The 52,561-nt window shown below is 71.4% G+C and carries 47 protein-coding genes, 1 tRNA gene and 3 pseudogenes (1 of these 51 only partly in view); 25 read left to right on the top strand and 26 right to left on the bottom strand.

Annotated elements, in window-relative coordinates; all coding sequences use genetic code 11:
• Positions 1-27: 27 nt before the first annotated feature.
• Together ACFXOM_RS30185 and ACFXOM_RS30180 are read right to left on the bottom strand one after the other, a co-directional pair.
• Positions 28-264, bottom strand: a complete 237-nt coding sequence (locus tag ACFXOM_RS30185) for a DUF397 domain-containing protein (protein ID WP_385040423.1) — start codon at positions 262-264, stop codon at positions 28-30.
• On the bottom strand, positions 261-1,097 hold the full coding sequence (locus ACFXOM_RS30180; RefSeq protein WP_385040420.1) for a Scr1 family TA system antitoxin-like transcriptional regulator: 837 nt from the start codon (positions 1,095-1,097) through the stop codon (positions 261-263). The genes ACFXOM_RS30185 and ACFXOM_RS30180 overlap by 4 nt, the downstream gene beginning before the upstream one ends.
• 154 nt (positions 1,098-1,251) lie before the next feature.
• Between ACFXOM_RS30180 and ACFXOM_RS30175 the strand changes: the two genes are divergently transcribed.
• Positions 1,252-1,659, top strand: a complete 408-nt coding sequence (locus ACFXOM_RS30175; protein WP_385040417.1) for a hypothetical protein — start codon at positions 1,252-1,254, stop codon at positions 1,657-1,659.
• Between the two features lie 91 nt (positions 1,660-1,750).
• Here the strand turns inward: ACFXOM_RS30175 and ACFXOM_RS30170 are convergent, their stop codons facing one another.
• Positions 1,751-2,080 carry a hypothetical protein gene (locus tag ACFXOM_RS30170; protein WP_384939671.1) on the bottom strand — a complete coding sequence of 110 codons (330 nt, stop codon included), beginning with the start codon at positions 2,078-2,080 and terminating at the stop codon, positions 1,751-1,753.
• Between the two features lie 233 nt (positions 2,081-2,313).
• Here ACFXOM_RS30170 and ACFXOM_RS30165 point away from each other — a divergent pair, with 233 nt between their 5' ends.
• The gene (locus tag ACFXOM_RS30165) at positions 2,314-3,438 is read left to right on the top strand and encodes a CapA family protein (RefSeq protein ID WP_384939673.1); all 1,125 of its coding nucleotides are present in this window, start codon (positions 2,314-2,316) and stop codon (positions 3,436-3,438) included.
• A 244-nt stretch (positions 3,439-3,682) separates the two neighbouring features.
• Here the strand turns inward: ACFXOM_RS30165 and ACFXOM_RS30160 are convergent, their stop codons facing one another.
• From ACFXOM_RS30160 to ACFXOM_RS30145, 4 genes are all read right to left on the bottom strand, one after another.
• Complete coding sequence (locus ACFXOM_RS30160; protein ID WP_384939675.1) at positions 3,683-4,345, bottom strand: GPP34 family phosphoprotein; 663 nt, start codon at positions 4,343-4,345, stop codon at positions 3,683-3,685.
• A gap of 88 nt (positions 4,346-4,433) precedes the next feature.
• Positions 4,434-6,206: a serine/threonine-protein kinase gene (locus ACFXOM_RS30155; protein WP_384946284.1), complete on the bottom strand. Its 1,773-nt coding sequence runs from the start codon at positions 6,204-6,206 to the stop codon at positions 4,434-4,436.
• Positions 6,207-6,438: 232 nt separating this feature from the next.
• Entirely contained in the window at positions 6,439-6,978 is a 540-nt protein-coding gene (locus ACFXOM_RS30150; RefSeq protein ID WP_385040414.1) for a MarR family winged helix-turn-helix transcriptional regulator, read from the bottom strand.
• Entirely contained in the window at positions 6,975-7,580 is a 606-nt protein-coding gene (locus tag ACFXOM_RS30145; protein ID WP_385040411.1) for a DJ-1/PfpI family protein, read from the bottom strand. Before ACFXOM_RS30145 ends, ACFXOM_RS30150 begins: the two co-directional genes overlap by 4 nt.
• 312 nt (positions 7,581-7,892) lie before the next feature.
• On the opposite strand from ACFXOM_RS30145, the gene ACFXOM_RS30140 reads away from it, so the two are divergent.
• The 4 genes from ACFXOM_RS30140 (at position 7,893) to ACFXOM_RS30125 (ending at position 13,664) form a co-directional block, all read left to right on the top strand.
• Positions 7,893-9,317 (top strand): aspartate aminotransferase family protein, encoded by a 1,425-nt coding sequence (locus ACFXOM_RS30140; RefSeq protein ID WP_384939683.1) that lies wholly within the window; start codon positions 7,893-7,895, stop codon positions 9,315-9,317.
• A 433-nt stretch (positions 9,318-9,750) separates the two neighbouring features.
• Positions 9,751-10,431, top strand: coding sequence for a GntR family transcriptional regulator (locus tag ACFXOM_RS30135; protein WP_384939685.1), 681 nt, complete (start codon positions 9,751-9,753; stop codon positions 10,429-10,431).
• Positions 10,398-12,908, top strand: a complete 2,511-nt coding sequence (locus ACFXOM_RS30130; RefSeq protein WP_385040408.1) for a dolichyl-phosphate beta-glucosyltransferase — start codon at positions 10,398-10,400, stop codon at positions 12,906-12,908. The genes ACFXOM_RS30135 and ACFXOM_RS30130 overlap by 34 nt, the downstream gene beginning before the upstream one ends.
• 105 nt (positions 12,909-13,013) lie before the next feature.
• Positions 13,014-13,664: a hypothetical protein gene (locus ACFXOM_RS30125; protein WP_384939833.1), complete on the top strand. Its 651-nt coding sequence runs from the start codon at positions 13,014-13,016 to the stop codon at positions 13,662-13,664.
• A gap of 169 nt (positions 13,665-13,833) precedes the next feature.
• Here the strand turns inward: ACFXOM_RS30125 and ACFXOM_RS30120 are convergent, their stop codons facing one another.
• The 3 genes from ACFXOM_RS30120 to ACFXOM_RS30110 form a co-directional block, all read right to left on the bottom strand.
• Positions 13,834-14,151: a hypothetical protein gene (locus ACFXOM_RS30120; RefSeq protein ID WP_385040405.1), complete on the bottom strand. Its 318-nt coding sequence runs from the start codon at positions 14,149-14,151 to the stop codon at positions 13,834-13,836.
• Positions 14,152-14,222: 71 nt separating this feature from the next.
• Positions 14,223-15,365: a phospholipase D-like domain-containing protein gene (locus ACFXOM_RS30115; protein WP_385040403.1), complete on the bottom strand. Its 1,143-nt coding sequence runs from the start codon at positions 15,363-15,365 to the stop codon at positions 14,223-14,225.
• 278 nt (positions 15,366-15,643) lie between these two features.
• Complete coding sequence (locus ACFXOM_RS30110) at positions 15,644-16,390, bottom strand: SLATT domain-containing protein (protein ID WP_384939693.1); 747 nt, start codon at positions 16,388-16,390, stop codon at positions 15,644-15,646.
• Between the two features lie 285 nt (positions 16,391-16,675).
• Here ACFXOM_RS30110 and ACFXOM_RS30105 point away from each other — a divergent pair, with 285 nt between their 5' ends.
• The 3 genes from ACFXOM_RS30105 to ACFXOM_RS30095 all read left to right on the top strand — a co-directional run bounded on the left by ACFXOM_RS30105 (position 16,676) and on the right by ACFXOM_RS30095 (position 18,346).
• A complete protein-coding gene (locus ACFXOM_RS30105; RefSeq protein WP_384939834.1) occupies positions 16,676-17,020 on the top strand; it encodes a YbaB/EbfC family nucleoid-associated protein in 345 nt (114 codons plus the stop codon).
• Positions 17,021-17,094: 74 nt separating this feature from the next.
• Entirely contained in the window at positions 17,095-17,694 is a 600-nt protein-coding gene (gene recR / locus ACFXOM_RS30100; RefSeq protein WP_266381078.1) for a recombination mediator RecR, read from the top strand.
• Positions 17,687-18,346, top strand: coding sequence for a DUF5063 domain-containing protein (locus ACFXOM_RS30095; protein ID WP_384939695.1), 660 nt, complete (start codon positions 17,687-17,689; stop codon positions 18,344-18,346). Before recR ends, ACFXOM_RS30095 begins: the two co-directional genes overlap by 8 nt.
• 346 nt (positions 18,347-18,692) lie before the next feature.
• Here ACFXOM_RS30095 and ACFXOM_RS30090 read toward each other — a convergent pair.
• Positions 18,693-19,165 (bottom strand): annotated as a pseudogene (locus ACFXOM_RS30090) (diadenosine tetraphosphate hydrolase).
• A gap of 1,408 nt (positions 19,166-20,573) precedes the next feature.
• On the opposite strand from ACFXOM_RS30090, the gene ACFXOM_RS30085 reads away from it, so the two are divergent.
• From ACFXOM_RS30085 to ACFXOM_RS30070, 4 genes are all read left to right on the top strand, one after another.
• On the top strand, positions 20,574-21,854 hold the full coding sequence (locus tag ACFXOM_RS30085; protein ID WP_384939700.1) for an aspartate kinase: 1,281 nt from the start codon (positions 20,574-20,576) through the stop codon (positions 21,852-21,854).
• 31 nt (positions 21,855-21,885) lie between these two features.
• Complete coding sequence (locus ACFXOM_RS30080; RefSeq protein ID WP_384939701.1) at positions 21,886-22,935, top strand: aspartate-semialdehyde dehydrogenase; 1,050 nt, start codon at positions 21,886-21,888, stop codon at positions 22,933-22,935.
• Positions 22,936-23,222: 287 nt separating this feature from the next.
• Positions 23,223-23,978 carry a SigE family RNA polymerase sigma factor gene (locus ACFXOM_RS30075; protein WP_384946300.1) on the top strand — a complete coding sequence of 252 codons (756 nt, stop codon included), beginning with the start codon at positions 23,223-23,225 and terminating at the stop codon, positions 23,976-23,978.
• Positions 23,975-25,345, top strand: coding sequence for a hypothetical protein (locus ACFXOM_RS30070; RefSeq protein ID WP_385040401.1), 1,371 nt, complete (start codon positions 23,975-23,977; stop codon positions 25,343-25,345). Before ACFXOM_RS30075 ends, ACFXOM_RS30070 begins: the two co-directional genes overlap by 4 nt.
• A gap of 116 nt (positions 25,346-25,461) precedes the next feature.
• On the opposite strand, the gene ACFXOM_RS30065 is transcribed toward ACFXOM_RS30070, so the two are convergent.
• Together ACFXOM_RS30065 and ACFXOM_RS30060 are read right to left on the bottom strand one after the other, a co-directional pair.
• Positions 25,462-26,214: an SURF1 family protein gene (locus ACFXOM_RS30065; protein ID WP_385040398.1), complete on the bottom strand. Its 753-nt coding sequence runs from the start codon at positions 26,212-26,214 to the stop codon at positions 25,462-25,464.
• 367 nt (positions 26,215-26,581) lie between these two features.
• Entirely contained in the window at positions 26,582-28,447 is a 1,866-nt protein-coding gene (locus ACFXOM_RS30060; protein WP_384939709.1) for a prolyl oligopeptidase family serine peptidase, read from the bottom strand.
• Positions 28,448-28,508: 61 nt separating this feature from the next.
• Between ACFXOM_RS30060 and ACFXOM_RS30055 the strand changes: the two are divergent.
• Positions 28,509-29,336: pseudogene (locus ACFXOM_RS30055) on the top strand (SAM-dependent methyltransferase).
• A 30-nt stretch (positions 29,337-29,366) separates the two neighbouring features.
• Positions 29,367-29,759 (top strand): nuclear transport factor 2 family protein, encoded by a 393-nt coding sequence (locus ACFXOM_RS30050; RefSeq protein ID WP_384939711.1) that lies wholly within the window; start codon positions 29,367-29,369, stop codon positions 29,757-29,759.
• Between the two features lie 19 nt (positions 29,760-29,778).
• Here the strand turns inward: ACFXOM_RS30050 and ACFXOM_RS30045 are convergent, their stop codons facing one another.
• From ACFXOM_RS30045 to ACFXOM_RS30035, 3 genes are all read right to left on the bottom strand, one after another.
• Positions 29,779-30,534 carry a class F sortase gene (locus ACFXOM_RS30045; protein ID WP_385040395.1) on the bottom strand — a complete coding sequence of 252 codons (756 nt, stop codon included), beginning with the start codon at positions 30,532-30,534 and terminating at the stop codon, positions 29,779-29,781.
• A 60-nt stretch (positions 30,535-30,594) separates the two neighbouring features.
• Positions 30,595-31,086, bottom strand: coding sequence for a hypothetical protein (locus ACFXOM_RS30040; RefSeq protein ID WP_384939715.1), 492 nt, complete (start codon positions 31,084-31,086; stop codon positions 30,595-30,597).
• A gap of 579 nt (positions 31,087-31,665) precedes the next feature.
• Complete coding sequence (locus tag ACFXOM_RS30035; RefSeq protein ID WP_385040392.1) at positions 31,666-32,193, bottom strand: PadR family transcriptional regulator; 528 nt, start codon at positions 32,191-32,193, stop codon at positions 31,666-31,668.
• Positions 32,194-32,307: 114 nt separating this feature from the next.
• Here ACFXOM_RS30035 and ACFXOM_RS30030 point away from each other — a divergent pair, with 114 nt between their 5' ends.
• Together ACFXOM_RS30030 and ACFXOM_RS30025 are read left to right on the top strand one after the other, a co-directional pair.
• Entirely contained in the window at positions 32,308-32,877 is a 570-nt protein-coding gene (locus ACFXOM_RS30030) for a hypothetical protein (protein WP_385040389.1), read from the top strand.
• 39 nt (positions 32,878-32,916) lie between these two features.
• Entirely contained in the window at positions 32,917-34,314 is a 1,398-nt protein-coding gene (locus tag ACFXOM_RS30025; protein ID WP_385040386.1) for a carotenoid oxygenase family protein, read from the top strand.
• 486 nt (positions 34,315-34,800) lie between these two features.
• Here the strand turns inward: ACFXOM_RS30025 and ACFXOM_RS30020 are convergent, their stop codons facing one another.
• Positions 34,801-35,700 carry an aminoglycoside phosphotransferase family protein gene (locus ACFXOM_RS30020; RefSeq protein ID WP_385040383.1) on the bottom strand — a complete coding sequence of 300 codons (900 nt, stop codon included), beginning with the start codon at positions 35,698-35,700 and terminating at the stop codon, positions 34,801-34,803.
• A 308-nt stretch (positions 35,701-36,008) separates the two neighbouring features.
• On the opposite strand from ACFXOM_RS30020, the gene ACFXOM_RS30015 reads away from it, so the two are divergent.
• Together ACFXOM_RS30015 and ACFXOM_RS30010 are read left to right on the top strand one after the other, a co-directional pair.
• Positions 36,009-36,683 carry a DUF998 domain-containing protein gene (locus ACFXOM_RS30015; RefSeq protein WP_385040380.1) on the top strand — a complete coding sequence of 225 codons (675 nt, stop codon included), beginning with the start codon at positions 36,009-36,011 and terminating at the stop codon, positions 36,681-36,683.
• A 68-nt stretch (positions 36,684-36,751) separates the two neighbouring features.
• Complete coding sequence (locus tag ACFXOM_RS30010) at positions 36,752-36,964, top strand: DUF4287 domain-containing protein (RefSeq protein WP_384939726.1); 213 nt, start codon at positions 36,752-36,754, stop codon at positions 36,962-36,964.
• Positions 36,965-37,071: 107 nt separating this feature from the next.
• Here the strand turns inward: ACFXOM_RS30010 and ACFXOM_RS30005 are convergent.
• The 6 genes and pseudogenes from ACFXOM_RS30005 to ACFXOM_RS29980 form a co-directional block, all read right to left on the bottom strand.
• Positions 37,072-37,362 (bottom strand): annotated as a pseudogene (locus tag ACFXOM_RS30005) (GNAT family N-acetyltransferase); the annotation flags it as partial.
• Positions 37,363-37,798: 436 nt separating this feature from the next.
• A complete protein-coding gene (locus ACFXOM_RS30000) occupies positions 37,799-38,455 on the bottom strand; it encodes a DUF1326 domain-containing protein (protein WP_385040377.1) in 657 nt (218 codons plus the stop codon).
• A gap of 250 nt (positions 38,456-38,705) precedes the next feature.
• Positions 38,706-39,542: a DUF2182 domain-containing protein gene (locus ACFXOM_RS29995; protein WP_384946316.1), complete on the bottom strand. Its 837-nt coding sequence runs from the start codon at positions 39,540-39,542 to the stop codon at positions 38,706-38,708.
• Positions 39,543-39,804: 262 nt separating this feature from the next.
• A tRNA-Pro gene (locus ACFXOM_RS29990) sits at positions 39,805-39,878 on the bottom strand.
• Positions 39,879-40,221: 343 nt separating this feature from the next.
• Positions 40,222-41,163, bottom strand: coding sequence for a metallophosphoesterase (locus tag ACFXOM_RS29985; protein ID WP_384939760.1), 942 nt, complete (start codon positions 41,161-41,163; stop codon positions 40,222-40,224).
• Positions 41,046-42,344, bottom strand: coding sequence for a glycosyltransferase 87 family protein (locus ACFXOM_RS29980; RefSeq protein ID WP_384939762.1), 1,299 nt, complete (start codon positions 42,342-42,344; stop codon positions 41,046-41,048). The genes ACFXOM_RS29985 and ACFXOM_RS29980 overlap by 118 nt, the downstream gene beginning before the upstream one ends.
• A gap of 562 nt (positions 42,345-42,906) precedes the next feature.
• Here ACFXOM_RS29980 and ACFXOM_RS29975 point away from each other — a divergent pair.
• Positions 42,907-43,371, top strand: coding sequence for a GatB/YqeY domain-containing protein (locus tag ACFXOM_RS29975; RefSeq protein ID WP_384939764.1), 465 nt, complete (start codon positions 42,907-42,909; stop codon positions 43,369-43,371).
• A 414-nt stretch (positions 43,372-43,785) separates the two neighbouring features.
• On the opposite strand, the gene ACFXOM_RS29970 is transcribed toward ACFXOM_RS29975, so the two are convergent.
• Positions 43,786-46,011, bottom strand: a complete 2,226-nt coding sequence (locus tag ACFXOM_RS29970; protein ID WP_384939766.1) for a transglycosylase domain-containing protein — start codon at positions 46,009-46,011, stop codon at positions 43,786-43,788.
• An 845-nt stretch (positions 46,012-46,856) separates the two neighbouring features.
• Here ACFXOM_RS29970 and ACFXOM_RS29965 point away from each other — a divergent pair.
• A complete protein-coding gene (locus ACFXOM_RS29965) occupies positions 46,857-47,201 on the top strand; it encodes a WhiB family transcriptional regulator (RefSeq protein WP_266381103.1) in 345 nt (114 codons plus the stop codon).
• A 451-nt stretch (positions 47,202-47,652) separates the two neighbouring features.
• On the opposite strand, the gene ACFXOM_RS29960 is transcribed toward ACFXOM_RS29965, so the two are convergent.
• Together ACFXOM_RS29960 and ACFXOM_RS29955 are read right to left on the bottom strand one after the other, a co-directional pair.
• Complete coding sequence (locus ACFXOM_RS29960) at positions 47,653-48,921, bottom strand: ArsA family ATPase (protein ID WP_385040375.1); 1,269 nt, start codon at positions 48,919-48,921, stop codon at positions 47,653-47,655.
• The gene (locus tag ACFXOM_RS29955; protein ID WP_384939770.1) at positions 48,918-49,883 is read right to left on the bottom strand and encodes an ArsA family ATPase; all 966 of its coding nucleotides are present in this window, start codon (positions 49,881-49,883) and stop codon (positions 48,918-48,920) included. The genes ACFXOM_RS29960 and ACFXOM_RS29955 overlap by 4 nt, the downstream gene beginning before the upstream one ends.
• A 393-nt stretch (positions 49,884-50,276) precedes the next feature.
• Here ACFXOM_RS29955 and ACFXOM_RS29950 point away from each other — a divergent pair, with 393 nt between their 5' ends.
• The 4 genes from ACFXOM_RS29950 to ACFXOM_RS29935 all read left to right on the top strand — a co-directional run.
• A complete protein-coding gene (locus tag ACFXOM_RS29950; protein ID WP_075033571.1) occupies positions 50,277-50,438 on the top strand; it encodes a DUF4177 domain-containing protein in 162 nt (53 codons plus the stop codon).
• A complete protein-coding gene (locus ACFXOM_RS29945; protein WP_384939772.1) occupies positions 50,435-50,902 on the top strand; it encodes a RidA family protein in 468 nt (155 codons plus the stop codon). The genes ACFXOM_RS29950 and ACFXOM_RS29945 overlap by 4 nt, the downstream gene beginning before the upstream one ends.
• Before the next feature lie 304 nt (positions 50,903-51,206).
• Positions 51,207-52,082 carry an NUDIX hydrolase gene (locus ACFXOM_RS29940; protein ID WP_384939774.1) on the top strand — a complete coding sequence of 292 codons (876 nt, stop codon included), beginning with the start codon at positions 51,207-51,209 and terminating at the stop codon, positions 52,080-52,082.
• On the top strand, positions 52,079-52,561 hold the 5' portion of the coding sequence (locus ACFXOM_RS29935) for an MBL fold metallo-hydrolase (protein ID WP_385040372.1). The gene runs 348 nt beyond the window's last position; only the first 483 of its 831 coding nucleotides appear in the window; its start codon is at positions 52,079-52,081; its stop codon lies off the right edge, out of view. The genes ACFXOM_RS29940 and ACFXOM_RS29935 overlap by 4 nt, the downstream gene beginning before the upstream one ends.

Here is a 52,561-nt window from a genome sequence, read left to right as displayed (position 1 = left end):
GCACACGGCCGGGCCCGCACCGCCGGGTCATTCCGCCCAGGCGAGGAACGCCGTCCAGGCGTCCGGGGCGACGGCGAAGGCGGGGCCGTCGGCGACCTTGGAGTCGCGGACGTGGACGGTGTGGGGGCAGGCGGCGACCTCGACGCACTCACCGCCGCTGTCGCTGCTGTAGGAGGACGTGCGCCAGTCGAAGGCCACTTCGATGCACTCGCCGCCGCTGGCGTTGCTGTAGCTGGACTTGAACCAACGCAGGCTGTCGGTCATCTCTGCTCTCCTGCCAACTGCTGGATGAGGCCCAGCGATTCGCGGGGATCCAGGGCCTGTGCCCGGATCCTCGCATACCGCTGGGAGTACCTGCTCACCTTTCCCTGGTCCTTGATCAGCAGGCTCTCCTCCTGGGACTCCAGGTAGACCAGGTGGTCGTGTTCCGGGGTCGCCACCAACGTCATCTCGCCGTGGCCACCCGCGTACTCGCCGCTCAGCCCGCAGTCCCGCGGCAGCACCTGCAACGTCACGTTACGCCGCCGCGCGCACTCTGCGAGATGCCGCATCTGGCCACGCATCACCTCGTGGCTGCCGATGGTCCGGCGTAACACCGACTCCTCCAGCACCAGCTCGACCAGCGCCACCGGCTCCCGCACGAACAGCGCCCGCCGCGCCATCCGGGCCTCGACCAGCTCCTCCACCCGGTCCTCCGGCAGCGGCGGATAGCCTCCGCCGATCAGCGCCCGTGCGTACTCCTCCGTCTGGAACAGCCCGTGCACGACGAGCGTCGCGTACAGGTGCAGGCCCACCGCCTTCTGCTCCAGCAGGGCGTAGTTCTTGAACTGCGCCGGGTACGTGTCGAGCCGTACGTACTCCCGCGCCTGCTCGAAGATGCCCGTCCCGTCGCCGAGCACCTGCTCCAGCTTGACGAGCATCGCGTCGCTCGCGGGCTGGGCGCAGGTCTCCATCGCGCTCACCGCGGCGGCCGTGTAGCCCAGCTCCCTGCCGAGCTGCTCCTGCGTCCAGCCCTTCCGCGCCCGCATCCTGCGGGCGATGTCCGCGACCAGACGGGTCGTCGGACCCGCCGTTTCCTTGTTCTCCGCTCGCGCCATTGCGATCACCATTCGACTCAACCGGACTCAACCGGTCACGACTCATCCCCGCCGGACTCGACCCGGATCAAGGTGAGTTCGCGCAGGTCAAGCGGTGTGCGACCACCTCGCAAGGCCGTAGAAAACGCTATCCGAGCGGCGCCAGACTGGCCCCGTGAATGCGGAGAATCACGAACTCGACTTGGAGTGGATTCCGGTGTCCGGATTCCAGCTCCGCAAGGCCGGCGTGCACGTCGACGCGGTGCGCGTCGACGGTGCCGACGGGCAGCGGCTGGCCGATCTCATGGACCGGATGACGGGAGGCGACCCGGGCCCGATCGTCAGCGAGGCGAACGGCTGCCGGGGCGTGTTCTTCCTGCTGCCGCCGGGCAGTACGGCCCACCGGTCCTGGCCGCGCGGGGTCATCCGTCTCAACGCGGCTGCGGGCAGCGTGGGTTACGTGCCCGTCCCGGCGCTGCACGGGCCGACCTGGCCACTCGCGTGGTGGTCCCTGCCGCCCGCCGACCGCCGATTCGTGCACCCGATGCTGCTGCGTACGGCGGCGACTCAGCTGCTGGGCTGAGCGGGTACCGACCGGTCCCGGGCCCAGGAACGGCGGTGCCCTGCACCCCGTCCCACGGGGACGGTGACCGCCGCCCGGACGGTCTGCCGGGTCAGACAGGACCCCGACCGTGGCCGGGATGCGACGCAGCGTGCACCGTCCGCGCACGGAAACGGTGCAGGATGAGCCTGCCGGCCCGGAAGCAGACGATGATCGCGGCGATCTGCAGCAGGAAGACCGCGGCGCCCCACGAGCCGAGTGCCACGGCCTCCGTGAGCGACGAGGCCAGGGCCTTCCAGCCCCTGTTGGTCGCCTCTTCCACCGGGTCGAGCACGATCGTACGGCCCAGCAGCGTGCACAGGACCGCCAGCCCGCCCAGGACCACGATCGCCTGTCCCAGCAGTCCGAGCACGCTCCTGCCCGCCGCCCGTGGTCCGCGCACGTCGCCTCCTCCTGGCTACCCGCCCGGCCGGGAAGGTGTCGTCCCCGCCGGTCCCGGCGTGCCCGCCATGTGCAAGGACGCGCCACGAAGCGCGCGGGTTCCGGTCCCCGGGGTCATGTCCGGGGAACAGCCCCGCCACGGCTCGGACCGGCAGCCCTCCGCTCCGCCCGGGGCGGCGGGCGGTCACCGGGGCCGTCCGGCGGTGCGGGGCCCGGCAGTGGGAAAATCAAGGCATGGGCCAGGGCCTCGTCACGCTGTTCCTGAGCGGTGACGTCATGCCGGGCCGGGGCGTCGACCAGATCCTGCCGCACCCCGGCGACCCCGCCCTGCGGGAGGGGCACGTTCGCGACGCCCGCGACTACGTGGCCCTCGCCGAGTCTGTGAACGGTGCGATTCCGCAGCCCGTGGACTACTCCTGGCCCTGGGGGGACGCACTCGACGTCCTGGACGCGGTGGCCCCCGACGTACGCGTCGTCGACCTCGAGAGCAGCGTCACGACGAGCGACGACTTCGCCCCCGCCAAGGCCGTGACGTACCGGATGCACCCGGACAACGTGCCGTGCCTCACCGCGGCGCGACCTGATGTCTGCGCGCTGGCGAACAACCACGTGCTCGACTTCGGGCGCCGGGGCCTGGAACAGACCCTGGACGTGCTCCGCGACGCCGGTCTGGGCCCGGCCGGGGCCGGGCGGGACGCGGACGAGGCGCGTAGGCCGGTGGCGGTCGACACCGGGGGCGGTGGACGGGTCCACGTGCTCTCGTGCGGGATGGCGTCCGCCGGGATCCCGTCTCGGTGGGCGGCCGGAGAGCACCGGCCCGGCGTCGACTTCGTGCCCGACCTCTCGAAGCGGAGCGCGGACGCACTGGCACGGAGGCTCCGTGCGGTGAAGCGGGACGGCGACCTCGGCGTCGTGTCGATCCACTGGGGGTCGAACTGGGGGTACGGGGTCTCGCAGAGCCAGACCGCCTTCGCGCACCGGCTCGTCGACGGCGGGGTGGACGTGGTGCACGGCCACTCCTCCCACCACCCGCGGCCCATCCAGGTCTACCGGGGAAAGCTCGTCCTGTACGGGTGCGGGGACCTCATCGACGACTACGAGGGCATCGCCGGCTACGAGCGCTACCGCGACGACCTGCGGCTGCTGTACTTCCCGTCACTGGACGCGGAGACCGGGGAGCTGGCCGCACTCCGGATCGTCCCCATGCAAGCCCGCCGGATGAGGCTCCAGCACGCTTCCGCAGCGGACGGCGGGTGGCTGTGTGAGGTCCTCAGCCGAGCCGGGCGCCCCTTCGGGACGGTGGTGGAGCCGGAGTGGGGAGGGGACGGGGGGTTGACGCTGAGGTGGCACCGCCGGTGAGCGGTCCTCCGGCAGGGCCGCGGGGGACGGCCGTGCGTCCCGGTGCGGTGGCGTTGGGCGGGAGCGAGGGCCACTGTGCCCGCTCGGACGAGTTGCTCGGAGCCCGGGCGCTGCCCCGGGGTGTCCGTCCGCCGGGGTATCGCCAGGGCTCCGGCGGGATCCCCGCGGGCTCGGAGCGGGGGTGGCGCCCCGTTGGGTGCCGGCCGGGTGGGTGCCGTCCGGGCCCGCATTCGTTCCCCCGCCGTCAGGAACCCGAGGCCGTCGTCGCCGCGACCACCCCTGCGGCCACCGCCGCCTGCATCGTGCGGATCGCCTCCCGGACGACCGCGCCCGCCCACTGCCCTTCGGCGATCTCGGCCATGCGCGGTTCGACCTTCTTGCGGGGCGTGCCGGGGAACGCGAGCGGGTGCAGCCGCGCGGCGTGCAGCAGGGCGATCAGACCGCAGGTACGCGGATCCGGAGTGCCGCCGCCCAGTACCGCTCCGGAGAGACGGCCCCGCACTTCGCGTGCGACCGTGCCGTCGGCCCCCGAGTAGCGGCGCACGGGGAAGAGGCCCAGTGCGCGGAGCTTTTCCTCGACGACGACGCCTCGGCCGCACAGGCTGTGCACCGCCGCCCGCACGGCCGCGGGATGGTCCTTCGCCAGCCACTTCCCGGCCTTTCCCCAGCCCCTTCGCTCGGTCCAGGAAGCGATCTCCGCCAGCCGTCCGTCCAGCAGCGCGATCCCCGTGGGTGCGGCGTCGATGACGACGACGCGTCCGTCGGTGACGCTGACGCGTTCGGCCATGGCCAGTTCCAGCAGGGTGCCGCCGGCCACGGCCCAGCCCGCGGCGGAACGGTTCTTCATGGTGCCGGACTCCTCGTCCAGCGACAGCAGTGCGACTTCTTCACCGAGGGTGACGTGCACGCCAGTTCCTCCCGTCGGGGCCGGTCCGTCACCGAGGACGACGCGGAGACCCCCCGGGGAGGTTCCTGCGAGTGTCCCGCGTCCGGCCTCAGCCCACCTTGGTGTACGTGAGCGGTGCCCCGCCCGAGCCCACGAGCTCGCGGACGATCGTGCGGTCGTCCGGCATGTCCAGCCGGCTCCACTGGCCCGGCGAGCAACTCCGGCGATCTCCGAACGTGACCTGCGTGGGCCCGAGTTCGAGGGGCGGGCCGGATGCCTGGAGGGTGGCGGACCAGCGGCACTCGTAGGCGGCGCCCTGCCCCGTGAGCGTCATGACCGTGGTGCCGGACGAGCCCTGGGCGATGGTCATGACGCGGGTGTTGGTGCTGCCGTCCGAGGTGGTGAACGAGGCACGCCAGGTGCCGACGTACTCCTCGGGCACTGCCCCGGTGCCGGAGGCCGGCGAGGGGGAGGTGCCCGACCCTCCCCCCTCCGTCCGTGGGGTCGGGGACTCCGGGGCGTCCGGTGCCGCGGAGCCCGTCGAGCCGGACGCCGTCGGGGCCTTCGCGTGACCGGAGTTGTTCATCAGCGCGTAGACCGAGGTGCCCGCCGCGACCGCGACGACCACGGCGACGGCGACGAGGGCCACCGTCCCGCGGATTCCGCGGGCCGGCGGCTCCGGGGCCGGCGGCCCGTAAGGGGTCGTGTAACCGGCCTGGTGGCCGGCCGGCGACCAGGGCGGCGGGGGCGTCACGGCATGACCGTGGGGGTGGACGGAGCCGTACGACGGGGCCGTCGTGTGGGGCGGCAACGGGCCGTGGGGAGGCATGGGGGAGCCGGCCCTCGTGGGGAGGGCGTGGACGCCCGGTGTACCGGGCGCGCCCGGCGCCCCCCGCCCGCCGCCTGCGGCACCCGCGGCCGGCGCACTCGGCGCGCCGCGCGCGGCCATCGGATCGGGGAGGTTCTCCGGGTGCTCGACTTCCAGCAACCTCACTGCGTGGCTGCCCAGTTGGGCGATGAGCGGTCCCGGCAGCCAAGGAACCGTCGAGCCCTCGGCCGCACCGGCGCGGGCCAGCACCTGTCCGAGGCCCGGCCGTTCGTCGGGATCCTTGTGCAGGCAGTCCTGGACCAACTCCCGCAGCCCGTCGGGCACGTCGGAGAGGTCCGGTGCCTCCTCCGCGATCCGGAACATCAGCGCGTGCACGCCGCTGTCCGCCGAGCCGAACGGCAGTCGGCCGGTGGCCGCGTACGCGAGGACCGAGCCCAGGCAGAAGACGTCGCACGCCGGGGTGATCCGCTCGCCGCGCACCTGTTCGGGTGCCATGAATCCGGGCGAGCCCACCAGCGCGCCGGTGCGGGTCAGTCCGCCGTCCGTGACGGTCTCCAAGGCACGGGCGATGCCGAAGTCGATGACGCGCGGTCCGTCGATGGTGACCAGGACGTTCGAGGGCTTGAGGTCCCGGTGGACGATGCCCGCGCTGTGGATGTCGCGCAGGGCGCGGGCGAGACCGGCCGCGAGGGCACGCACCGAACGCTCGGGCAGCGGTCCGTGGCCGGGACCGGGGCCGCCCGACACCACCGCGTGCAGCGAAGGGCCGGCGATGTAGCCGGTCGCGACCCACGGGACCGCGGCTTCGGTGTCCGCGTCCAGCACCGGTGCGGTCCACGTGCCGCCCACGCGACGGGCCGCGGCCACCTCCTGCCGGAAACGGCTGCGGAACTCCTCCTGCTCCGCGAGCTCGCGGCGGACGAGTTTGACCGCCACCGTACGGCCGCGGTCGGAGCGGGCGAGGTACACCCGGCCCATGCCGCCCGCCCCCAGGCGGGCGAGCAGGCGGTACGCACCGATGCGGTGCGGGTCTCCGGATGCCAGCTGCTCCATGGCCGAGCGGCCCTCCCCCGATGTAGCTGTGCGCGTGCACGCGTGCTCGATCGCACGAGAATAGTGGGCCGGGCGCAGGTAGCCACAGGCGGGAAGGAGGTCGGGATGCGACCTCGCTGCCACTGGGCGCCCGTCCGCCGTCACCGCCGGGTGATCCGTCGCCACCGCCGGGTGATGAGACAGCCGTGAGCGCCCAGCCGGTTCCCCGAGCCGCGCCGTCGTAGCGCCGGGATCACCCGGAACGGCCCGGGCGCGCGGACCGCTCCGGATCGGCGGCGCCCGCGGGGGCAGGGGGCGGACCATCGGGCTCCGGGGTGGCGATCGCGTCCATCGCCTCGGTGAGCTGCTGCAGCACCCGCACGGTCTCGGCGAACCCCTGGGTGCCGAGCCGGTCCGCGAGCCGCGCGGCGAGGTCCGCGTGCCCGGGGCCGATCCTCTCGACCGCGGCCCGGCCCTCGTCGGTGGGGCGGAGCAGCTTGGCGCGCCGGTGGGCCGGGTTGGGCGCGTACTCGGCGAGGCCCTTGCCGACCAGGAGATCGGCGATCCGCTGCACGCTCTGCCGGGTGATGCCCATGGTGCGAGCGATACCGGCCACGGGCAGGGGGTCGCGCAGCACCGCACCGAGGACCTGCCACCACGCGGCGGTCAGCCCGGCCGGGCGGGCCAGCTCCTCGGCGACCCCGAGGAACTGGCCGTTGAGCCGGAAGACGCCGAGTGCTGCGGCGCTGAGCATGTCCTGGAGTGCGCGGCTCGGCTGCTCGGCCGTGCTCATGCGTTGAGCTCTTCGAACGCGGCCGGGTCCGAGTCGTGGAACAGCCGGTACCAGGCGTCGAGCTTGCCGCCTTCGAAGGCTCCGAGCCTGCCGAGCACCTCGCGGGCGAACGCGACGGGCTCGGTCGGACCCGCCGTGATCAGGTCCCCGTCGGTGACGGCGTCGGCCTCGACGTAGCCGTCGCCGCCCCGATAGCCGGTGGCCGCGAGGTAGTACGACACGGCACTGGTGTGCTTCCGCCCGTCGAGGAGGCCCTCGCGGGCGAGGCCCGCGGTGGCTCCGCAGATCGCGGCGACGGGCACGCCCGCGGCGAGGAACTCCCTGGCCTTGGCGGCGAACGGCGCGAGTTCGTCGCCGGCGTCCCAGAGGTCGGCGCCGGTGAGGATGAGCATCGCGCTGTCCCGCGGGTCGAGGTCGTCGAGCGCCAGGTCGGGCTGGATGCGCAGGCCGCCGATGGTGGTGACGGTTCGTCCTGCGGTGGGTCCCACGGTGCGGACGGGGTGGCCGGTCCGCGCGAGCCAGGCGGTCGCGTAACCGGTCTCCCAGTCGGCGAACGTGTCGTAGACGGCGAGATGGACGGTACTCGTGGTGTCGACGATCATGGCGGCCCCCTTCGGCCTCAGGGATCGGCGTGGGGCGGTGTACCCCAGCTATGACAGAAAGCTGTCATGTCGACAGTGTGCTGTCAATATCCTCCGTCCCCGCGTTCCGGCCGGCCGACCACCCGGCCGACCATCCGGCCGACCACCCGGCCGTCCGCCACGCCCGGCCGCCCGCGCGGGCCCGGTCCTGCCCCTCACACGCAGTGCGACCCTCGTCCGCACGAGCAGCACGACACCTTGCCCACGAAAGAGGCCGAGGTCATACAAGGTGGCCATGTCGACCCGTGCCGGAGCTTTTCTAACCTTGCCCGCATGACCCCTCACGTCGAGCCCGGCCCCCAGGCGGGCAACAAGAACAACGGCGCCCCGAGCCCCCTCGGAAGGGCGGTCGCGGACGACGGGCGGGCCGTCAAGGCCGCCGACCGGGCGCACGTCTTCCACTCGTGGTCCGCCCAGGCGCTGATCGACCCGCTCGCCGTGGCCGGCGCCGAGGGGTCGTACTTCTGGGACTACGACGGCAACCGCTACCTCGACTTCACCAGCGGCCTCGTCTACACCAACATCGGCTACCAGCACCCGACGGTCGTCGCAGCGATCCAGGAGCAGGCGGGGCGGCTCGCCACCTTCGCCCCCGCCTTCGCCGTCGACGTGCGCTCGGAGGCCGCGCGCCTCATAGCCGAGCGCACCCCCGGCGACCTGGACAAGATCTTCTTCACCAACGGCGGCGCCGAGGCCGTCGAGAACGCCGTGCGCATGGCCCGTCTGCACACGGGCCGCACGAAGGTGCTCTCCGCCTACCGCTCGTACCACGGCGCCACTTCCACGGCGATCAACCTGACCGGTGACCCGCGCCGCTGGGCCTCCGACACCGCCTCCGCCGGCGTGGTCCACTTCTGGGCGCCGTTCCTCTACCGCTCGCCCTTCTACGCCACCACCGAGGCGGAGGAGTGCGCGCGGGCGCTGCAGCACCTGGAGGACACCATCGCGTTCGAGGGGCCGCAGACGGTCGCGGCGATCATCCTCGAAACCATCCCCGGCACCGCCGGCATCATGGCCCCGCCGCCCGGCTACCTGGCGGGCGTCCGCGAGATGTGCGACCGCTACGGCATCGTCTTCGTCCTCGACGAGGTCATGGCCGGCTTCGGCCGCACGGGCAGGTGGTTCGCCGCGGAGCACTTCGACGTCGTGCCCGACCTGCTGACCTTCGCGAAGGGCGTGAACTCGGGGTACGTACCGCTCGGCGGCGTCGCGATCTCGGCCGAGATCGCAGCGACCTTCGACAGGCGCCCCTACCCCGGCGGCCTCACCTACTCCGGCCACCCGCTGGCCTGCGCCGCGGCCGTCGCCACCATCCAGGTGATGGAGGAGGAGCACGTCGTCGAGCAGGCGGCCCGCCTCGGCGAGACCGTCCTCGGGCCGGGGCTGCGCGAGTTGGCCCAGCGCCACCCGTCGGTCGGCGATGTGCGCGGCGTGGGCGCGTTCTGGGCGCTCGACCTCGTGCGCGACCGCGAGACCCGTGAGCCGCTGGTGCCGTACAACGCCTCGGGGGAGGCGAACGCCCCGATGGCGGCCTTCGGCGCGGCCTGCAAGAAGAACGGCCTGTGGCCCTTCATCAACATGAACCGCACCCACGCCGTCCCGCCCTGCAACATCACCGAGGCGGAGGCCAAGGAGGGCCTCGCGGCCCTGGACACGGCGCTGAGCGTCGCCGACGAGCACACCACGGCCGCGCGCTGACCTCACGGCCGCGCGCTGACTCACCACGCCCGATGCCGGGTGCCCTTGATGAGCGACGGCGTCCCCGGCCCCGGAGCCAGACCGGGGACCGGGGGCGTTCGCCGACCGGGAGGACCGCCGCGGCACCCTGTGGCGGGACTCGAACCCCGGCCCCGACCTCGTTCCCGATCCCGGCGCCGTCGGCCGCGGCGGGCGTCGGCCTCCGCCGTCGCGTCCGCCACAGCCGGACGGACACTCCGGCGCGACGACGTCCCGCAGGAGTGTCCGGTCGCCGCCGTTCCGACACGAACCGTCGCCTCTGCACCCGGCCGTCCGACCGGCCTGGCCATCCGCCCGCCGTCCGGCCGCCGGCAGGCACGGACCGCGGCGACCGCACGGGAGTCGGCGATCCCTGGCTTAAGGTGTGCGGAACCGGACGGAGGGGACCGAGACCATGCCCGCGAGCGCAGCTGTCACCCGCAACACCCTGCGGCAGCAGATCGCCGATGCGCTCCGTGACGAGGTGCTCGCCGGGCGTCTCCAGCCCGGACGGGAATTCACCGTCAAGCAGATCGCCGAGCAGTACGGCGTGTCCGCCACCCCCGTGCGCGAGGCGCTCGTGGACCTCACCGGCCAGGGACTGCTCGACTCCGTCCAGCACCGCGGCTTCCAGGTGCACCGCTTCTCCGTCGGCGACTTCCGGGACATGATCGAGGCCCGTTCGCTCGTCGTCGACGGCATCTTCCGCAAGGAGGGCGCTCCGCGCGCCCGCCCCGCCCGCGGAGCGGCCCTCGTCTCCGTACGGCGCCGTGCCGAAGAGGCCGCCCGCGCTGCCCGCGGCGGTGACCTGGACGTCCTGATCGGCTACGACCTGCGGTTCTGGCGAGAGCTCGGCGCGCTCGTCACCAACCGCTACGTCGCGGAGTTCATGGACAGGTTGCGCGTCCAGGCCTGGGTGTTCGCCGTCCGCCACCTGCGCGACGATCCCGAGCGGCGCGAGTGGCTGTGGAGTAGCCACGAAGAACTCGTCGACGCGATCGCCGCGGCCGACGCCGAGGCGGTCCGCGCCGTGATCACGACCCACAACGAGCTCGCCGTGCAATGGGCCGACCACCTGGAGCGGCACGCGTCGTGACCTCCCCGAATCCCACGAGCGCCGCCGCCGGTACCTCGGACCCGGCCGTGGACCTCACCGTCGTCGTCCCGGCCTACAACGAGGAGGACCGGCTCCGCCCCACCCTGGACGCGATACGCGAGCACCTGAACGCCGATCCGGACCGCTGGGGATCCTGGGAGCTCATCGTCGTCGACGACGGCTCGACCGACGGCACGGCACGCATCGCCCGCGAGGTGGCCGCCGAGGAGCCGCGCATCCACGTCATCGACAGCGCCGGCCCCAACAAGGGCAAGGGGCACGCCCTGCGCACCGGCGTCCTCGCGTCGTACGGCCGCCGCGTCCTCCTCACGGACGCCGATCTCGCCACCCCCATTGAGGAACTGGACCGGCTCGACGAACAACTCGGTGCGGGTGCGGGTGCGGGTGCGGGTGCGGCGATCGGCTCGCGCGCCCACCCGGACTCCCGGATCGACGTGCACCAGCGGCCGCTGCGCGAGTGGTTGGGCCGCCTGGGCAACCGACTGATACGCGCGGTCGCCGTGCCCGGCATCCGCGACACCCAGTGCGGATTCAAGCTCTTCGACGGCGACAAGGCACGGGCCGCCTTCGCGGACGCCCGTCTGCGGGGGTGGGGGATCGACGTCGAGATCCTCAGCTTCTTCCGCCGCGCGGGCTGGCCGATCACCGAGGTCCCGGTGCGCTGGTCGCACCGCGCCGGTTCCAAGGTGCGGGCCGTGGACTACGCGAAGGTGCTGCTGGAACTCCTGCGCCTCAAGGCGCGCGGTGTGCGGCGTGCGGACCTGGCCGTGACGGGACTCTTCCTGCTCGCCTCCGTGCTGCTCTACAAGAACCTCTGGTGGGACCTCGACCACGGCTACCTGGCCGACTCGATGCAGGACCAGAACCAGTGGGAATGGTTCTTCGCGGTGACCGCGGACAACATCTCCCACCTGCGCAATCCGCTCTTCACGACCCTGCAGGGCCACCCCGACGGGGTGAACCTGATGGCGAACACCGTGATGCTGGGACTGTCCGCCCCGCTCACCCCCGTCACCCTGCTCCTCGGCCCCACCGTCACCTGGGCCCTCGTGCTCACCCTCGGTCTGACGGCGACCGCGTGCGCCTGGTACTGGCTGATCGTGCGGTGGCTCGTGCACGACCGCCGGGCGGCCGCGGTCGGAGCGGCGCTGTGTGCGTACGCGCCGCCGATGATCTCCCACGGCACCGCCCACCCGAACTTCCTCGTCCTGTGCATGATTCCGGTGATCGTCGACCGGGCGCTGCGGTTGTGCGAGGGACGCCGCGTGGTGCGGGACGGAGTGCTGCTCGGACTGTTCGCGACGTACCAGATCTTCCTCGGCGAGGAGCCGCTGCTGCTCGCAGCCGTCGGCATGCTGCTCTTCGCGCTGTCCTACGCGCTCGCGCGGCCCGAGGCAGCACGGGCGGCCTGGCGACCGCTGCTGCGGGGCATCGGCATCGCGGCGGCCGTAGCGCTGCCGCTCGTCGCCTTCCCGCTGTGGTGGCAGTTCTCCGGGCCGCAGAGCTACACGAGCGTGCTGCACGGGGACAACGCCGGCAACAGCCCGCGCGCCTTCCTGGAGTTCTCCGGGCGGTCGCTGCTCGGGCAGGACTTCCGGGCCGATGCGCTCGCGATGAACCGCACCGAACAGAACGCCTTCTACGGCTGGCCGCTGATCGGGCTCGCGGCGATCATCGTCGTCCGCCTCTCACGCCTGGCCGTGGTCCGGGCCCTGGCGGCCACGGCCTTCGCGGCCGGTCTGCTGTCCCTCGGGCCGCGCATGCGCATCCCGTTCACCGACGTGGTGCTGACCGGCCCGTGGAAGTGGCTCGCCGACAAGCCGCTGTTCGAGTCGGTGATCGAGTCGCGCATGGCGATGATCTGCGCCCCCGCCCTGGGGATGCTGGTGGCCCTGGCCGTGGACCGCCTCAACCGGGCCGCGGTCCGCGAGTACCGGGCCGTCGGCCTGGCCGCGGTGGTCGTGGCCCTGCTCCCGATCACGCCCACGCCGTACCCCGTGCGGGAACGCCCGGACGTCCCCGCTTTCATCGCGGACGGCACCTACCGCGACCACCTGCGCCCCGGGGAGAGCCTGGTGCCGGTACCGCTGCCCGACCCGGGCGATGCGGAAGCCCTGCACTGGCAGTCGGCGACCGGACTGGGATTCCCGGTGCCCGGCGGGTACTTCAACGGCCCGTGGGGACCGGAGCGGACCGGCATCTACGGCGCCGCCCCCCGCCACACCTCCAGCCTCCTGCGTGACGTCCGCTACGGCAAACCCCTGCCCCCCATCGGCCCCAACTGGCGGGCCCAGGCCCGCAGGGACCTCGCGTACTGGCGGGCGGGAGTGGTCGTCCTGGCGCCACAGGACAATGAGGAGGCGCTGTACGCCGCCGTCGTCAAACTGCTCGGCCGCCCGGGTGAGCGGATCGGTGGCGTGTGGGTATGGGACCTGCACGGCACCGGCGACGGCTGACTGTGCGCGATGTGTTCGTAGCACTACGCTGTCCCGACCCTCGTACAACCGCTGACGAACCCGTCCGCCCAACCGCTGATGAACCTGATGGAGAGCGAGCCCGCCTTGGCCTGTGACCTGTGGTTGGTCCCCCTCGTCGACGTGCTGTGCCACAGCCCCGACAACCCCTTCGCCGAGGAGATCGCCTCGTACGACAAGGCGCTCACCGAAGCCGGGTTGCCCACCGTTCCCGTCTTCGCCTACATGCCGGGCCTCTCGGGCGACGTCGCCCCGGTCGCCGGGTTCGACTACGACGCCCTGCACTTCCTGCGGCGGGCGTACCTCCTCCAACTGTGCGGGCTGGCCGTGACGCCGGTCGACGAACTGGGCGGTGACTACGAGCAGCTCCTGGAGATGTTCGAGTCCAACGCCCAGCGGTCCCACCTCGTCTGGCACTACGACCACGCGGGCGCGTATGTGCCCGTCGACTTCTCCGCCCCGCTGTCCAACGAGGAACTCCTCGCTGCGGGTGGACCCTTGGGGTCCTCCCAGGGACTCCTGCGCGAACTCGAGCTCGTCGCCCCGGCCATCGGCATCGACCCCGCGAACCCCCCGTCGGCTCCGGCCCCTCCGGCCCGGCCCACCTCGCTGGAGGAGCCGGCTGGACCGATCCCGCACGACGACAGCCCCTTCGCCCGCGAACGCCACGTCTGGCTCGGCCTCCACGCTGCTGCGACGCGCAGCCTCGGCCAGGGCTCGATGATCATCTTCAGCTGACCCGCGGACTGGTTGACCCGCGGACTGGTTGACCCGCGGACTGGTTGACCCGCGGACTGGTTGACCCGCGGACTGGTTGACTCGCGGACCGGTGTGCGCGCCGCACGCAGAAGAGGCGGCCCGTCCGGTACGACGGGCCGCCTCTCCTCTTCGGGTCGCCCCGGCGGTTTCACCCGACGGCGGTGTGGCCCGTCCACGTCGTCCCGACGCTGCTGCTGATGACGTTGCAGATGACGGTGGTGTTCAGCGTCGTGCTGCGGCTCCCCGGATAGGCGGTCGCGTTGCCGTTGGCCCGTACGGCCCAGACGTCCGGGACGCCGTCCCCGCTGACGTCGGGGCTGCCGATGACGATCGGGATGTCCGCGGTGTGCCACCCGGACGTCCCGTGGCCCGCCCCCGTGTAGCCGTTGAGGGCCCACAGCACGCTGCCGGACGTCGCGAGCAGGTCGGGCCTCCCGTCACCCGTGGCGTCGCCTGCGCTCGTCACGTGGGAGTGCAGCAGGGAAACGGGCCGGGCGCCGGTCGGCGGAAGGGGCCCGGGGGACGTCCGCCGTGTCGTCAGGACACGTCGGTGGCATAGGAGTTCAGGAGGCCGAAGTTCTGCGCGTACGCGTCGTGCGGTGCCGTGCCCTCCAGGCGCAGCAGTGCCTCGTCGTTGTCGTGCAACGAGGAGTCGTCCAGGTTGTGGGATCCGGTGAAGGTCCACTTGGTGTCGGGGTGGCCGGCGTAGTTCCCCTCGACCAGGAGGTACTTCGAGTGGACGAGGTAGCCGTCGCCGGTGTTGAGCTTCCTCAGCGAGATGTTGGTGTGGCCCTTGAGGATCTCCTCGTCGTTGCTGTTGGCGTACACGATCTGGATCGAGCAGCCCTTGCCGGCCAGGGAGACGAGGGCGTCGGCCACCGCGTCGCGATGCAGGGCGAAGGCTGCGACCCGCACGATGGATTGGTGCGTGGACGTGCCCACGGTGGTGTTGCCCGTGCAGGAGACGTTGTTGAGGACGTCGACGATGACGTCCCCGGTCTTCTGCGGGAAGAAGTAGTACTTCTCGGTCCCCACTTTGCCGCTGGTGAAGTAGTCGTCGGTGCGCTTCTCCGCGGCCAGGTCGTTGAAGTAGCCGACGTAGGCCGTGTACAGGTCGGTGTTGCCGACCACGGTGTACGCGTTGTTCCAGTACTTGGCGACGTTCACGGCCGTCTGGTTGGCCGAGGTCTGGATGACCACGTCCTCGGCCACGCCCGCGTCGCCGATGCGGGAGAAGGTGAAGAACTTGTTGTGGTTGATCGGATTGCTGTCGCCGGTCGCGATGCAGGCCCCGGTGGCGCCGCACACGTGGACCCATGAAGAGGCGGACGTGTCGGTGCCCAGTTCGGCCCGCAGGCTCTGCACGGCGGCGGAGGTGCTGTACTTGACGTCCAGGACCAGCCGTATGTTGACACCGCGCTGGTGCGCCTGGATCAGGGCGTCCGCGTAGTCCTGGTCCGTGAGGGCGTACAGGGACGCCCGGATCAGCCGCCCGCTCTGGGTGTTGGCGATCGCCGTGATGATGTGGTTCTTGACGGCGTTCTGCTCGGCCGTCGTTCCCTTGGGGTCGTTGAAGACGGCTCCCGTGGTGATGGGCGCGCCGACCGCCGACGAGACGCCGGCGCTCGGGAGAACCAGGGAGGCGGCCAACAGGGCGGTCGTGAAGAGGCGTTTGGGCACGTGCGGGCTCCAGGCGATCGGTGTCGAAGGAAAACACCGGATCAGACCACACTTCTCCACGATCTCGCCATGCTCGTGCCCCACCTGGTTTCCGCCGCGCTCGTGGGCCGCGACGGGGTGTTGCGTCCGGCCAGAGCCGTCTCGCCGACGGGGCCGGTGGCGGCCGTTCCTTCTGGCCGGCCACGCCCGCTCCGCCACGCCCGCTCCGCCACGCCCGCTCCGCCACGCCCGCTCCGCCCCGCCCGCTTCGCGGCGCCCGCTCCGCCCCGCCGCGGCCGTTACCGCGGCTCCGGCGGCCGCTGGCGCGGCATGTTCGGGCGGGTCGGCGGGGGCATCGGGAAGCGGCCGAGCGGGGTGCCCTGCTCCTGGCGCGGAGCCGGCGTCGTCGCCGACTGCAGCATCAGGGGCGCCGGGCCCGAGCGGAACTCGATCATCCAGTCGGTGGTTTCGGCGCGCACCAGGTCCGCGACGTCCTCGGAGAACCGTCGCAGCACCCCCAGGCAGCGCTCCGCCGCCTCGCTCGCCGTGCCCTCCGTCGGCCCGAGGACTTCGCGGACGCTCTCCGACGCCCACTCGAACTGCAGGGTCTGCAGCCGGCGCTGCACCGCCTGGGCGGTCGCCACGTCCCTTATCCAGCCCGACGTCAGCCCGAAGTACCGGTCGCACGCCAGGCACGCCGCGCCCAGCACCAGCGAGAGGTACCCCCAGCCCGCTGCGCCCCCGAGCACCCCCGTCAGGTCCAGCAGCGGCAGGGCCGCGCCCGCGATCGCGCCCAGTGCCGTGCCCGACCGCAGCAGGCGGGCGCCGCGGCGCTTGCGGACGCGGTCGGTCAGGTACCACTCCGCCGTGCGCAACGCGTTCGACTCCACCCAGCGGTACAGCTCGTCGAGGCGCTCCGCCGGCTCGCCCCAGTCGCCGAGCGGGAAGGGTCGTCCGGTCAGGTCGCGGCGCGGGGAGCTCCCGCTCTCCCGGACCCCGTCCTCCTCCCGGGCGGACCCCCCGGGCTGCATCTCCGGCTGACCCACCGGGGCACTCCTCTGCGCTCTGCGTGACGACGTACCTCACCGTGCTAACCCTGCGTGACATACGGTGCGCCCGCGGGTACCGGTGCGCATGGTAGTCCTACCGCCGAACGGTGGACGGCGGGGGCCGGATCCCGGGAAATCCGCCCGCACGAGGGCTGGGCCGGGCCGGTGGAGGACGGCCGTTCTCACTCGAAAGAGTTGCTGGCCACTGCGTGGGGCGGGCCGCCCTGCGACCACGTAGGCTCGGTTTACCGAACAACCGTCGTCGAAATGCCAGGAGTGACCGTGATTCCCGGTGGTGGCCAGCCCAATATGCAGCAGCTGCTCCAGCAGGCCCAGAAGATGCAACAGGACCTCGCCCGCGCCCAGGAGGAACTGGCCGCGACCGAGGTCGACGGGCACGCGGGCGGCGGCCTCGTGAAGGCGACCGTCACGGGCTCCGGCGAGCTCCGCGGCCTCGTCATCGACCCCAAGGCCGTCGACCCGGAGGACACCGAGACCCTCGCGGACCTCGTCGTCGCCGCCGTCCAGGCCGCCAACGAGAACGCGCAGAAGCTGCAGCAGGAGAAGCTCGGGCCGCTGGCCCAGGGCCTGGGCGGCGGCAGCGGGATCCCCGGCCTGCCGTTCTAGCCCGTCCGGCCCTTCTAAAGGCGCACGCTGACCAACTACCGTAACCACAGAAGCAATCCCAGAGAGGCGATCCGTTGTACGAAGGCGTGGTTCAGGACCTCATCGACGAACTGGGCAGGCTGCCCGGCGTCGGTCCCAAGAGCGCGCAGCGGATCGCCTTCCACATCCTCCAGGCCGAGCCGACCGACGTCCGCCGCCTCGCCCACGCCCTGCTCGAGGTGAAGGACAAGGTCCGCTTCTGCGCGGTGTGCGGCAACGTCGCACAGCAGGAGCAGTGCGCCATCTGCCGGGACGCCCGTCGCGACCCGGCCGTCATCTGCGTGGTCGAGGAGCCCAAGGACGTGGTGGCGATCGAGCGGACCCGCGAGTTCCGCGGTCGCTACCACGTGCTGGGCGGCGCGATCAGCCCGATCGAAGGTGTCGGCCCCGACGACCTGCGGATCCGCGAGCTGCTCGCACGGCTCGCGGACGGCACGGTCACCGAGCTGATCCTGGCGACCGACCCCAATCTCGAGGGCGAGGCCACCGCCACCTACCTGGCGCGCATGATCAAACCCATGGGATTGAAGGTCACGCGCCTCGCCAGCGGGCTGCCCGTTGGCGGCGATCTGGAATACGCCGACGAGGTCACGCTCGGGCGTGCCTTCGAGGGGAGGAGACTTCTCGATGTCTGACGCAACGCTGCACTCCGTCACACAGGACCCCGACGACTTCGCGGTCCAGATCGCCGACTCGATCGAGAGCTTCATCGTCGCCACCACGGAAGTGGCGAAGGGCGACGAGCCCGACAGCGCGGTGCCGTTCCTGCTCCTGGAGGTCTCCCAGCTGCTGCTCGCGGGCGGACGGCTCGGCGCGCACGAGGACATCGTTCCCGAAGAGCAGTACGAGACGGACACCGGCCCCGAAGCGGACGTCGACGAGCTCCGCGAGCGGTTCGCGATGCTGCTGGACCCGATCGACGTCTTCTCCGAGGTCTTCGACCCGTACGAGCCCCGCCGGGCGCCGGTCCCGTGCCGGATCTCCGACAACCTCGCGGACGTCATCACCGATCTGCGCCACGGCCTCGCGCACTACCGCGCGGGCCGCACCACCGAGGCGCTGTGGTGGTGGCAGTTCTCGTACTTCTCCAACTGGGGACCGACGGCCTCGGCGACGCTGCGCGCCCTCCAGTCGCTGGTCGCCCACGTCCGGCTCGACCAGCCGCTGCAGGAGCTGGACGGGCTGGACACGGACGAGGACCTGGCCGAGGACGACCTCGCGGAAGAGGCGGGGCGGGTGATGGCGGAGGAGATCGCAGGGCCGCTCGGACTGCGTACGGCGCACTGACGGCCCTTCGGCGACACGCCCTTTCGCAGAACAGGCCCTGAAGCCCTAAGCCCTGAGGCCTTGTTCAGGTCCTGAACTGGTCCTTCTCGGCTCCCGACGTCTCGGAGCGCGGGGCCGGGCCTGACCGTTCGATGGGCTGCGGTGGCCGGTCCCCGTAGAGCCGTCTGCACCGCGCCAGCACGCCGATGACGGACGGTCGGCACGACGCGTGCGGTCGGCCCCGAAACCGCCGCGCTACACAGGAGCGGCCGGTGGGCGCCGCGGTTTCGGGGCAGGAGCCTCAGCGCGCAGGCGCCTCAGCCGGGCAGGAGCCTCAGCTGCACAGAAGCCGTCGCCGGCAGGCGCATCAGGCCGCGATCCGGTCCAGCTCTTCGCCGATGGCCCCTCGCAGGCCGTCGTGCTGCACACCGAGCGCGTACGTCTCGTCGCTCCACCTCTCCCGCGGGTACAACCACACCGGCAGACCCACGAGATGGGTGGGCTCCCACGCGTAACGCGGCCACACGTGGGCGTGCAGGAAACCGTCGGTGTTCCCGAGGATCTCCAGGTTCACCCGCCGGAAGGCCGGGTCCAGTCGGCGGCAGGCGCGTTCGACCGCCTCGCCGAGCCGGTCCATGTCGGACAGGAAGCCCAGCCGCTTGTGCCGGGGTAGGTCCGACAGCCGTTCCACCGCAGGATCATCCGTCAGCAGCACCGAATAGCCAGGCAGGAACTGGACGTCCCCGATCACCGCGAACCCGCTCCGAGCCGTCGGAGCACCGACGGGTTCGTACCCCGGAGCGCACTGCCGATCCGGTCCTCACGCCAATCGTCCGCCACGGCAGCAGACCCTACCCGTCGACCGTCGCCGCCATGGCCGACACCCCTCGTGCAGCCGGCCCTTGGGGCCGGCCGCCCGTTCGGCGATCCGTGCGCCGGGGCGGAAGCGAAGCCGGGGCAGTGGGCCAACGGGGCGTCCTGTCGTCTCCGGACGGCCGGGGCCTGGCGCGCCCGGGCGCAGCGCCGCCCGTACCCGCTCCCGAAGCCGCCGGCGGGCGGGATCCGCGTCGTTGCGCGGGTGCCGGGCCACCGTGTCGTCGGCCTGCACGGTGAACTGGCGGGTCAGGTCTGCGGGATCGGCCACCGGGCCGGGGGCTGGGACCCAAGAGGCCGCGGGCCTGCTCGACAACGGCCCCTATATGCGGACGCAGTTGCACGGCGACCGGTGTTTGGGCACCATCCGCCGCCCGGCTCGTACGAGGACGGGATTGCCGAGCCGCGCCCGCATCCGGCCGAGGGTGCGGCTCATCGCGGGCGCGGACAGGGGACGCGATCGTGCTGCTGGTGATGGTGGGCGTGGTGCGGCTCATCGCGGGCGCGGACAGGGGCAACCGGGCTGCCGCGCCGGTCACGCTCTCCTCCTCCAGGAGCGCGTCGAGGGCGACGAGGAAGTTCAGGTCCGGCGATCATGTGCTCCTCGGGTGGTCGCGGGTGGTCGGCGTCGAGGCGGCCCGCCGTCGTCCCGCCCCGTCCCCTCGCGTCCCGCCCCGTCCCCTCGCGTCCCGTCCGTCCGCTCGCGCCGCGCCCCGTCCCCTCGGGTCCCGTCCCCTCGTGTTCCGTCGCGTCGTGGGTGCGCGGTGTGCGCGTGGTTGCTGCCGGCCGTCGGACGCGTGCCCGGTGTCATGGCCGACCGCCCGGGGAGCCGCCCACCGACGTGCGCCGGCCCTGTGCCGAGCCCCCCGGGGGCGCGCACCGGGCTTCAGGGGGTGGAACGTTCCCGGCGCACCCGTGCGCCGTACCCGTCAGGGCTTGTCCGCCCGGGTGCCTCGCCTGCCGCCTGCTGCTTGCCGCCTGCCGGCACCGGCTCCCCGCCCCGGCGTGTGGTCGCGGGCGGGCTCGCGCGGTGCCCCACCCGCCGTCGCGGCGTGCATACGACGTTCGGGCGTTCCCGAGCCGGTGGGAGCGAGCCGGGGTGGAGTCGTCTGCCGGGCGGTCCGGTGTGAGCCGCCCCACAAACCGCGTAGCCGAGCCGTGCGCGGGCATGCGCTCAGCCGGAGCGGCCAGGAACGCCTCGTCCGCGGATCCCCGGTCCTGCGGATTTCGCGGAGTTACGCGACGACACTCCGCGGACGGACACATCGTGAGCGGGACATCTCGCGATGTGATACGCCGGGGGCGTTCCCGGCCCGCTCGTTAGACTGAGCCGACCGCAGTAAAGACTGCGGCAGAGACCGAGCGAGGAGCGCACGTGGGCCTTGTCGTGCAGAAGTACGGAGGCTCCTCCGTTGCCGATGCCGAAGGCATCAAGCGCGTCGCCAAGCGGATCGTCGATGCCAAGAAGAACGGCCACCAGGTGGTCGTCGTGGTTTCGGCGATGGGCGACACGACGGACGAGTTGATCGATCTCGCTGAGCAGGTATCGCCGATCCCTGCCGGGCGTGAATTCGACATGCTGCTGACCGCCGGAGAGCGGATCTCCATGGCCCTGCTGGCGATGGCGATCAAGAACCTGGGGCACGAGGCCCAGTCGTTCACCGGTAGCCAGGCGGGTGTGATCACCGACTCGGTCCACAACAAAGCGCGCATCATCGATGTCACCCCGGGCCGTATCCGTACGGCACTGGACGAGGGCAACATCGCCATCGTCGCCGGGTTCCAGGGCGTGTCCCAGGACAAGAAGGACATCACCACCCTCGGTCGCGGTGGTTCCGACACCACCGCGGTGGCGCTCGCCGCGGCGCTGGACGCCGAGGTCTGCGAGATCTACACCGACGTCGACGGCGTCTTCACCGCCGACCCGAGGGTCGTGAAGAAGGCCCGCAAGATCGACTGGATCTCCTTCGAGGACATGCTGGAGCTCGCCAGCTCCGGTTCCAAGGTGCTGCTGCACCGCTGTGTCGAGTACGCGCGCCGCTACAACATCCCGATCCACGTCCGGTCGTCCTTCTCGGGACTGCAGGGCACCTGGGTCAGCAACGAACCACACTCCGAGCAAGGAGCCCGCAAGGTGGAGCAGGCCATCATCTCCGGTGTCGCCCATGACACCTCCGAGGCGAAGATCACCGTCGTCGGTGTGCCGGACAAGCCGGGCGAGGCCGCCGCGATCTTCCGCGCCATCGCGGACAACGAGATCAACATCGACATGGTCGTGCAGAACGTCTCGGCCGCCTCGACGGGTCTCACGGACATCTCCTTCACCCTCCCGAAGACCGAGGGCCGCAAGGCGATCGACGCGCTCGAGAAGACCAAGGCCGCCATCGGGTTCGAGTCGCTGCGCTACGACGACCAGATCGCCAAGATCTCGCTGGTCGGTGCGGGGATGAAGACGAACCCGGGCGTGACCGCTTCGTTCTTCGAGGCACTGTCCGACGCGGGCGTGAACATCGAGCTCATCTCGACCTCCGAGATCCGCATCTCCGTGGTCACGCGCGCCGATGACGTGATGGAGGCCGTCCAGGCCGTCCACACCGCCTTCGGCCTCGACAGCGACTCGGACGAAGCCGTCGTCTACGGGGGCACCGGAAGGTGACCCGCGCACCCCGGACCCCGGTGGCCGCGCGATGAACCGCAAGCCGACGCTCGCGGTCGTCGGCGCGACCGGGGCCGTCGGTGCGGTGATGCTCCAGATCCTGTCGCAGCACGCGGACGTCTGGGGCGAGATACGCCTGATCGCCTCGCCGCGTTCGGCCGGCCGCAAGCTGACCGTGCGCGGCGAGGAGACCGAGGTGGTGGCGCTCTCCGAAGAGGCGCTGTCGGGCGTCGACGTGGCGCTCTTCCTGGTCCCGACGGACGTGGCCGCCCACTGGGCGCCGATCGCCGCGGGCAAGGGCGCTGTGGTCGTGGACAATTCAGCCGCCTTCCGGCTGGATCCGGACGTCCCGCTCGTCGTTCCCGAGGTGAACCCCCACGCCGCGCGGGTCCGCCCGCGCGGCATCGTCGCGAGCCCCGGCTGCGCCACCCTCGCCATGATCGTCGCAGTGGGTGCGCTGCACGCCGAGTTCTGCGTCGACGAGCTGGTGGTGTCCGTGCACCAAGCCGTCAGCGGTGCGGGGCGCGGTGGCGTGGAGATGCTGCGCACCCAGCTCTCCCTGGTCGCCGGGACGGAGCTGGGGACCAACCCGGGTGACGTCCGCCGTGCCGTGGGCGACGACACCGGTCCGTTCGCCGCTCCCCTGGCGCTCAACGTGGTGCCGTGGTCCGGGGCGCTGGCCGAGGACGGCTGGTCCTCGGAGGAGCTCGCCGTCCGCGCGGAGACCCGCAAGATCCTCTCGCTGCCCGAGCTGAGGGTGTCGGCGACCTGTATCCGCGTGCCGGTCGTCACCACGCACTCGGTCTGTGTTCACGCGCGGTTCGAACATGAGGTTTCGGTCGAGCGGGCCCACGACATCCTGGCCACGTCGCCGGGCGTCGTGCTGTTCGACGATCCCGCTGCGGGCGAGTTCCCCACGCCCGCCGACGTGGTGGGGACGGACCCGACCTGGGTCGGGCGGGTCCGCCGGGCCATGGACGACACCCGGGCCCTCGAACTCTTCGTGTGCGGCGACAACCTGCGCAAGGGCGCTGCGCTGAACACCGCTCAGATCGCGGAAGCGATTGCCGGGGAATTCTGAACACGGGCCGCCGCGGATCTTTGTAGGATCTGTGAACGCCCTGTGAGTAAGTAGCTGGTATGTGCACCTTGATTCGGGGCGAGGGCATGTTCGACGATGCTTTCGCGCCATTGTGCAACCGGCTGGGTGACCGGGGGCGTCTTCGTGGTCACCCGTGCGCGGCACCGCAATGGCCGTGCAAAATGGGGCATTCGGGAAGAACGGGTACGCATGAGGGCATACGATGCGTCATCACGACCGGTGGCGTGCGCGTACAACCCTGACGGGGGGCAGCGTGTCCAACAGGCGTGGCAGAGGTACTCGACATCACCGTGCTGGTCCCGGTGCGCGGCAGAGCCGCGCACCCGGTGCAGGGGTCGGGCGGGGGCCCGGTCCGGGGCGCCGGGGTGGTCCCGTTCCGCGCCCCCGCTCCCGCGCGTCCGCTCCGCCGAGCCGCTGCTCCTGCCGTCGGTAGGAGCCCCGGCGGGATGCCGGTGATCGCTCCCATGCCTGCCGCGCGCTCCGGGCGCGTGCCGTCCCAGCGCGACGACGCTGACGGCACGCCGGCCGCGGGCACCACCGTCGACCACCTCACCGAGACCTATCGCGCGCACTACCGGTCACTGCTCGGTCTTGCCGCGCTGCTCCTGGACGACACGGCCTCCTGCGAGGACGTGGTCCAAGAGGCCTTCATCCGCGTCCATTCGGCGCGCAACCGCGTCCGTGACCCCGAGAAGACCCTGGCCTACCTGCGGCAGACCGTCGTCAACCTGTCCCGGTCGGCGTTGCGGCGGCGCATCCTCGGGCTGAAGCTGCTGTCCAAGCCGATGCCTGACATGGCGAGCGCAGAGGAGGGCGCGTACGACCAGTTGGAGCGGGACGCGCTGATCAAGGCGATGCGCGGGCTCCAGCGGCGGCAGCGCGAGGTGCTCGTGCTCCGCTACTTCGCCGACATGACGGAGGCTCAGGTCGCCGAGACGCTGGGCATATCCCTGGGTTCGGTGAAGGCGTACGGCTCCCGGGGCATCGCGGCACTGCGCGTGGCCATGGAGGCCCCGGCATGAGCAGGCAGGACCACGAGCGCGAGCACGGGCGGGATCGCGAGCGCCCGCGCCGGCGCGGGCAGGGGCGCGAGTACGAGCACCGTCGGGACGGTGCCGCCCCCGGCGATGCGCACGGCCGCACGCACGACGAGAAGCGCACCACCGAGCGGTACGGGTTGGACGGGCCGGGACGGCCGCTGAACGACCGGACTGGGAACGAGATTGTGAACGACGGCCCGCTGAACGGCACGGACGACCACGGGTTCGGGGATGAACCACCCCGCGGCAGCGGAACGGGTGGCCGGGACGGGCTGCACCGGCCCTTTACCGCCCCGGGTAGCTCGGGTACCGCCCCGGGTGGCTCGGGTACCGCCCCCGACGGCTCGGGAAAGGAGCAGGAGGCCCTGAGCCAGGACGAACTCGCCTTGCGGCGCATGCTCCACAGCACGGTCGGGGACCTCGAACCCTCCGTGGGTGCACTCGACCACCTGCGCAGGGCAGTTCCCGTGCGGCGCGCCCGCAAGCGCCAGGCCCTCGTCGGAGCCGCGGCCTCCGTGATCCTCCTCGGCACCGCCGTCCCGGCGTTCGTCCATGTGGCCAACTCCGGCGGCTTCGACGACCGCCCGGTCAACGCCGGCCACGGCGAACAGGCCCAGGGCGGTACCGGCTCGGAGCAGGGCGGCGCGGGCGAGGAACTCGAGAACGGCACCCCTCCCGGGAGCGTCGCCAGCCGCCCCGGCGCACCGAAGGCGCCCCAGACGTCCCCGTCGCCGGGCGCCGGCACCACGGGCACTGTGGCGGGCGTTCCGGTCGCGCCGTCGGGCAGTTCGGTCGCCTCGGCGCCCGCCTGCACGCCGGCCCAGCTCGGCGTGGACGGAACGCAGGTCGCCGCGCCCGACGCGGACGGCAAGGTCTACGGGACCTTCCGCATCGCCAACGCTTCCGACAGCGCCTGCACGGTCAACGGCATCGGCGCGGTCGGCTTCCAGGCCGCGGGTGCGGCGGACAGCAAGAAGATCAGCGTGGTCACGCACGTCACCGGAGACGCGGCGAGCGGACTCCCGGACCCTTCGGCGGAGTCCGGCACCCTCGTGCTCAAGCCGCAGGCGGCGTATGAGGTGAAGTTCGCCTTCGTGCCGTCGGAGACCTGTCCCACCACGGACCCGTCGCCCGATCCCACGCCCTCACAGGGCGGCTCCTCGGGTGCGACGGACGGCGCGGGGGCGACCGGCACCGAGCCGCAGCTCGCCGCGGCGGACGGTGGCACGGCCGACGGGAGTATCTCCGTGACGCACACGCCCGAAGCGGGGGGCCTGAAGGCAGAGGCGGCGATCCCGGACGCCTGCGCGGGGACGATCTACCGCACGGGCATCCTCGCCCCTTCCTGACCGGCCCAGCCTTCCTGGTCGGCCCAGCCTTCCTGACCGGCCCAGTGGCACTGGGCCCGCCGGGTGGGACGCGGCGGTGTCCGACCTCGCCTGGTTCGGGAGTGCGGGGGAGCGGACTACGCGGGATCGAGGCCCAGCGCCCGGTCCTTCGCGGCTTCTGCTTCACGGCGCACGAGCCGGAACCACATGAACAGGACGAAACCGGCGAACGCGAACCACTCGAGCGTGTAGCCGAGGTTCTGGAACGCCTTGAGGTCGAGTCCGCTGCCCTGCGGCGCGGCCGGGGGCACCGGCTGCATCCCCTGCGGCGCGACGGGGAGCGTGATCCACGCGTCGTACACGTCCCCCGGCACCAGGTTGACCAGTGTCGCGGCACTGATCATGCCGAGCTGGCCGCTGGGCAGCCCGCCCGCGGCGTGCACCCCCTCGGTGTTCTGCGTCTCCGAGGCCTGTAGCGCACCGGTGACCGTCACCTCACCGGTCGGTACCGCGGGCGGCTCCGCACTGATGGGCAGCCAGCCCCGGACGACCGGCAGGGCCTTGCCGCCGTCCGTGCGCAGCAACGTCAGCACGTACGACCCGCGCTTGCCGTCGAGTTCGCGGTCCGGGACGAGGAACTGCTCCCCGTACCGTCCGCGAGCCGTCCCGAGACGGCCCGACGTGCCCTTGTCGACGGGCAGTAGCTCGTTGAGCGGTGCGGTTGTCTGTTGTTCGTCCGGAGCCGATCGCTGCTGGGCGGTCTCGTGGGCGTCGACGCGGTCTTCGAACCGGCCGAGCTGCCACGACCCCATGAAGATGCAGAAGGGGATCGCCAGCACGACGAAAAGGTTGATCCCCCACCAGCGGGGCGTCAGCAGGAACCGGTACACCCCTCCACGGTACGGAACGCCCCGCTTTCCTCCTCTCCCGGGTCCACCTCTGGGACCTCCGATTCCACCTGCGGCACCAACCGGTACCACCCGACATCAACCGTTACCACCCGGCTCCGGCACCGATGCTGTCCCCGCCAGCCAGCCAGCCAGCCAGCCAGCCCGCCAGTCCGCCAGTCCGCCAGTCCGCCAGCCCGCATCGGTCTGTCCCGGCACGGTTCCGGGACTGAGTGTCTGCTCCTCAGAGTTCCGAAGCGCTGCTCACCCCCTTCCCGGCTCCCGGTACACCCGCCCCACCGCCAGGGCGTGGTGCCGTCCCCCGCTCTCCCGGGTCCTGATCCCGCCCACGACCAGGACCCGGCTGCCGCTACTGCGGACGGTCGGTCGCGCCGGCTCCCGCGAGGTGCTTCCCGGCGAAGTCCAGCTCCAGCCGTACCTGCTTGATCCGCTCCTCCACCACCAGCGATCCGTGACCAGCGTCATACCGGTACACCTCGTGGACCGCGCCGCGGGCCGCGAGACGGTCGACGTAGTTGTCCACCTGGCGGATGGGACACCGCGGGTCGTTGACCCCGGCCGAGATGTAGACCGGCGCCTTCACCCCGTCCACGTACGTCAGCGGCGACGAGGCCTCGTACCGGTCCGGCACCTCCTCGGGCGTACCGCCCATCAGGGTGCGGTCCATTGCCTTCAGGGCTTCCATCTCGTCGTGGTACGCCGTGACGTAGTCCGCGACGGGCACCGCGGCCAGGCCAAGGGCCCAGGCGTCCGGCTGTACCCCCAGGCCGAGGAGGGTCAGATATCCGCCCCACGAGCCGCCCGCGAGGATCAGCTTTGCCGGGTCGGCGAGCCCGGAGGCCACGGCCCACTCGCGGACCGCCGCGATGTCCTCCAACTCGATCAGTCCTACCCGGTGCTTCAGCGCATCGGTCCACTCCCGCCCGTAGCCGGTCGATCCGCGGTAGTTGACGCGGACCACCGCATACCCGTGGTCCACCCACGCCGCGGGACCCGCCGCGAACGCGTCGCTGTCGTGCCAGGCCGGGCCGCCGTGGATCTCGAAGACGGTGGGAAACGGACCGTCCCCCTCCGGGCGCTGCACCAGTGCGTGGATGCGGCCGCCGGGGCCGTCGACCCACACGTCGTCCACCCCGACCGATCCGGGGGCCCGCAGCCCCGGCGCGTCCAGCACTTCCACGCCCGTCGTGGAACGGACCTTGGGCGGGTGCGCGGCGGACGACCACATGTACTCCACGGTGCCGTCCGGCCGGGCCGTTGCGCCCGAGACCGTCCCGGCCGGAGTCTCGACGCGGGTCAGCTCGCGCGTCGTCGGGTCGAAGCGCCACAGTTCGCTGCGTGCCTCGAAGCTGTGCACGATGAGCAGGGCCGAACCGTCCGGATACCACTCGGCGCTCACGTCACCCGGCAGGTCGATCGCCAGGTCCGTCTCCTCGCCGGACGCCACGTCCCACAGCATGGGCTCCCACCGGCCGCGCCGCTGGTGACCGACCAGCAGCCGGGTGTCCCCGTCGACCGGTGCGAAGCCGAGCACCTCCAGGCCGAGTTCCACCGAGCCGTCCTTGGTGTCGTCGAGCTCGGCGACCGGCGACCCGTCGAGCCGGACGACCCGCAGTGCCGCGTGCATCGCGTCGCCGTGCTCGGTGTGCTCCATCGCGATCAGTGTCCCGTCGTGCGAGAGATCGCCCACACCGGCCGACTCGCGGTGCCGGTAGATCTCGACCGGGCCGTGACCTGGCCGTGCGACGTGAACGGTCGTCCCGTCCTCGTCCGTCGACCTACCGACCACAGCCGTGCCGTCGCGTCCGAGGGCCAGTCCCGCCGAGTAAGAGGCCTCGAGCCCGGGCACAGCGGGCTCGTCAGGCCCGCCGTCGAACGGCTGCCGCATCCAGATCCCGAACTCGTCGCCGTCCTTGTCCGCGAACCACCAGATCCACTCGCCGTCGGGCGTCAGTATCCCGTCGGTCGTCCCGTTCGGCCGGTCGGTCACCTGGCGCTGGTCGCCCGTCGCGCGGTCCCACGCGTACAGCTCGTAGGTCCCCGTGGCGTTCGACACGAAGAGCGAGCGGTCCGGGGCGTCCTCCGCCCAGTCGGGCAGGGAGACACGGGGCGCACGGAACCGCCGCTCCCAGCCCGGAATGTCCGCCCGCGTTTCCGCAGGCCCGTCCGTGGGATCCGACGCCGTGGATTCGGTGATCTCAGTCATGCCCCCCATTCTGCGCCGCCGGACCCACAATCCGTCCGCGTCCTCCGCAGCCTGTGGATAACCTCTCGACATGCATGCACCCGCGCCTTCCGACGGGCGCGGGGCGAATCGTTCCCGCTGGGACGAAAGGTTTCCGATCCACGTCGAGGGCGACTTCCACGACCTCGAGGCATTCCGCGCCGACAGGGCCTCGCTGCGCGGCTTCGAGGCGGCGGAGGCGGGGACGTCACCGGCCGGTCCCTCTTGCGCCTGCCGTGCCACATCGGCCGGGACACCCTGTCCTGGGCCCGGCGTGGTGCCGGGAACGTCGTCGCCTCGGCTTCTCCGAGCCGGCGCTGGACACCGCCCGGTCCCTCGCCGCCGACCTCGGCTACGGCCCGACCGCGCCGCGTTCGTGGCCGTACGACGTGCACGGCGCGGCGGAGGCCGTGCCCGATGCCGCGTACGACGTCGTCTACACCGGCGGCGGTGCGCTGAACCGGCTCCCGGACGTCGTCCGCTGGTCCGAGACCGCCGCGTCCCTCGTGGCCCCCGGCGGCTCCCCTACCTCGCCGAGTTCCACCCCGCTCACGGACGTCCTCGACCGGCGCGACCGGCTCGCGCGTCCCGCACGACCACTTCGCCAGCGACGCCCGGGTCGACGCGACACGGGCACGTACGCCGACGTCGATGCGCCGACCGTCCGCAACCGCAGCGTCGAATGACAGCACCCGATCGGGGGACCGTCGTCTCGGCCATGGCCGCCGGCGGCCTGCGCATCGACTTCCTGCACGAGCACGACGCCACGCTCTTCGAGCGGTTCGGCTCGCTGTCGTGGCAGTCGGACGGGTACTTCCGCTTCCCTGCGGACCGCCCACGTATCCCGCTGATGTACCCGGTGAAGGTCGCCAGAGCCTGATTGTCAGTGGTGGGGTGCACACTCTCCGGTATGACCGAACCGAGCGAACCGACCGGCCTGCGCAAGGCGGTCGAGACGTACTGGTCCTCGGCCGAGGCTCGTGACTGGCGTGCTTTCGCGGCCACCCTCACCGAGGACGTCATCTATGACCTGCCGCAGACCCGCGAGCGGATCCGCGGCAGGGCGAGCTATGTCCGGTTCAACCGCGAGTATCCGGGTGACTGGCACGTCCGCGTCCGTCGCATCGTCGCGGACGACGAGGGCGCCGTGTCCTGGATACAGGTCACCGCGGGCCTGGAGGAGGTGTACGGCATCACCTTCTTCACGGGCGACGCGGAAGGCCGCATCAGGACCGTGACGGACTTCTGGCCCGAGCCGTACGAACCACCCACGGGCAGGGAGCACCTCGTCGAGCGCTACTGACGGCAGGCGTCTGCACGCGCTACGGGCGGGAGGTCGGCTTCGTGCTGTGGCCCGCCGGCTCCTTCACGCGGGTCAGCGTCGCGTAGACGACGACGTTCCCCAAGTAGCCGTGTGACCTGCTGAAGGCGCCACCGCACGTGATGATCCGCAGTTGCGGGGCGGCGGTGCTCCGGTAGACCTTCTGGTTGGGGAAGTTCTTCTTGGGATAGACCTCGGCCGCGTCCACGGTGAACACCGCGGTGCGTCCGTCCCGGCGGGTGATCTCGATGGTCTTCTTCTTCCGGAGGCTACCGAGGCCGTAGAAGACGGCACGGCCGGTGGGGCTGTCGAGATGCCCGGCCACGATGGCCGCGCCCGCCTCACCGGGGGCCGGTCCCTTGGCGTACCAGCCGGCGTAGTCGGCCTTGCCGGCGGGCGGCATGGCGAGCGCCCCCTTCTTGTCCAGGCCGAGCTTCGTCACCGGGGCGTCGACGCCGATGGCCGGGATGCGCAGTCGGACCGGCTCGGAGCGGGGCTGCGGGCCGATGCGGTGGTTCGGCGGCGCGTGGTGCGGGCCAGGAGAGCCCGAGCCCGCAGGTCGGGGCCCGGGCCTGACCACGGCGGCGCCGCTGGGCGCCGCCGTGGGAGCGGCGGTCGGCGGGTCGTACGCCTGGGCCGCGGTCGGCTGGGGGGCGGACTCGCCGTGCACTCCGTGCATCAGCAGGCAGCCCCCGGCGACGGCGAGGACGAGGAGCGCCCTGGTCGACGTGGCGGAAGGAGCTTTCGTACGTCCCATGGTGGGTCCGGGCTCCGGTCTGGGCGTGCGGAAGGAGGTTCTGCGGGGGTGCTCAGCCCGCTACGCGGCACTGCTGTTCATGCGGTTCCGCATCCTGATCGCGCCACCCGTCGCTGCCGCGGCGAGGAGGAGCGAGCCGATGACGATCTCGGTGCTGTTCAGTCCGCTGGCACCGCCGAAGCCGCCGCGGACCGGTCCGTTGGGCTGGCGGGCGACTTCGAAGTCGGCCGTGGCACGGGTGCTCGGCGGGCACTTGACCGTGATCGAGTAGACACCGTCCTTGGCGTCGCCCGGGACGGTGAAGTCGCCGGCGAGCTCGCCCTCGTTCTGGTTCTCGACCATGTTGATCTGACCGCCGGCCTCGGCCTGGCCCTTGGCGTACGTGACGTCGGGGCCACAGGCCGACGTGCTGACGGTCACCGTGGATCCCGGGGCGGCGACCCGCGGGCTGACGCTGACTTCGGACTCGTCGGCGGCCGCCAGGGGCGCCGCCGACCCGAGGGCAAGCACGGCCAAGGCGCCACCGGCGAGGGCAGCACGTGCAGTGCGCATTTTCACCACTCTCCCAAGAGCGCGGGCCAGGACCTGCTGTCCCGACGAGGACGCCCCGCTCTGTGGTCCAAGACAACCCAGCTCCGGTGATTCCACGACCGGTCGGGGATGGGACGGAGCGGTCGAACCGGGTGCCCGTCGTGCCGTTTGCACAGGTCGTGCGGCTCTCGATAGGCCCAAAGACGGAATATCGGAGGAACGTGGCGAACGGGTGGCGGTGCGCCCACTCGGGAGCGAGGGACCTGACGGACCGACAGCTGCCACGGGTGGAACCGATGCCGCCGGTGCCGAGCCGCCGGTGCCGAGCCGCCGGTACCGATGCCGCCGGGCCCGTCCGGCGCCGGTGGGGTGCCGTAGGCGCCAGCCGACGTGCCGACCTGACTGCCCGTCCGGTCCGACTGCCCGTCACCGGCATGTGCTGGCCGCAGGCCCGATGAACCCTGCGGCGTTCTCCATCCCGTCGGCCACCGTCAGTACGCGGCGACCGAATCTGCTGACCATCCGTCAATCCCGTTCCTGCTGGCGCCCTCTGCTGTCCGAGGCGCAGCTGCCGGGGCGCGCCCTCGTCGTGAGCGGGGCTCAGCCCTCGGCCCGCTCGGCGATACGCTCGCGTGCCCAGCGTGCCCAGTCCCGTTGCATGGCCGACTGGCGCAGACCGTACTCGAGGACCAGTCGCCCGTTGACCGACAGGACGTCATCGCCCCATGCCACCGTCGTCTGGAGGACCTCCAGGGCGGCCAGCCGGTTCGCCGCCGCCTCCTCCTGGCGGGCCAGCTGGGCATCGGCCTCCGCGGGGGGCAGCAGGCCCAGGAAGAAGCAGCGCAGCAGGGTCTCGCTGCGTACGGGCTGGGGCACGAACGGCTCGGCGAGCCAGCGCCGCAGCTCTTTGCTGCCCTCCTCGGTGATCGCGTACTCCTTGCGGCCGCGCGGCCCCTCTGCGGCAACCTCGATGAGGCCGGCCGTGCTCAGGCGGTTGAGCTCGCCGTAGAGCTGGCTCTGAGTGGCGGGCCAGACGTTGGCGAGCGACGTGTCGAACAGCTTCATCAGGTCGTAGCCGCTGGCGGTCTTCTCTTCCAGCAGGCCGAGGAGGGCGTGGCGAAGGCTCATGACGCCAAGACTACCTTCCACAATTGACAGGTCGAGAATGACATTCTAGTTTTGACATGTCAGGAATGGAGATTGGGTGATGGGCCCGGCCGACGACTGAGGAGCACTCGAGCCATGAGCTACCTGCGCGGGTTCCTGCCGTGGATCACCTTCGCGGCCGTCTCCACCCTCGGCTGGCAGTGGGGCGCGCTCGCCGGGCTTCTCGCCGGGCTGTGGCTGCTGGTCCGTGACGGCAGGGCCGGCGTCGCCGGGAACGCCCGGATCCTGGAGACGGGCACGATCGTCTTCTTCGCGGCCCTGACCTCGCTCGCCTTCGCCGAGCCGCACAGTCAACTGCGGCCGTACGTCGGCACGCTGTCCTTCACCTGGCTCGCCGTCGTCGCCTGGGGCGGCCTGGTCCTCGGACGGCCGTTCACTCTCGGTATCGCCCGCTCCCAGGCGCCCGCAGCCGTCTGGGAGCACCCCGCCTTCCTCAGGATCAACCGCGTCCTCACCGGTGTCTGGGCGCTCGCCTTCACGCTCACCGCCGCCGCCCTGGCCGTGTGCACCGTCGTTCACGCCGGCTCGTTCCTGCCGACCGCTTGCCAGGTCGCCGGATTCGCGCTGCCGGCCGCCTTCACCGCCCGGTACCCCAAGAGGGCCGCCGCCGGTTTGCGCGGCGCCGCCCGGGGTGCCGACCGCTGACCCGACCCCGACCGCCCCACCCGAACCAAAGGACCAGCCATGACCTCGAACGAGGCCCGCACGTCCCGTCCCGCAGCAGGCCCGCTGAGCGCCACGACCGACCAAGCCACGCCGCCACACCTGCTCGGAAACTACGCCCCGGTCCCCGATGAACTCACCGTCACCGAGCTCCCCGTGACCGGTGCCGTCCCGCCCGAACTCTCCGGCTGGTACCTGCGCAACGGGCCCAACCCCCATGAAGCACCCTCCCGTCACTGGTTCCTCGGCTCCGGCATGGTGCACGGGGTCCGGCTGGACGGCGGCCGGGCCACCGCCTACCGCAACCGCTGGGTGCGTACCTCGTCCTTCACCGACGGAGCCCAGATGCACGGCCCGGACGGACGGCTCGACCTCACCGCCGGGCACGCCAACACGCACGTGGTGCGGCACGCCGGACGGACCTTCGCCCTGGTCGAGGCCTCCTATCCGTACGAACTCGACATGCGGCCCGGTTGCGAGCTCGGCACCGTCGGGGCGTACGACTTCGGCGGCCGGCTTCACACGCCCATGACCGCCCACCCCAAGACCTGCCCCACCACGGGGGAACTGCACTTCTTCGGCTACGGGACGGTCGGTGCCCCGCCGCTGACCTACCACCGCGCCGACGCGGACGGGAAGTTGACGGTCAGCCGGCCCGTCGAGGTGGCCGCCCCGACGATGATGCACGACTTCCAGCTCACCGAGCGCCACGTGGTCTTCCTCGACCTGCCGATGGTCTTCGACCTGGAGCTCGCCGTGTCCGGGGCCACCGGGCTGCCGTTCCGATGGAGCCCGCAGGAATACGGAGCCCGGCTGGGCGTCCTGCGTCGGGACGACCCCTACGGCGAGGTGCGTTGGTTCGAGATCGAACCCTGCTACGTCTTCCACACCGTCAACGCGCACGAGGAAGACGACCGGCTGGTGCTTCACGCGATGCGCTACCCGGATATGTCCGACGGCACGCTGCTGGCAGCATCGGCCACGCTGTGGCGGTGGACCGCGGATCTGGCCGCGGGAACCGTACGGGAGGAGCAACTGGACGACCGGGCAGCCGAGTTCCCGCGCATCGACGACCGTCTGGCAGGCAGGAACGCCCGGTTCGGGCACGTGACGGCGGACGCCGATCCGGTGGGGCGTGCCGGAGCGGCCCTGCACCGGTACGACCTCCGGTCCGGCGGGGCGACCAGCCACGTCTTCGGCCCTGGTCGCACCCCGGGCGAAGCCGTCTTCGTCCCTGCCGACGACTCGCCCGGCGGTGCCGGCTGGTTGATGACATTCGTCCACGACGCCGCCACCGACCGAAGCGACCTGGTGATCCTGGACGCCGACCGGCTCGCGGAAGCCCCGGTCGCGACGGTGCACCTGCCTCGACGCGTGCCGTTCGGCTTCCACGGGAGTTGGCTCCCCGACCTCGGCTGATTCCGGTCGTGCCCGCGTGCGTCGCTGCGGTGCGCGGTCCGCGGGTCGGCGGCCGTGACCACCGGGCGGTGGCAACGGCCCGGCGGTGCGCGGCCCCAGTAGCGTGGGGCAGGCAGGGTCGCGCGGTGGTGGGAGAGCGGCTCGGACGGTCAAAGGCCGGCGGCACCGGAAACGACGACCAACGGCTGAGGAAGGGCCCGGTCACGGCGAAGCCCCGGCTGGTGGGCCGGTCCTACTCCGGGGGGACGCCGCCGGGCGGACCCCGTGCCGCCGCGGCTCCGAGGAGCCCCGACGGTGGTCCTCCCGCCCCGATCCCTGACGAGGCACAGTGACGGAGCCGAAGGGTCGTTCCCACACACGGTGCGCCGCAGCGGACGTGCCACCCGTCCGTTGCGACGGGGCGGTGGGGTTGTCCCCGGCGGGACGTTCGACCGCCGGGGGCGGACCGATCGTTCCCCACGCCACGGTTCGCGTCGTGACGGGGAATCAGGCCTCGGCCAGCACGGCTCGAATCACATGGCGGGCGCCGTGCGCCATCGCTCGGTTCGTCTTCCGGTAGTACGGCAGCGCGATCAACGCCTGGGAGAGCGTCCGCCCCCGGCCGCGGTTCCAGGTCGCGTCGTCCACGTCGAGCGCCTCGCGGAAGACGCCCCTCGCACCGGCGGGCAGAAGATTCCACGCGGGGAAGAGGTCGCAGGCCGGGTCGCCCACCCCCGTGCAACCGAAGTCGATCACGGCGGCCAGCCTGTCGCCGTCCAGAAGCAGGTTGCCCGGCATCAGATCGGCGTGCAGCCACACCGGGGGACCGTCCCAGCGCGGCGTGTGCAGTGCTTGCTCCCATACGGCGATCAAGGAGTCGCAGTCGAAGCCTTCCTCGGGCATCGCGCGGAGTTCCTCGATGGCGGATCGGGTGGGCGCATCGAGCGCAGCGAGCGGTCCACCGCGGTGCGCCGACGGAGCGCCCGGCAGGGTGACGGCCCGCATCGCCGCGATGAACTCCGCCAGGTCGCCGGCCAGCAGCTCGGGTTCGCCGAGCGCCTCGGCGTCGGGCGTCCGTCCCGGCAACCACCGGTACACCGACCACGGCCAGGGAAACCCCTCGGCCGGTTCCCCGCCGCCCAGGACCTCGGGAATGGCGATGGGGAGTCGACGTGCGAGACGGGGCAGCCATCGCTGCTCCATCGCCACGTCTTCGGCTCCACCCTCGACGAGCGGCAGCCGTACGACCACGTCGTCGCCGATCCGGTACATCGCGTTCACGGTGCCTGCGGACGGCATCCGTTCGACGGCACGGTCCGCATACTGCGGGAACTGGCCGGCGATCAGCCGTCGCACGAGGCCCTCGTCGATGGGGTGTTCGTCGGCATGCATCCGCCCGGTGCTCATGGGGCCATCCAATCGCGGGGCCCGGCGAGCAGCAACGCCGTTTCGTGCCCGGCCTCCGGCGTAGACGTGTCGACCCGGAGCCGGAGCGGCCGAACCGGAGCCACCGACGGCTGGGCGTCCAGGCCCGTTGAGCGGTGCGTCCCCGCGAGGAGCACGGGGCGACGGCTCCCGAGGGCCCGCATCCCGTGAAGGACGACGCTCGTTGCGCTGGACCTGAGAGCTGTGACCCGGCACACACAAGGCCGGCGATGACTTCTCCTCACGCCGGCGGTCCAACGAACGACAACACCGAAGGGAAGGTCCCGGCCATGACACACACGCTCGACGCACCCCAACGCACCGCCTCCGTGGCCTCCGTGGCCTCCGCGGTGCGACCGGTGGTACGGCCGGCCCTGGCCGGGGGTGTGCTCGCGGGCCCGACGTTCCTCGTGTTCGGCGTCGCCCAGGGTCTCTCGCGGGACGGCTTCGACTTCACCCGCAACGCCATCAGCCAACTCGCCCTCGGCGGGGAGGGGTGGATCCAGACGGTGAACTTCCTGCTCACCGGAGCCCTGCTGATCGTAGGCGCGACCGGTCTGCGCCGGGTGCTGCGCGGTGTCGCGGGTGGTACCTGGGGCCCGCTCCTGGTCGGCGTGTTCGGAGCCTCGTTCTGGGCAGCAGCGATCTTCCCGGCCGACGCAGGAGCCGGTTTCCCCTCCGGAGCGCCCAGTACGACCACACTCAGCGGGCACGGCGCCGCGCACATGCTGGCAGGGATGGTCGGCTACCTCGCCCTGTGCGCGGCCTTCGTCGTCCTGGCCCGGCCGCTCGCCGCCAGCGGTCACCCCGGCTGGTCCGTGGCCTCGCGCCTGGTGCCCGTGGCCGTTCTTGCCGGTTTCATGGCATCCGCCGTCTCCGTGCCGGCCTTCACCGCGGGCGCCGGCCTCGGCCTGCTGTGGCTGGCCGTGGTGATGGCCCGCCTGGCCGTCCCGTCGCACCGCTAGTTGCGCGCCGCTCCGGCGGGGCGGCGTCGATACCATCAAGATCATTCAGAAAGGAACCGGGGCATCTCATGACCAGTGCAGTGAAGGGTCCCGCCAGCTACTTCCCCTCCATCGAGAAGAAGTACGGCCGCCCGATCACCGAGTGGAAGGGCCTCATCCGCGCCTCCCCTCTCACCAAGCACATGGAGATCGTCAACTGGCTCAAGACGGAACACGGCCTCGGCCACGGTCACGCCAACGCCCTTGTCGCCCACACCCTTGCCGAGGGCGTCGACGCGTGATCGGCAGCCGCGTTCAGGCAACCCGGTCCGGAGGGCCGAAGAGCGGGAAGAGGCGGAGGTGTCACGGAAGGCCGTGACACCTCCGCGACGCGGGCCCCAAGATCGGTTTGTTCGGCGGAACGCAGCATCGCGGCGTTGTCCGACAACGTCTCTATCTGCAGCCACTGCAGGCCGTGCACGACGAAACCGTAGTGGCAGAGCACCGCCACCACGTCGGTGCCGTAGCCCATCCCGCGGGAGGACGGCAGCAGCCCGAGACCGATGTGAGCGGACCGGTTGTGGTTGTCGATGCCCCACAGCGTCGCCGTGTCGACCAGCGTGTCGCTCTCCAGCGCCACCACGGAGAACTGGACGCTTCCCTGACTCCCGTCGTCCACCACGAGCCGCGGATCCTTCGGGGCCCCAGCCCGACCGTGCTGCCTCTTAACACGCGAGCTTCCTATCCGGCCCGACTGGCCGACGGCAAATCAAATGCGGCCGCCTCAACTGGTGTGGTGGCGTGTCTGGATGAGGGTGACGGAGGCGCCGACGAGAACCAGCACGTGCTCGGCGGTGGGTCGTAGTGACGATGGAGAACCGGGCTTTTGCGCTCAGAAGCCGGAAGGGCACCGGCAAGGGCCGCAGGTGCTGTGGCTCACCCTGTCCGGGCGTGTGCCCCGGCCACCACTTCGACCGTGAAGAATCCTGGCGACCAGATCTTCTCCCGGAGTTCTCCCAGCACGGGGCAGTGCCGGCGTTCTGCGATGGGCTCGGACCGTGGCGCAGCTCAGCCCAGAGGGACCCAGTGAGTCACCGGCCGTCCGTCGTACGTAACCAGACGGAACTGTCGGCTCTTCAGTCAGGGCCGCTCCAGTCGAATGGGAAGTACTTGCTCGATTTGCCGGAGCGTTCCCAGGAGAAGCCGAATGCGTCGGCGCGGTCGACGGTGGCCCGGCCCCACGTGGCGATCTGGCCCGGCCCCACTTCGGCGCCTGGGGCGTTGTGGACCTGGACACGTGCGCCGTTCGGGGTGGTCGGGCCGGTGAGAGCCTCGGCGGTTGCCGTGACACGGCCCGGGATCTCGGCTCGCCAGGTGGCGAGGTCCTCGTCGATTTCCACGTGGATGGGGGCGACGTCCATGCCACGCATCTCAGGGTGGAACATCTCCCCGAACTGTGCCGGCCATCCGCCCGCCTCACCGCCGAAAACGGCTCCGAGCGCAGCCCGCTGCTGATCGTCGGCGCGTTCGTCGAGGAAGACCGCGGCGTACGGATCTGTATGCGTGCCGGTCCACGGATTGCCCTCGAAGGAGCCGAGCATCAGGACGTTGAGATCGTTGAGCTGTACGTCGCCGAAGTTGCCTTCCCGGATGTGCCAGACCAGAACGCCTTCGCAGTCACCGTAGGTCGGGGGCTGCGCGAACGTGCAGGGGCAGGGTATGGCGCACTTGCACACGTCGAACCAGTCGCCGACCAGGTGCCAGCGCGTAACGGTGGTGGCCTGTTCTGTCATCTCGTTTTCCTCCTGCCGAGCCCGAAGAGCTCACACAGAGTGACGAGACCGCGTATCCCGAGCCCGCTCCCGGGATCGGGAGGGAGGCCTCCCCTCCAGCTTGCACCTCACATCCCGGTCGGGAAAGCGGCCCACGTCGGCAATCGCCCGTGTGGGTGGGCAGCGGCGCCGAGCTGCTCATCGAGCGGACCCACATCTGACGAGTCGGCGGGAGCGCCGGGGAAGTGACCTGGCACGTATATAGGGGTGATCACATGCCGTCCATCGACGGCATCGAACCCTGTAGCCCCGGCAGCAGCCAGTCCTGAAACGGGGCGAGCAAGGCCAGGACGAGGAAAGCGGCGCCCACGACGCTGGTGAGAAGCAAGCCCCGGGACCACAGCTTCTCCAAGAAGATCACCAGGGCCAGTCCGGCCATCGCCGCCACGTTCATCACGCCGAGCGGAATGAGGACGACCATCAGTCCGGCGCAGCAGCCGACACAGTAGGCGCCGTGGTGGACGCCCACCCTCAGGTCGCGGGCCGGTCGCCGGAAGCCGGCGTAGTGCACCAGATGGCTCAGCGGGTCGCGACAGTGCCGTAGGCAGACGTGCTTGAGGGGACCGAGTTGGTACAGGCCAGCCAGCAGGAAGGCGATCGAGCCGATCCAGCGTCCAGCGGTCGGATGGTTGTCCACCAAGTCGCCGGTGAAGGCCAGGGCCGCGTAGGCGAGCAGTCCGACGGCCGTCCACACCAACAGATATCCGCCCACGAACTCGATGGAGCGGGCGGCCCGGATCCATCCCGAGGACTGCCGTCCGATGGCACGCACCCAGGTGAGGGCCACCGGCGCCATGGACGGCAGCATCATGGCCGCCATCATCGTCACCCAGAGCAGCAGGAACAGGGGCAGCGCCAACCCCATAGTGCCGGGCTCGCCCCCCATGTCCCGTGCCTGTTCGATCGTCAGAGCCCAGGCGGGCACCGTGATCAGGATGACGAGGATCCAGGCAGCCGCGAGATCCCGCGTCGGCAGCAACCCCCCGCTCGCTCCGGTGGGGGCGGGCGACCGGGTGGGTATGAAGGCGGAAGTCCGGCTGCGACGCATCGGTGTTGCCTCCTGCGGCTGATTCCAGAACAGCACACGTGCACCTGCGACGCGACCTGGCCCAGGCGGTTCTTACGGCCAGTCAGATTCGCGAACGCGCAGGCCCGAGCCACTTGAGTCGATGTGCCTCGGGCGGCCCAGGCAGTGCCCCCGGGAGAAGCCGACCAAGATCTTCTCCCAGATTTCTCCCAAACGATCTCCGGAGAAGCAGGAAGGGCCTGATCCTCAGCGAGGATCAGGCCCTTGACCTGGTGTTTCTCTGTCGGGGTGGCGGGATTTGAACCCACGACCTCTTCGTCCCGAACGAAGCGCGCTGCCAAGCTGCGCTACACCCCGATGTCGCTGCTCTCGCGGCGACGACGTTTACTTTAGCCCACCCGCGCCCGGAGACGAAATCCGCTTTTCCGGGGCCCTCAGCAGGGGTGCAGGCCTGGTTCTGTCCCCCGGCCCGTCGTAACGCTCCCTGCGGCCACGGTGTGGTCCCGGCTGCCGGTGCCCGGTCGGTCGGTCCCTGTTGCGGCGGTGCAGGCGTCGGACGTGGCGCGGCGGGCTGCCGACCCGCCGGCCGCCGCGGTGGAGCCGAGCGGCGGGGTCCCCGTTCGAGGACGGACGGTTGACCACCCCGGAGAGGGCTCAGGCGGTGGAACGGGCCCGGCGGGCCGGGCTCCCGCGGGTTCCGTCAGTCGCGGGGCGTCAGGGTCAGCAGGGTGGCCTCCGGCGGGCAGGCGAAGCGGACCGGTGTGTACCGGTTGGTGCCGCAGCCCGCCGAGACGTGCAGGTACGAGACCAGTCCCCCTGCCTCGTGCGTGGACAGTCCCCTCGCGCGCCCCGTGTCGATGTCACAGTTCGTGACCAGGGCCCCGTAGAAGGGGACGCGCAGCTGCCCGCCGTGGGTGTGCCCCGCGAGGATCAGGGGGTAGCCCTCCGTGGTGAAGGCGTCCAGCGACCGCAGGTAGGGGGCGTGCACGACGGCCATGGAGAAGTCCGCGTCCGGCTCCGGCCCGCCAGCGATCGCCTCGTAGCGGTCGCGCTTGATGTGCGGGTCGTCCAGCCCGGTGAACGCGAGTTCGATGCCGTCGTGGAGCTTCAGCCTGCCGCGCGCGTTGTTGAGCCCGACCCACCCCGCCGCGTCGAAGGCGTCGCGGATGTCCTCCCACGGGTTGTGGACGGCGCCCACCACCGGTTCGTTGCCGTTGAGGCCGTGGCGCCCCTGGACCTTCTCCAGCAGGTAGCGCGCGGGGTTGCGCAGCCTGGGGCCGTAGTAGTCGTTGGAGCCGAACACGTAGGTGCCCGGGAGCTCCATCAGCGGCCCTAGGGCGTCGAGCACCTCGGGGACGCCTTCCGTGTCCGACAGGTTGTCGCCGGTGTTCACGACGAAGTCGGGGCGCAGGCCGGCCAGCGACTGCAGCCAGGCCCGCTTCTTGCGTTGGCCTCTCACCATGTGGATGTCGGAGACCTGGAGTACGCGCAGCGGACGCATTCCGAGCGGGAGGACGGGTACGGTCAGCCGCCGGAGCCGGAAGGAGCGGGCTTCGTACCCGGCGGCATAGACGAGACCGGCTGCGCCGGCCGCCGTGATTCCGGCACCGATTTTGAAGGGGACCCCGTAGCGTGCGCGCATGTGCCCATGGTCGCAGACTGGCCGGATGCGTACGGTCGGACCCCGTGTGCCCCCCGGCCGAGCGGGAGCAGGGCGAGCAGGGCGAGGGATATCCAGACGTACGCGTTGCTGCCCAGGACGCCGGGTGCTCCACCGTTGTTCCAGCGCCACAGCCAGACCATGCTGCTGCACAGGACGGCGTAGCTCGCCAGGGCCCAGACCAGCAGCGTGCGGCGTCGCTCCCCGCCCGGGGCGGCAAGCAGTCCGGCGTCGGCGACCACCGCCAGTGCGGGGATGAGCCAGACCAGGTGGTGCACCCATGTGACGGGGCTGACCAGGCAGGCTGCCGCCCCGGTCAGGGCGAAGCCGGCGAGCTCGTCGCCGGCGGCGACGGCCTGCCGTGACCGACGGGCCCACAGCCACAGGAGGATCAGCACGCCGAGCGCCCACACCGCCCGGCTGGGCTCGGCGAACGGCTCCGTGAACCGGGCCAACATGCCTTGCCAGGACTGGTTGGAGATGAAGGCGAGCGAGCCGACGCGGTCGGTGTTCCACATCGCTTCGGTCCAGAACGTCCGTGATGCGGTGGGTGCCGCCCAGGCAGCGAACAGCGTGGCACCGCATGCGACCGCCGCGGCGACGCCCGTCGCCCGCCATCGCCGGGTGACCAGTAGGTAGCAGATGAAGATCGCCGGTGTGAGCTTGATGGCGGCCGCGAGCCCGATGCCGACGCCGGCGAGCCTGCCGAGGGCGGGGAAGCGTTCCCGCCCGGCGGACAGCATCCAGCAGTCGGCCAGCACCAGCGCGAGGAGCAGCAGGTTGACCTGGCCGAAGCTGACCGTGTCGCGGACGGGTTCGAGCAGGGCGAACAGGCAGACCACGGCGGTGTACGCGAACCGCGGGTGCCAGCCTTCCCTGCGGATCGCCGTGTCGGCGCACACGTAGAGGATGACGGCGGCCGCCCCGACGTTGAGGACCTGGCTGATCGCGAGGGCCCCGTGCCAACCGAGCAGGGTCATGGGCAGCATGCACAGCGCGGCGAAGGGCGGGTACGTGAAGCCGTAGTGCGTACCGGGCTTGAGGTAGTCGTAGATCGGGTTGCCGCCCATCCAGTGGCCGACCGCACCGTAGTAGACGTGGAGGTCGAACCAGTTGCGGTGGAAGGGCACGGTCGTCAGGAAGAACGTCGCCACCGACAGCATGGCCAGCGTGACGAGGACACGGCCCCGCGTGGTCGTCGGAAGCCTCGCGCCGTGGTCCCCGGCGGGCGCGTACGGTGCGCCGCCCCGCTCGGCTGTTGCGGTGGAGCCCTCTCGGCTCCCCCTATCGTCAGCTTGTATGCGCAGCACAGCGCCGCTACCCCCCTGGAGTGCTCCCACCAACCGCGATCAAAAGATGATTATTGTCCGGGGTGTGGCCGCTCGGCAGTACCCCGTGCCGGAGAGTGCTCCTCGCCACGACCGCTGCAGGCTCAGGGCGCACCGGCCAGACGGGCGCTCGGTGGATGTCGGACACGGTGCCGTGGGCTCGAACCGGCCGGTCACTGGGCCCGGGCCGTTCGGCCCGCCGGGCTGGTTCCCGTTGGGCGGGCCCGGTGCCGAAACGGCCCCCGCTCGCGGTTCCGGAACGCCGTCCGGGACCGTCCGGCGCCGCGGCACAGCGTCCCTACGTGCCGGTGCTGACCGGGGCGAGGTGTCGACCGCCGGGCGCGCGTCGGGCGAAATGCGCGGGCGAGTCCGGGCATGAGCCTGCCACAATCGACCCATGACCACGCTCAAGTCCAAGCTGCAGGAAGACCTCACCGAGGCGATCAGGGCGCGCGACGAGCTGCGCTCCTCGACGCTCCGGCTGACCCTCTCCGCGATCACCAAGGAGGAGGTCGCGGGCGAGGAGGCGCGTGAGCTCTCCGACGACGAGGTCCAGAAGGTGATCGCCAGGGAGGCGAAGAAGCGTCGCGAGGCGGCCGAGGCCTTCGGCCAAGCTGGTCGCACCGAGCAGGCCGACCGGGAGAAGGCGGAGGGCGAGATCCTCGACACCTATCTCCCGAAGCAGCTGACGGACGACGAGCTCGCCGGCATCGTGGCCCAGGCGGTCGAGGAGGCCAAGGCCGCCGGCGCCGAGGGCCCGCGCGCGATGGGCGCGGTCATGAAGATCGTGAACCCGAAGGTGGCGGGTCGTGCCGAGGGCGGCCGTGTTGCCGCCGCCGTCAAGAAGCTGTTGGCCGGCTGAGGTTGTCGCGCGCCGGTGCGGCGGCTCGCCCGACGGGTCGCGGCGCGGGTGCTGGTGGGGGACCCTTGTCGTCGACCGCCCGACGTCGATGCCGGTCCGATGGTCCCTGCGCCGCCGACCGGTCCGAGGGGGCCGCGCCGCCGGCCGTCAGAGAGGCCCGGGCCACTGCTGGCCCCGAGAGGCTCCACCGCCCGGCGCGCGTCGTCCGCTCCGAAGAACCCGGCAGCGCGCCGCCCTCGCCGGAGCTCCGCCACGACTGAGCGTCCACGGCGGGCCGGAGCCGCGGCATGACGTAGGGCCACGGTCCTCGCAACTCCCACAGATCGCGGGTGTTGCGAGGACCGTTAGAACCCAAGCTCGGCACCGGGGCCCTGTCCCGTCCACACGGGCGGGGAGCCGGGGGCGGACCGGGCGTCAGCCCCGCCTGCCCGGCTTCCCGCCGCCGCCGTCCTGCCCGCGGACGACGTTGCCGCCGATGAAGTCCGGTGGGAGCGAGATTCCGGGCCACGGGTCCTGGCCGCCGTTCCGGCCCGGCTTGCCACGGTCACCGGGGTGCTTGCCCTTGTCCCCCCGTTCCTTCGGACCGTCGGGGATGTTGACGCCGTTGAAGCCGGGGGCCTCCTTGCCCTCCAGCGCGCCGGTCATCGCGTCCCTCCAGATGGGGCCGGGCACCTGACCGCCGAAGACCTTGGCGTGGTACACCCCGCCGATGGTGATGTTCACCATCTTCACCTTCTGGGTGGCGCTGCCGACCCACACGGCGCCCGCCAGGTTCGGCGTGTAGCCCACGAACCAGGCGTTCTTGCGCTCGTCGGTCGTACCCGTCTTGCCGGCGTTGTCACGGTTGGACAGGCCGGCTTCCTGGCCGGTGCCGGAGTCGACCACGCCGCGCAGCAGCGTGTTTATGGTGTCCGCGGTCCGCTCGGACATCACCTTGCCGCACTCGGACCGCGGCACCTTGAGGCTCTTGCCGTCGGACGTGGTGATGGATTCGATCGCGTTCGGCGTGCAGTAGGTGCCGCGGTTCGCGAACGTCGCGTAGGCGTTGGCCATCGTCAGCGGCGCGATACCGGTGGAGCCGAGGGTCAGTGGCGAGGGCTTCACCGGCAGCTTCGCGCCGCTGCCCTGCACCACACCCAGCTTGTCGGTCATCTCGACGACCGGGCAGAGCCCTATGTCCTCGATCATCTGGACGAAGTACGTGTTGACCGACTTGGCCATGGCCTCCTTGAGCGCGTACGGGCCGACTTCCTTCTCGTTCTCGTTCTCCAGGGTGTCGCCCTGGTTCCGCCAGGTTCCGGAGCAGGTCGGGATGGAGTCCGGGTAGGGCATCCTGAACGGCGCCGAGTACACCTGGGTCGGAGGCCGGCCCTGCTCCAGTGCGGCCGCGGCCACGAACGGCTTGAACGTCGAACCGACCGGAAAGCCGAAGTTCGACCCGCCCATCTTCTGGTTGACCGAGTAGTTGATCTGCGTCTCGTTGGTGCCGAAGCCGTACGGCTTGGACTGGCCCATCGCGATGATCTTGCCGGTGCCCGGCTGGACCATCGTGACCGCCGCCGCCACCTTGTCGCTCTGCTTGACGTGGCTCTTCAGGGAGTCCTGCGCCGACCGCTGGGCTTGCGGGTCGAGTGAGGTCCGGATGGTGAGGCCGCCCCGGTTCCAGATCTTCGCGCGTTCTTCCTTGGTCTTGCCGAAGACCGGGTCGGAGAGGAAGACCTCGCGGACGTAGTCGCAGAAGAAGCCCGCACCGTTGACGGCCGTGATGCAGCCGTTCTTCGGCTTGCTGACCTTCAGCTTTATCGGGGTCTTCTTGGCCTGGTCCGCCTCTTCCTGGGAGATGTCACCGACGTCGGCCATCCTCTGCAGCACGGTGTTGCGCCGCTTGATGGCCTCGCGCTCGTTGTTGACGGGGTCGTACAAGCTCGGCGACTGGACGGTGCCCGCGAGCAGCGCCGCCTCTTCCAGGGTCAGGTCCTTGGCCGGCTTGGAGAAGTAGCGCTGGGACGCTGCCTCGACTCCGTAGGCCTGCTGCCCGAAGAAGGTGATGTTGAGGTAGTTCTCGAGGATCTTCTTCTTCCCGAGTTCTTCCTCGACCTGGATCGCGTACTTCAGCTCGCGGACCTTGCGGCCGATGGTCTGCTGGGTGGCCTGCGCGACCTTGTCGGGGTCGTCACCGGCTTCCTCGACGAAGACGTTCTTGACGTACTGCTGGGTGAGCGTCGAGGCGCCCTGTGCGACTCCACCCTGCTGGGCGTTGCGGTTGAGCGCGCGGAGCACGCCCCTGAGGTCGATCGCCCCGTGCTCGTAGAAGCGTGCGTCCTCGATCGCGACGATCGCCTTCTGCATGTGCGGCGAGATGTCCTTGAGCGGGACGACGGTGCGGTCGCGGGAGTAGACCGTGGCGATCTGGCCGCCCTTGGAGTCCAGGATCGTGGTGCGCTGGCTCAGCGGAGGGGTCTTCAGGTTGGCTGGGATCGTGTCGAACCCCTCGACCGTTCCCTTGGCTGCGAGCCCGAGTGCACCGGCGGCCGGCAGGGCGATGCCGGCCAGTACGGCTCCGGAGAGCACGCTGACCCCGAGGAACTTGGCGGCCTGCTGGGTCCCGGTCAGACCTCCGCCCGAGCGCTTCTTTGGCATGGCTGCAGCCTAATCCGTACGCATGCACGTTCCGATGGAGCGGGTGTCCCCCGGGAGATTCGATTGCAGGATCGTGACCTCCCGGGGGCCTCCCCCGGTGCGGTGCGGTGCGTGGCGCGGCGGGTGTCCCCTCCGGCCGGCGGGCCCCCGGCGCAGTCGGTGACACGGGGCCAGGGGAGGACTGCCCGCGAGCCTGCGTGGGTCGTGTGGCGCCTGCTCCGCCGCACGACCCACGGGCGTGGTCCGGTGCGGCACGGCCCGGGCCTTGGACGCCGCAGGTGCGGCACGGCGGGGTGACGTTGGTCACCGTCGTGCGCGCAGGCATCGCCACGGGGCGCCGCGAGGGTTGCCGTGAACGACTCCGGCGTTCTTCGCTGGAGGTTCGGTACAGGCCTTCGACGTGCAGTGACGCGGGGCATCGAGCCGCGCGTGTTCGGTGGAGGGCGCCCTCTGGGCACTCCTCGCGCGCGAGGGCGCGACCGCGCGACGTGCCGACGTTGCCAATCGCCGGACAGGCGTCCAGGCATTGGCCTAAGCTGCTCTCAACTGTCACAGCAGTGTGGTTGCGTATCAAGACCACGCGACAGCCCCGGACCATCCCACGAGGCGGCGCCTTCCCCCGGCTGTTCCGCCGAACTATCCCCATTTTCAGATTCGTTACGTATGTCCTCACCTCACTCCCCTGGGTGATCTGCCGCGTACGCATAGTCCGTTCGGGCCATTCAAGATTGGGCCCGAAGGGGGTGTTGCGCTGTGCCCACCTTCCGTAACGTCCTCAACTGGCAGCGGTGAATATGCCGCTGCCGCCGTGGGGGAGCCTCGATTCGGGAGAGGACGGCGCCGGAATGGGCTGGGTAACCGACTGGAGTGCGCAGGCAGCCTGCCGCACTACCGATCCGGATGAACTGTTCGTACAAGGAGCGGCGCAGAACAGGGCCAAGGCAGTGTGCACCGGATGCCCGGTGCGCACCGAGTGCCTGGCCGACGCGCTCGACAATCGCGTCGAGTTCGGGGTGTGGGGTGGTATGACGGAACGGGAGCGGCGCGCGTTGCTGCGGAGGCGACCCACGGTCACTTCGTGGCGCAGGCTGCTCGAGACCGCGCGTACGGAGTACGAGCGGAGCGCGGGCATCCTGCCCGTCGGGCTGGAGGACGACGAGACCTACGAGACGTACGCGGCCGTGGGGTAGCGGCATCCTCAGAACACCGTTCCGCGGCTGGAGTCCGTTGGGTGGCTCCGGCCGTTGGGCAACCCGTCCGTCGTGTCCGGGCGCGGCGGTGGTCGACTGTTCCGTCCGGTCGTGACGTGCCCGTGTGGGCGGAGCGTCCGCACGGCGTGCGGAGCATCTCTGTGGCGCGTCATCGGGCTATTGCGGCTGCCGTTCGGGCAGCCGCTCCGTACCGCGGCGCGTGCAACGGTGCTTGTTGCCCTTCGGATCCTGTCCGCCGGTCCTACGCGGGCCGGTCGTCCACGGCCGGGGGACGTCGATGTGTGCGCGCCTTCGTGCAGCCTGCCCGCGCAGCCTCGCCTGCGCGTGTGGCTGTCCGCCGATGCCGCCACCTGTGCCCGCCCGTGTCGCGCCGCGCGCCAGGGGCGGGTGAGCGACCTGGGCCAGGTGCGTCGGGGTTTCGGCGCGGCGCCTAGCCTGCCTGGCTCCCGCCGGCCGCGAGCCGGTCACCAATGGCTCGGAGCCCTGCGAGGTCGTGCACATCGGCCGCCAGAGCACCTACTTCGGTCACCGCCACCTCGGGGTGGAGCGCGGTGAACCGGTCGCGCGTGCGTTGTTCGCGCGCGAGCACCTGCATCCGTTCGGCATGGAGGCGCAGCAGACCCGCGGTCAGCTGCGTGGTCGGAGGTGGTGAAGGGCGTTCGGCAGCAGGCTCCACGGTGGGAGAGGGGTCCGTGGAGCCACGAACACCAGCTTTCCCGTCCACCTGATCCACAATGCCGTTTTCATCAAGATTTTCTGCGGCGGCCAGAGCCCGCTCGGCCGACAGCCGGGAGGCGCCGCTGGTGTGGACCCGGTTGAGCACCAGACCCGCCAGGGGCATCTCCTCGGCGGCCAGCCGTTCCACGAAGTACGCCGCTTCGCGCAGTGCGTCCCGTTCCGGGGCGGCGACCACGAGGAACGCCGTGCCCGGTGCCTGGAGCAGCCGGTAGGTGGCGTCCGCACGGGTGCGGAACCCGCCGAACATCGTGTCCATCGCCGCCACGAAGGTCTGTACGTCCCGCAGGAGTTGGCCGCCCAGCAGTTTGCCGAGAGTGCCGGTCATCATCGACATGCCGACGTTCAGGAACTTCATCCCGGCCCGGCCACCCATCTTCGCGGGCGCCACCAGTAGTCTGATGAGCTTGCCGTCCAGGAACGAGCCGAGTCGCTTCGGCGCGTCCAGGAAGTCCAGCGCCGAACGGGACGGGGGTGTGTCGACCACGATCAGGTCCCACTCGTCGCGCGCCCTCAACTGGCCCAGCTTCTCCATCGCCATGTACTCCTGCGTGCCGGCGAATCCGGCGGACAGGGACTGGTAGAAGGGGTTCGCCAGGATCGCGCGGGCCCGCTCCGGGTCGGCGTGCGCCTCGACGATCTCGTCGAAGGTGCGCTTCATGTCGAGCATCATGGCGTGCAACTCGCCGGGACCATCGAGCCCTTCCACCCGCCGCGGGGTGTTGTCGAGCAGGTCGATGCCCATGGACTGGGCGAGCCGGCGCGCCGGGTCGATGGTCAGCACGACCACCTTGCGGCCGCGTTCCGCCGCCCGCAGGCCCAGCGCCGCCGCGGTCGTCGTCTTTCCGACGCCGCCGGCCCCGCAGCACACGATGATGCGGTTCTCCAGGTCGTCGAGCAGGGGATCGACATCGAGCCGGGAGGCGTCCCGCAGTACGATGCCAGGTGCCGTGCGCGGTGTCATTCGTTCACCCCGAGCTTTCGCAGTTCGGTCGCCAGCTGGTACAGCCCGGCCAGGTCGATCCCCTCGCTCAGCAGGGGGAGTTCGTACGTCGGTAGCCCCAGCCCGTCCAGCACCGCGCGCTGTTCGCGTTCCAGCTCGACCCGTTGCGCGTGCTCGGCGGCCTGCTCCAGCAGCGGGGTGACGAGCCGCGACGCGCCGCCCACGCCGGCGGCCGCGAGCGCGGCGGCGATGTCCTTGCGGCGACCGGTGGTCGCCGCCGCGCGAACGGCCTCCTCGTCGAGGATGTGCGGCCGCACCATGTTCACGATCACCTTGCCGGTCGGAAGGTCCGCGGCGCGCAGCTCGGCGACGCCGTCCGCGGTCTCCTGGACGGGCATCTCCTCCAGGAGCGTCACCAGGTGCACCGCCGTTTCCGCGGACTTCAGCACCCGCATCACGGCCTGGGCCTGATTGTGTATCGGGCCGATCTTCGCGAGGCCGGCCACCTCGTCGTTGACGTTCAGGAAGCGGGTGATGCGGCCGGTGGGCGGGGCGTCCATGACGACGTAGTCGTAGGCGTAACGCCCTTGTTTGTCGCGCCGGCGAACGGCCTCGCAGGCCTTACCGGTGAGCAGGACGTCCCGCACGCCCGGGGCGATGGTGGTGGCGAAGTCGACCGCACCGAGCTTCTTCAGGGCCCGGCCCGCCGAGCCCAGCTTGTAGAACATCTGGAGGTAGTCGAGGAGCGCCCGCTCGGCGTCGATGGCCAGCGCGAACACCTCGCCACCGCCCGGGGCGACGGCGATCTTGCGTTCCTCGTACGGCAACGCCTCCGTCTCGAAGAGCTGCGCGATGCCTTGCCTGCCCTCGACCTCCACGAGGAGGGCGCGCTTCCCCTCGGTCGCGAGGGCGAGCGCGAGGGCCGCGGCGACCGTCGTCTTACCGGTACCGCCCTTGCCGCTGACGACCTGAAGCCTGCTCACGCCTTCGAGCCTAACCAGTCGGCCTCGAGCCTAAGCGACCCCGGGTCGGCTTGGCGGGTTCGGGCGGCGGCGGGCGGGGATTGGCGGGTGCACCGCGAAGGAGCGGTGCGGTCCCGTCTGTTACCCCGGGCCTGTTACGCCCCTTTCGTCACCTGTGGTCCGTTGCCCGTGCCGACTCCGCCCGGTCGGCCCGTGACGTCGCCGGGAGGGTGCAGTGGAACCGGCCCCCGAGGTGCCGTGACCACCACGGCCCGCGCCCGCACCTGCCGTTCGGGCGCCCCAGCCGCACGGACGGCAACGCCAGCCGGGCGCCCCGGCCTTTCGCCGGCGCCACCACCGGTGCCCGTGGGCTGCGTCACGGGGCATCCCGTCGGTGCGGCTACAGTCGGCTCCATGACCAAGTGGGAATACGCGACCGTGCCCCTTCTCGTGCACGCGACCAAGCAGATCCTGGACACCTGGGGCGAGGACGGCTGGGAGCTCGTCCAGGTCGTCCCCGGGCCGAACAACCCCGAGCAGCTGGTGGCCTACCTGAAGCGGGAGAAGAGCGCATGAGCGCCGTGGAGGCGAAGGTCGCCGAGCTCGGACTGACCCTGCCGGAGGTCGTGCCGCCGCTCGCCGCGTACCAGCCGGCCGTCCAGTCGGGCCCGTACGTCTACACCTCGGGCCAGCTCCCGATGGTGGAGGGCAAGCTGCCCGTCACCGGCAAGGTCGGTGCCGAGGTGACGGCCGAGGAGGCCAAGGCCCTGGCCGCCACCTGTGCGCTGAACGCCCTGGCCGCGGTGAAGTCGGTCGCCGGGGACCTGGACCGCATCGCGCGGGTCGTGAAGGTCGTCGGCTTCGTCGCGTCGGCGGCGGACTTCACCGGGCAGCCGGGCGTCGTCAACGGCGCGAGCGAGTTGCTGGGCGCGGTCCTCGGCGACAAGGGCGTGCACGCGCGCAGCGCCGTGGGTGTCGCGGTGCTGCCGTTGGACGCCCCCGTCGAGGTCGAGATCCAGGTGGAGCTCGTGCAGGGCTGACGCCCGAGGGCGGGTGCGACCGGCCGTCACCGACGGCCGGTCCGGCTGCGGGTCCGCTGCCCGGTGGACTCCTCGGGGGCGCGGGGCGGGCGCAGGATCCTCCGGACGCCCCGGCGGGCAGCACCGTTCCGGCACCCCGTCGCACCGCCGTGCCGTGCGGCACGGCCCGCGAGGGACGGGGAAGTGCGGCTCCGCGAGGAGAATCCGGCGTCGAAGCCTGAGATGATCGAAGGGGCGGACGGGGCTCCGTCCGGCGCCGCGGCCACCTCTCGAACATCCGCGCGTGAACGCATAGCATCCGCCCATGTCCAATGGTCAGTGGTACCCACCGGAATGGCCCGACCGGATCCGGGCGCTCGCCAGTGGCGAGCTCGTCGCCGTCACCCCGAGGCGGGCGGCGACCGTGATGCTGCTCAAGGACACTCCGGAGGGCGTCTACGTCCACATGCTGCGCCGACGGGCCTCCATGGCCTTCGCTGGCGGCGCGTACGTGTATCCCGGCGGCGGCGTGGACGAGCGGGACTCCCGCCCCGTCCGCTGGGCCGGCCCTCCGCCGGCGGAGTGGGCGGACCGGCTCGGCGTCGAGGACGAGGCGTCCGCGCAGGCCGTGGTGTGTGCAGCGGTCCGGGAGACCTATGAAGAGGCGGGCGTGCTGCTCGCCGGAGAAACCGCGGACTCGGTCGTCAGCGACACGACCGGTGACGACTGGGAGGCGGACCGGGCCGCCCTGGTCACCCGGGAGCTGGGCTTCGCTGAGTTCCTCGACCGGCGCGGGCTGGTGTTGCGTTCGGACCTGCTGGGCGCGTGGGCCCGTTGGATCACTCCGGAGTTCGAGCCGCGCCGCTTCGACACCTGGTTCTTCGTCGCAGCCCTGCCCGACGGACAGCGCACCAGGAACGCCTCCACGGAGGCGGACCGCACGGTGTGGATCCGTCCCGCGGAGGCCGCAGCCGGGTACGACAAGGGCGAGCTGCTCATGATGCCGCCGACGATCGCGACGCTCCGGGTGCTGCAGCGGTACGGGGCCGCCGGCGACGCCCTCGCGGCGGCCGTGGAGCGGGACCTCGCCCCGATTCTCGCCGAGGCCCGACTGGAGGGGGACGAGCTGGTCCTCAGCTGGCCCGGCCACGACGAGTTCACCAAGCACATTTCCACGGGACCCCCGGGAGGCTCCCGATGACGAACGCAGCGGCGCTGCCGGGTCAGCCGCGGGGCTCCGTGGTGTCGGGACCCGCGACCCCGCGCGCGGTCAACGTCCTCGCGCCCAACCCGTCCGCGATGACCCTCGACGGCACCAACACCTGGATCGTCTCCGAGCCCGATTCCAACCTCGCCGTCGTCATCGACCCGGGACCGCTCGACGACGCGCACCTGCAGCACGTCGTCGCCACCGCCGAGGAGGCGGGGAAGCGGATAGCGCTGACCCTGCTCACCCACGGTCACCCCGACCACGCGGAGGGTGCGGGCAGGTTCGCCGAGCTGACCGGAACGAAGGTACGGGCCCTCGACCCCGCGCTGCGCCTCGGCGACGAGGGGCTGTCAGCGGGGCAGGTGATCACGACCGGCGGTCTCGAGATGCGGGTTGTCCCCACACCCGGGCACACGGCGGACTCGCTCTGCTTCCATCTGCCCGCCGATCGTGCGGTCCTCACGGGGGAC

Origin of the sequence: Streptomyces sp. NPDC059169, from assembly GCF_042755225.1 — a bacterium.
Taxonomy (GTDB): domain Bacteria; phylum Actinomycetota; class Actinomycetes; order Streptomycetales; family Streptomycetaceae; genus Streptomyces.
The sequence above is the reverse complement of the archived record's forward strand: the minus strand, read 5'-3'. Positions and strand labels throughout refer to the sequence as shown.

What these genes read in the sequence shown, in the direction of transcription:
- ACFXOM_RS30185 (WP_385040423.1), bottom strand. Translation starts at nt 264, where the DNA reads ATGACCGACAGCCTGCGTTGGTTCAAGTCCAGCTACAGCAACGCCAGC.
- ACFXOM_RS30180 (WP_385040420.1), bottom strand. Translation starts at nt 1,097, where the DNA reads ATGGCGCGAGCGGAGAACAAGGAAACGGCGGGTCCGACGACCCGTCTG.
- ACFXOM_RS30165 (WP_384939673.1), top strand. Translation starts at nt 2,314, where the DNA reads ATGGGCCAGGGCCTCGTCACGCTGTTCCTGAGCGGTGACGTCATGCCG.
- ACFXOM_RS30155 (WP_384946284.1), bottom strand. Translation starts at nt 6,206, where the DNA reads ATGGAGCAGCTGGCATCCGGAGACCCGCACCGCATCGGTGCGTACCGC.
- ACFXOM_RS30150 (WP_385040414.1), bottom strand. Translation starts at nt 6,978, where the DNA reads ATGAGCACGGCCGAGCAGCCGAGCCGCGCACTCCAGGACATGCTCAGC.
- ACFXOM_RS30145 (WP_385040411.1), bottom strand. Translation starts at nt 7,580, where the DNA reads ATGATCGTCGACACCACGAGTACCGTCCATCTCGCCGTCTACGACACG.
- ACFXOM_RS30140 (WP_384939683.1), top strand. Translation starts at nt 7,893, where the DNA reads ATGACCCCTCACGTCGAGCCCGGCCCCCAGGCGGGCAACAAGAACAAC.
- ACFXOM_RS30135 (WP_384939685.1), top strand. Translation starts at nt 9,751, where the DNA reads ATGCCCGCGAGCGCAGCTGTCACCCGCAACACCCTGCGGCAGCAGATC.
- ACFXOM_RS30130 (WP_385040408.1), top strand. Translation starts at nt 10,398, where the DNA reads ATGGGCCGACCACCTGGAGCGGCACGCGTCGTGACCTCCCCGAATCCC.
- ACFXOM_RS30095 (WP_384939695.1), top strand. Translation starts at nt 17,687, where the DNA reads ATGTCTGACGCAACGCTGCACTCCGTCACACAGGACCCCGACGACTTC.
- ACFXOM_RS30080 (WP_384939701.1), top strand. Translation starts at nt 21,886, where the DNA reads ATGAACCGCAAGCCGACGCTCGCGGTCGTCGGCGCGACCGGGGCCGTC.
- ACFXOM_RS30070 (WP_385040401.1), top strand. Translation starts at nt 23,975, where the DNA reads ATGAGCAGGCAGGACCACGAGCGCGAGCACGGGCGGGATCGCGAGCGC.
- ACFXOM_RS30060 (WP_384939709.1), bottom strand. Translation starts at nt 28,447, where the DNA reads ATGGGGGGCATGACTGAGATCACCGAATCCACGGCGTCGGATCCCACG.
- ACFXOM_RS30050 (WP_384939711.1), top strand. Translation starts at nt 29,367, where the DNA reads ATGACCGAACCGAGCGAACCGACCGGCCTGCGCAAGGCGGTCGAGACG.
- ACFXOM_RS30045 (WP_385040395.1), bottom strand. Translation starts at nt 30,534, where the DNA reads ATGGGACGTACGAAAGCTCCTTCCGCCACGTCGACCAGGGCGCTCCTC.
- ACFXOM_RS30040 (WP_384939715.1), bottom strand. Translation starts at nt 31,086, where the DNA reads ATGCGCACTGCACGTGCTGCCCTCGCCGGTGGCGCCTTGGCCGTGCTT.
- ACFXOM_RS30035 (WP_385040392.1), bottom strand. Translation starts at nt 32,193, where the DNA reads ATGAGCCTTCGCCACGCCCTCCTCGGCCTGCTGGAAGAGAAGACCGCC.
- ACFXOM_RS30030 (WP_385040389.1), top strand. Translation starts at nt 32,308, where the DNA reads ATGAGCTACCTGCGCGGGTTCCTGCCGTGGATCACCTTCGCGGCCGTC.
- ACFXOM_RS30025 (WP_385040386.1), top strand. Translation starts at nt 32,917, where the DNA reads ATGACCTCGAACGAGGCCCGCACGTCCCGTCCCGCAGCAGGCCCGCTG.
- ACFXOM_RS30020 (WP_385040383.1), bottom strand. Translation starts at nt 35,700, where the DNA reads ATGAGCACCGGGCGGATGCATGCCGACGAACACCCCATCGACGAGGGC.
- ACFXOM_RS30015 (WP_385040380.1), top strand. Translation starts at nt 36,009, where the DNA reads ATGACACACACGCTCGACGCACCCCAACGCACCGCCTCCGTGGCCTCC.
- ACFXOM_RS30010 (WP_384939726.1), top strand. Translation starts at nt 36,752, where the DNA reads ATGACCAGTGCAGTGAAGGGTCCCGCCAGCTACTTCCCCTCCATCGAG.
- ACFXOM_RS30000 (WP_385040377.1), bottom strand. Translation starts at nt 38,455, where the DNA reads ATGACAGAACAGGCCACCACCGTTACGCGCTGGCACCTGGTCGGCGAC.
- ACFXOM_RS29995 (WP_384946316.1), bottom strand. Translation starts at nt 39,542, where the DNA reads ATGCGTCGCAGCCGGACTTCCGCCTTCATACCCACCCGGTCGCCCGCC.
- ACFXOM_RS29985 (WP_384939760.1), bottom strand. Translation starts at nt 41,163, where the DNA reads ATGCGCGCACGCTACGGGGTCCCCTTCAAAATCGGTGCCGGAATCACG.
- ACFXOM_RS29980 (WP_384939762.1), bottom strand. Translation starts at nt 42,344, where the DNA reads ATGCTGTCGGTGGCGACGTTCTTCCTGACGACCGTGCCCTTCCACCGC.
- ACFXOM_RS29975 (WP_384939764.1), top strand. Translation starts at nt 42,907, where the DNA reads ATGACCACGCTCAAGTCCAAGCTGCAGGAAGACCTCACCGAGGCGATC.
- ACFXOM_RS29970 (WP_384939766.1), bottom strand. Translation starts at nt 46,011, where the DNA reads ATGCCAAAGAAGCGCTCGGGCGGAGGTCTGACCGGGACCCAGCAGGCC.
- ACFXOM_RS29965 (WP_266381103.1), top strand. Translation starts at nt 46,857, where the DNA reads ATGGGCTGGGTAACCGACTGGAGTGCGCAGGCAGCCTGCCGCACTACC.
- ACFXOM_RS29960 (WP_385040375.1), bottom strand. Translation starts at nt 48,921, where the DNA reads ATGACACCGCGCACGGCACCTGGCATCGTACTGCGGGACGCCTCCCGG.
- ACFXOM_RS29950 (WP_075033571.1), top strand. Translation starts at nt 50,277, where the DNA reads ATGACCAAGTGGGAATACGCGACCGTGCCCCTTCTCGTGCACGCGACC.
- ACFXOM_RS29945 (WP_384939772.1), top strand. Translation starts at nt 50,435, where the DNA reads ATGAGCGCCGTGGAGGCGAAGGTCGCCGAGCTCGGACTGACCCTGCCG.
- ACFXOM_RS29940 (WP_384939774.1), top strand. Translation starts at nt 51,207, where the DNA reads ATGTCCAATGGTCAGTGGTACCCACCGGAATGGCCCGACCGGATCCGG.